A 49,463-nucleotide genomic window follows, 5' to 3' on the forward strand; every position below is an offset into this window, starting at 1 on the left:
CTAACGGAATGATAGCTGGATATCAAAAAGCAACAATTTTTGTTTTTATATATTTTTTGTTCCGTAGGAACATCTCGTTGGTAGAAAAATTAATATTGTTATCATAATTTACGTTCCGTAGGAACGTTTGATTTTGACATCGTTTTTTTATAATCTAACATTTCAAATGTTCCTACGGAACATAAATGCTACTCAATTCATGTTTTTTCTACCAATGAGACATTCCTAACGGAATGATAACTGGACGGAATAATAAATGATTTTCATTAAAAACAAATAAAATAATTATACAAAAAGAGCTGTTTCGACTTTGAAACAGCTCTTTTTTCTTTCAATCTTCCAAAAAATTACAATCTTCTTTTATCTTCTTCTGTATAATCATCGTCTTCCTGAACATCGTCTTCGATGTATTCGCTGTCTTCTTCTTCCTCATCGTCGTCAATGTCCTCTAAATCCTCTTCGGTTTCATTAAAGTTGTTTTCAAAAGTATCAGCAGGATTATCAAATTCATCGTTTTCGACCTTATCAAGTTCTTGTTCATCTAAGTCTTCTTCGATATACTCATCCTCATCTTCCTCATCAAAATCATCTTCATCTTCTAAAACAACTTCATAAATATCATCATTGTTGTCTTCAAGATCTCTGTCTTTATGGAAATCATCATCTAAATCATCCAAATCGTCGTCGTAAACGCCCGATCTCTCATCAGGATTAGGTTTGTTAGGGTTATGGCCATTTCGAACCGTATAACCACGTTCTGCATCTTCTGAGCGGCTGTTTTGAGTTTCTTTCGTATTTAAATCATAAAGTTCCTCATTCATAACCGTATTTCTATCTGAATCTGGACTTCCCGGATCTTTCGGAAAAGTACCATTTCTATTATCTGTAGTGTTCATGATGTTAATTTTAAATAGTTATATATACAAATCTAATTCTCAATCATAAAGATTTTCTTATAGAATTACTAAATCTAATTGCATAATTAACAGATGTTTAGAATGAAATTTAATTAAAGAATCATATAACCTTACTGGTAATCAAGAAAGTAATTTTATCAAACTATTAATCATAAAAATTATTACCATGAAAACTACGGATGATAAGAAAAGTACTGGAACAAAAGAAACAGTAAAAAGAGGAGTAACAAAACCAAAATCGAATGCTGCGGCAGGATTATCAGAATTATTTGAAGATAGTTTAAAAGATATTTACTGGGCAGAAAAAGCATTAACCAAAGCATTGCCAACAATGGCTAAAAATGCTACTTCAGCAGAATTAATCGACGCTATTAATAACCATTTAACCGAAACAGAAGAACACGTAACGCGTTTAGAAAAAGTTTTTGAACTAATTGGTAAAAAAGCTACTGCTAAAAAATGCGATGCAATGGAAGGTTTAATCGAAGAAGGAAAAGGAATTCTTGAAGAAACAGAAATTGGTGTGGTTCGCGATGCCGGAATTATTGCTGCCAGTCAAAAAATCGAACATTATGAAATTGCCACTTACGGAACTTTAAGACAGTTTGCCGAAACACTGGGTTATGAAGAAGCCGCAGCTTTATTAGAGCAAACACTTGATGAAGAAAAAGGAGCTGATAAACTGCTTACAGAAGTTGCTGTAAATGCTGTAAATCTTGAAGCTGCAGAAGCAGAATAAGGTTTAAAATAGTATATAAAAAGTGCAGTTTCTAAAAAACTGCACTTTTTTTTCATTAAAAATTTAAAGCTAAAGTTATGCCCGAAGGTCCGTCAATATTGATTCTAAAAGAAGAAGTACACCAATTTGCAGGAAAAAAAGTAATTGAAGTTTCTGGAAACGCCAGTATCGATCTGGAGCGTTTAAGGGATAAAACGCTATTATCTTTTAAAACCTGGGGAAAACATTTCCTGATTTGTTTTGAAGATTTTACCGTTAAAATCCATTTAATGATGTTTGGAACCTACAGAATCAACGAAAAAAAGGATACTGCACCAAGGTTGCATTTAGGGTTTTCGAGCGGAGAAATCAACTTTTATACCTGTTCAGTAAAGATTTTAGAAGGACAGATAAATCAATATTATGATTGGAGCGCAGATGTTTTAAATGAAAATTGGGACGCAAAAAAAGCAAAACGAAGTCTTGATAAAATCCCAAATGAAATGATTTGCGATGCTGTTTTAGATCAAAATATATTTTCGGGAGTAGGGAATATTATTAAAAATGAAGTTTTGTACCGATGTTTTATTCATCCTGAATCTTTGGTTGGAAAAATTCCGCCGGAAAAATTAGATGAACTTATAGCCGAATGTTCGATTTACAGTTTTGAATTTTTGTATTGGAAAAAGAAATTTGAACTCAAAAAACATTGGCTTGCTTATTCGCAAAAAGAATGTAAAAGATGCAATTTGCCCATCATAAAAGATCCGACAGGGAAGAAAAACCGTCGAAGTTTTTATTGCAATAACTGCCAACAGCTTCACAAATGAAAAACGAAATTTTAATAGGATGTTCAAGTTACAATAATCGCTATTGGAAGGGAATTTTCTACCCTGACAATCTGACATACTCGAAATGGTTTGAGTTTTATTCCCAGTACTTTAGCACGTATGAGTTCAACGGAAGCTTTTATAAGTTTCCAACGCTTAGAATCCTTACGAACTGGTACAATAAAGCACCGGAAAATTTTCTTTTTTCGGTAAAAGCACCCAAAGAAATTACTCATATCAAACAATTTTCAGATTGTGAAAACCTGATTTCAGAATTTTATAATGTCTGCGAAAATGGTTTAAAAGAAAAGCTGGCTTGTGTGCTTTTTCAGTTTCCGCCGAGTTATTATTTTACTTCAGAAAGATTAAAACAAATTATCAGCAATCTGGATTTAAAATTCAAAAACGTAATTGAATTTCGCCATAAAACCTGGTGGAATCAAGAGGTTTGGAATGCTTTTATGGAAAATAATATCACATTTTGCAGTGTAAGTCACCCGCAATTACCACAGACTATTTTTAAAGATTTTCCGCTGGTTTACATTCGGTTACACGGAGTTCCTAATATGTTTTACTCCAGTTATTCAGTTGAAGAATTACTTCAGATGAAAACCACAACTAATTTAAAATCAGGATTTATATATTTTAATAATACAGCAAGCGAAGCAGGGATTTTGAATGCTTTAGAGATGAAGAGGATTATGAATGTTTAATTGATTTAACCGCAAAGTCCGCAAAGAAAAAACGCAAAGCACGCAAAGAAATTAATCTTAGCGAACCTTGCGTAAACCTTTGCGGACTTTGCGGTTAAAATCTTTCCGATTTAAAAAACTACAATTTTAAATTCCCTTCAATACCGTCATCCATAACTTTCCCGGTAACAAAAGCAGCGGTCATTTTTGCAATAGCTACAATCTTACCGTTTTTGTTGTTCCAGTAATAACCATCTTCCGGCGTTACGGTAATCACGCTTAAATTGGGATCATCTTCACCGCCCGGCATCCATACTTTTACAATTGGGTCGTATAATTCTTTGATTGTTTCCCTGTCGTACGAAATAGTTGCCGTTCCGTGAATAGTCAGGAATTTATCGTGTGGTTCAGAAAAGAATAACTCAACTTGCGGGTTCAGGGTAATCTCTGCATTATGAGTACTGTTTCGGTCAGACAAAAACCAAAGACGTCCCAAATCATCTACTTTTTGAACAGACATTGGTCGTGACTGCAGTCTGTAGCTGTCGTAAGTGCAAAACATGCACGTTTTTATGTTTTCTGCTAATTCTTTGATTTTATCAGCAGCTAAATTTTCTGTAAGGTCTTTATGATCTCCCATGGCTCTATAATTTTTATATTTAATATTTTGATTCAAAGCGTTAAAACGCTGTATAACAAAATTGAGATTTTTGCCATGGAATGGCTTACAGAATTATATTTTTAAATTATTATATTTCAATTAACCGATTTTGTGAGAATTTCTAAACAAATTGTTTTATTTCGCCAATTTTAACTATCTTTGGACAAACAGATTTACCCAAAATTACATATGAAAGAATGGACGATATTCTACACTGATGATGATGAAGACGATTTAAGCATATTTACAGACGCTGTAGAGTCATTATCACAAGAAATTAACCTCCAGACTTACTCAGGTGGAGAAAAGCTCTTAAATGCCGTTTATAATCCGCCGCCAACTCCCACTGTCATTTTCTTAGATTTGAATATGCCGGGGAAAAACGGTTTTGATGTATTAAACGAGCTGAAAGGTTCTAAAGAAAAAAGTGATATTCCGGTGATTATCTTTTCAACATCAAATGAACCTGGTATTATTGAAAAATGTCTTAATCTGGGCGCAAATTATTTTATTACAAAACCGGTTTTAATGAAAGATATCATAAAATCGATAGAACATTCGCTTACCATAAACTGGAAAGAATTTGTTCCGGACAAAAAGACTTTTGTGTATAAATTGTAGTTAAACTTAAAACATAAAAAAAACGCCAAACTTATAACTAAATGAGTTTGGCGTTTTTTTATAGCTCGGGCAGGAAAATTTTAAAAGTTGCACCTTGACCTTTTTCGCTTTTTGCTTTTATAATTCCTTTATGGTTTTCGACAATTTTTTTTACAATTGCCAGACCAATTCCGGTTCCGGAGAATTCGCTTTCAGTATTTAATCGCTGGAAAACTTCAAAAATTCGTTCATTGTATTCATTATCAAAACCAATTCCGTTATCTTTTATTCGCAGGCAGAAATATGTTTTTTCAGGATAATTAACTTTAAAAATTAGTTGACTTCCAGGAACTCTGCGTGCTTTAATTTCAATATGCGGCGGAATATCTTTTCGGGAGAATTTAAGTGCGTTTCCAATTAAATTATGCAGCAGCTGTCGAAACTGAAAAGGCATAACAGTTCCGTCTCCCAAAGGATGATGATCAATAACAGCATTTTTTTCTTCTATAAGTTCCGAAAAATCCATTAAAACCTCTTCAACGATTTCATCTAAATTAGTTTTTACAAAAATTCTTTCGGCAGAATTGGTTCTGGAATAGGTGAGAAGGTCCTGAATTAATGTCTGCATCCTTTTAGCCGAAACCTCAATTCGTTCTAAATATGTTTTGGCTTTCGCCGAAATATTCTGATCATCCAACTCTGCTAAACGACTCGCAAAAGTCTGGATTTTCCGAAGCGGTTCCTGTAAGTCATGACTTGAAATATAAGCAAAAGACTGGAGTTCAATATTCATGTTAATCAGATCACGGTTTTTAAGTTCCAGCTCTTCAGTTCGATCGTGAACCTGCTTTTCAAGCTGATTTGTAAAATCCTTTTGATCCTGAATATCAGAACTGGTACCAACCCACATTTGAATCTTTCCTTCAGGATCTCTCTGCGGAATGGCGCGGCTAAACTGCCAGCGGTATATACCATCATGACGGCGAAAACGATGTTCAAACAAAAATTCTTCTCCCGTTTTTATAGACTGCATCCAGATGTTGATATTTTCTTCACGATCATCAGGATGTATCACCTGCAGCCATCCGTTTTGATCGACATCGGCTTTTGTGATCCCGCAAAAATCATAAAGCGACTGATTGAAATAATCCAGATTTCCCATTGTGTCACTTGTCCACACAAACTGCGGCATAGAATCTGCAAGAACACGGAATTTTTTTTCACTTTTCATTAAAATTTCCTGTCTGTTCTTTTCCTCCGTAATGTCCATTACAGTGCCCAGCATTTTAGTAGGATTTTTTAATTCGTCAAAAAAGATCTTGCCGTGAACGCGAATCCAGGCAATACTGTCATCTGGTTTTAAAACCCGTGCTTCGTATTTGTAAATATTGGTTTGCAAAGCAATTTCGTAAGCTTTTTGAATGTTATCAAAATCTTCCGGAAGAATTCGGGAGAGCACTTGCGGTCGTGATATCTTTAAGTTTTTTGGAAGACCAAACAACTCCGGCAGGTTATCAGAATAAATCAATTCCTGCGTTGGAATATTTAAATCCCAGGTTACGATTTCGGCAATTTCAGATGCTAAACGTGCTCTTTCTTCGGCATCTTCTACCTTTTTCCTGGCTTCTACTTTCTCTGTAACATCGTTTACGGTAACCATAATCGATGATATCTCTCCATTTTTTTCATACAAAGGAGTATATTGATAATCCAGATAAAACTTCTCTAATTTGCCTTTAATATCAATATATGCAATAGATTCGTTTTCACGAATCGTTTTTCCATTGTATAGTACTTCGTCAAGTAATTGAGGATATTTTTGATCTAAGAGCTCAGGAAACACCTCTAATAAAGGTTTACCAATAGTTTCACTTGGATCTTTCTGCCAAATATCATTATGCAGGGTTCTATTGGCCATCTCAATAATATGGTCTTTTCCCTTAAAAATAGTCATTGCAATAGGCGACTGCATTACAAGGTTCCTAAATGCTTTTTCACTTTCAGCCAGATAATAACGTGCTTTTATTGATTCTGTAACTTCATAACCTACAACAATAACGCCTGTTATAGCATTGTTTTCTTCTCTTAAAGGATGAAAAACCAAATTGAAATAACAATCTTCCTGTTTTCCGTATCGGTTTAAAGGAACCAGTAATTCATTTGAAAAATAGGGGATTCCGGTTTCATAAACCTGCAAAAGCAAAGGCTGAACCGTTTCTTTAGCTTCCGGCAGATATTCAAATGCCGATTTATTAAGCGTTTGTTCTTCGGTTTTATCTACTATTTGCAAGTATGTTTCATTAGCCATTTCGACCAGTAAATCCTTGCCTTTCAGAATGGCGATTCCAAGCGGAACTTGTCTCACAATATTCTTAAATCTTTTTTCACTTTCTTCAATTGTATTGCGTGCTGTAACCTGAAGCGTAACATCGTTTGCAATTGCAACAATTCCAGAGATCGATCCGTCGGGTTCTTTTAAAGCTTCGTAAACAACATTTACAAAAGTATCTACAATTTTGCCGTTTCTGGTTAGTTTTACCGGAAGTTCATTAGCTGTAAATCTTTCACCGGTATTATAAACATTCAAAAGAATATCTTCTAAACCCTGTCCGGCAGCTTCAGGAATTGATTCAAAAATAGGCTTGTTGAGAACTTCGTTTTCTTTACGTTCCCAAAATTCCAGCATAGGCTCATTTGCAATTTCAACAACATAATCTTTTCCTCTAAAAATGCACATTGCATTTGGTGCCTGAAGAATATTGTTTCTGTAGCGTTTATTGCTTTCTTCTAAATTTTTGTGAATGTTTACCTTATCTGTAGTTTCATTGCAGATTACCAAAACGCCGTCAATTTTACCATCATCATTTGTAACCGGACTGTAGCTGAAAGTCCAGTAAACATCTTCCATTTTTCCGTTTCGGTAAATAGGCAGTAATAAATCTTCATGCCATGTTGCTTCGCCTTCTGTTAAAACCTGATCAATCAGCGGACCAATAAAATCCCAGATTTCCGGCCAGTATTCAGCACCTTTTTGACCTAATATAGCGGGATGCTTTCCATCGTTTCCAAGACTTGGACGATAGGCATCATTATAAAAACAAATATGTTCCGGTCCCCAAAACAAAAACATGGGGAATTTTGAGTTCAGCAGAATTCCTAAAGTAGTACGAAGACTCTGCGGCCATGTGTCGACAGCACCAACAGGAGTTTTGCTCCAGTCTTTGGCACGGGTTAATGCACCCATTTCGCCTCCTTTTGCCATGAAATCTTGGTTTGTATTGTTCATTAAAAATTTGTTTTTGTTTTGATTCAAACAATAAATTTTGTGTAATTAATATAGTGTTTTCTAAAGTTTTTCAGATTAAAACCTAAAATTATAAAAATAAATTTTGATTTGTTTTCCGTTTTTTGAATGAGCTAACATTAAAATTAATAGAGTTAATTTTCATTGATTTTAATGATGAAATTTGAATTAACAAAGATTATCAACTAATCTTAAATTACAAAATCATGAAAAGAGAACAAAAACACGAAACCGACTATATAAAGAAATATCAGGATGAAGGCTATACAAAGAATTATTTATTCGACAATGGCTGTTTAATCGATTCAGAAACTAAATATGCTTACAAGCCAGATGAAATATATATTGTAGCGCACCATCGTTATGAAGGAATGAGCGATCCGGATGATATGTCAATTTTATATATTATTGAAACAAAAGACCAGGAAAAAGGGACTCATTTATTAGGATACGGCCCAACAGCAGATTTAGAAGAAGCCGAATTTTTTAAAGATATTCCGAAGAAAAATTATTCAAAAAACGCAGACATAAGTGAACTTACATAAAATAAAATAGATAAGTATTTTTATTTTGCTGAGGAGCAGTTGTTCCAGATTTATTCTGGAGCAGCTGTTTTTTCTTTTTTAAGGTTCAAAGGTGCAGAGGCTCAAAGGGACAAAGGTTTTGTAGAGACGCACTGCAGTGCGTCTTTTCTAAAGTATTGAGAGGGAAACCTTTGTTTCTCTGTCACTTTGAACCTTTGTTGCTGCGCAGCTAAAAATTATGAAATTTCTGATTGAAATTGTATAAGGATTTGATTTGCAAGAAGTACGAAATTTGGATTATAGAAAATGAGTAAAAAACCAAAAGTTATTTTTGTACGTAAATAGATACAAACTACTTTTCTTAAACCAAAGCAAATGAAAAAACTTTACATAAATACCGGAGGATTTGATGCTGTTTTTAACGACTTAAAAGATAGTTTTAATGGTCAGCTTACAGCGAATAACAATGAATATAATTTAGATATTAAATCAAAATGGACAAAAGGCTCTATTAAAGGAAATAGATTTGATGATAAAGTCCTGTTTATGCATTTTGATCTTGAATTTAATGAAGAAGTTAGTTTGAGTATCGAATCTTTTAAAAGCGCACCTGTCTTTTTTGTTTACTGCGAAAACGGAAACGTAAGTCATAGTTTTGGCGCAAATGGAGAAAAGAAAGTTTTAAGCAAAAAGCAATCGGCTGTTTTAAGCAATTCTTCGGTTATCAATAGTGTATTGTATTTTGAAAGCCATAAACGTATTCAGTTTACATTACTTGGAATGCCAACAATTGAAAACAAAAATGTAGAATTGACTAATCAGGTTAAACAGCATTTTACAAACGATTCTGGAAATTATATTTACATAGGAAAAGAAAATTCAAGAATCTCAAAAAGAATAAAAGAATACGAAACAGTGCCGCAAAAAGGACTTGTGGGAACGCTGCTTAAAAAAAGTATTCTAAAAAATATTGTTGAAATAGAGGTAGAGCAGCACAGTTTTAATTACCTGAGCACATTTGATCCTGTTGTTAATCTGGCAATGAAACCGATTAATGAAATCAAACGAATTTCAACCATGAATTTTTCTGAAATGCTGGCTGCAGCAAGACATCTTAGAGCAAAATATCATTTTTCATTTAAACCATACAATCAAAAATTAGCTAGCTAACAAGCATTATATATTAACTACTATTACGAAAAAAACAGCTTTTCCTAAAGAAGCTGTTTTTTTTATTTTTAGATTTTTTTGCCCACGGGTTTTACTTATTTGAGCGGGTTTGCGCAGGTTTTGTTTTTTCACGCAGGTTTAAACTTGGATTTGTGTTGAGTTTGAATCTCGCAAAGTCGCAAAGTCGCAAAGTTTTTATTTTGCCACAGATTATAAAGATTAAAAAGGTTTTTCAAATTGCCTCCAGCTTTAGCTGGAGGTCTAAGAATATTTGAAAAGGCTTTAGCCAAACCGTAATAGTTTGGCTAAAGCCCTTTATGCGTTAATTATCTTTTCCATCAAGCTAAAGCTGTACGCTATTAATTTTAAAACTTTGCGCCTCTGCGACTTTGCGAGATTCAAACTCAACACAAACCAAATTAAATTAAATCTGCGCAAACCCGCTCAAATCAGTAAAATCCGTGGGCAAAAAAACATAGCATCTCAAAAGCTACTCTTTCTCATAATAAATAATAAAATATACCATAACGAGATTCAGGCATAAGGAAACACTGTTTGTGATTATTATGGGAAGATCCTTTTTTAGAATTCCGTAAATAATCCAAACTGCGATTCCGAAAGTAAGAATGCTGAAGGTTTTAAGGGAAATATCTTTTACTTTCTTGGTTTTCCAAACCTTTAAAATCTGCGGAATTGTGGAGAGTGTAATGCAGGCTCCGGCAAATAATCCTATGATGTCTATGTAGTTCATTTTTTTAAGTTTCTAAGGTGCTGAGAGGCTAAGATTCTAAGTTTTTGCCCACGGGTTTGCGGATTAAACGGGTTTACACAGATTTGTTTTTTTGTTATACTGCGAAGTAATGATGAAGAGCCTTACTTTGCGGACTCTCATGTGTGATTTCTCGTTCCTCGAAATGACAAATAACCAGCGTAAACCTGTTCAATCCGTAAAATCTGTGGGCAATCTTATCATCCACCAACTAATTCTCCGCCATTAATATGAATAAACTGGCCGGTGATATAACTGCTGTCTTCACAGGCCAGAAAAACATACGCAGGTCCCACTTCAGAGGGCTGTCCGGCTCTTTCCATTGGGTTGTCTTTTCCAAAATCTGAAAGTTTGTCAAAACTTGCCACGATCAAAGGCGTCCATATTGGCCCTGGCGCAACGCCGTTTACCCTGATTTTTCTTTTGGCAAGCATGGTCGACAATGATCTTGTAAAACTTACAATAGCACCTTTTGTACTCGAATAGTCAACTAAATGTTCGCTGCCGCGATATGCAGTTACAGAACTTGTATTGATAATTGTATCGCCTTCTTTTAAATACGGAAGTGCCGCTTTTGTAATATAGAAATACGGATAAATATTAGTTTCAAATGTTTTATGCAATTGCGCAGCGGTAATTTTTTCCAGTTCATTTTGAGGAAATTGAATAGCCGCATTGTTCACTAAAACATTTATGGTTTTAAAAGTTGTAATGCACTTTTTAATAGCTTCTTTACAGAATTTCTCATCCTTTAAGTCACCGCTTATCAGCAGACATTGCTGACCTTCTTTTTCAACCATTGCTTTTGTTTCCTGCGCATCTTTATCTTCTTTTAAATAAACAATGGCAATATTGGCACCTTCACGTGCAAAATGTACGGCAGCGCTTCGGCCAATTCCGCTGTCACCGCCGGTTATAAAAGCAGTTTTACCAAGAAGTTTTCCGCTTCCCGTGTAGTTCTCTCTTATAATTTCCGGTTCGGGATTCATTTTATGTTCGTTTCCGGGAAGCTCTTGTTTTTGCTCCGGAAATGTTTTAGGCTTTTTCATAACATGTACTTTTAAAAACAAATTCTATTGATTAAAATTAGCAGATTGACCAATCAAAACAGGGCTCTAATAAAATTTTGATTACCTCTATAAATTAAAAAAGAAAGAAAAAAGCTATAATTGTTTTAATTTTTTTCAAATGGGTAAATTTTTAATAAGCTGACTTTCATAAATTCAATTTAATTAGGAATAAAAACATGGGAATTATGTAACGAATTAAATACCGATGTAAAACTGAATGCTTGTTTTTTTTCTAAATTTGAAAGTTTTGACTAACCATATTTAAAATAGGATCAGATATTTTAAATAAGAACCTTTTCAAACCAATGATTCAATATTTTTTAACTAGTAACGCTTTATTCCCCATAACAGCATGGTATTAATTGTTGATGATATCAAGGCAAATATTATTGCCTTAAAGAAAACATTAGAACTGCACAATATCGACGTAGATACTGCCGAATCTGGTGAAGAAGCCTTAAAGAAAATCTTAAAAACAAACTACTGTCTTATTATTATGGACGTACAGATGCCCGGACTTGACGGCTTCGAAGTAGTAAAAATTCTTTCTGGAAATAAACGAACCAAAGACATTCCCGTAATTTTTCTTTCGGCATTAAACATCGAAAAAAAATACATCTTTAAAGGATATGAAAGCGGCGCGGTAGAATACATTACAAAACCTGTTGATACGGATTTATTGATGCTGAAGGTAAAAACTTTCATCAAAATTTATGAACAGCAAAATGAGCTAAAAGGTATAAAAGACCTTCTTTCTAAAGAAATCAAAATTAGAAAAGAAGCGCAGGATAATCTCGAAATCAAAATTGCGGAAAGAACCAAAGAACTGGTTTTGAAAAACGAAGAATTAGAGATGAAAAATCACGAATTACAGCAGTTTGCCTGGGTAGTATCGCATGATTTAAATGAACCTATAAGGAAAATCCAGATTTTTATTAAAATAATCAAGGAACTTTACTTAAAAGAAGATGAAAAAGGAATTGATTATGTAGACAGAACCATAAAATCTGCCGAAAGAATGCAGACCCTTATCACAGATCTTCTTGCCTATTCCAGATTATCAGCACAGGTTAAACCGGAAGTTACAGATCTTAATGTGGTTTTACAGGAAGTTCTTTCGGATTTTGATTATTTGATTGAAAGAAAAAATGCGACTGTAAAAGCTACAGAACTCCCCACAATAGACAGTATTCCGAGCCAGTTAAGGCAGGTATTTCAAAATTTAATTGGAAACGCCCTTAAATTCTCAGGTGGTGATGAACCTCCATTAATTGAAATTACGGCCGAATTAATTGCCGATAAATCGTTTGACAGCCCAACTGCGCCAGAAGGAAAGTATTGCAGAATTGTGGTAAAAGATAACGGAATTGGTTTTGATGAAATTTATCTGGACCGAATTTTCATTATTTTCCAGAGTTTAAACGACCGACAGACTTATGAAGGAACCGGAATTGGTCTGGCAATCGCAAAAAAAATTATAGAAAAACACAACGGATTAATAACGGCAAAAAGTGAAGTAGGCAAAGGCGCCAGCTTTATTATAGTTCTTCCCCTAAAATACGAATAAAATACACTTTAAACCATGAATGGTAACTTTAAAAGAAATCTGCTAATCAGTTCATTAGTTTCATTATTAGTGTTAACAATTAGTTCTGTTGCTTCCTTTATAAGCATCAAAAGTTTGTTAAACAGTAATTTCTGGGTAAATCATACCCAGGATGTTATTTACAACTTAAACGAAGGTTCGGCCATTATTACAGAAGCCCAAACGAGTATGCGCGGTTATTTATTAACCGGTGACGAACAGTTTGTAGACCGGTTTAATGAATCTGAATCCAAATCAAATGCTTATTTTGAAAAGCTGGAAGAGCTTACAGCAGATAATCCTCCACAGCAAAAACTGTTAACCGACTTAGCCTCTAAACGTTCGGGGTTCTTTAAATACCTGAATAATCAAATCGTAAAAAAGCGTTTAAACAAGGAAACTCTTGTCTTTGACTTAAATGAAGGCAGGATAATGATGAACGACATACGAGCGGTTATCAAAAAAATAGAAAACACAGAACAAAAGCTTCTGGAAGAACGAAATTCAAATTCTGAGCGTTATGGTAACTATAGTTTGATTTTAATTATAGTCGCCTTTTTCATCGCTTTTATTATTTCGATTGTCTTCCTGATCAGAATCCTAAAAGATTACAACGAACGTTCAGCATTACAAAAAGAACTGGAGAAAAAGGATATTGAAACAGCTCAAAGAATTGAAGCAATCAGTAACATTGCAACCAATATTTCAAAAGGAAACTACGATATTCGTGTAGACGATACAAAAGCAGATGCACTGGGAAGCGTAGGAGAATCGTTGAACACAATGGGAGTTTCCCTTAAAAACTCATTTGAACTTCTTTCTCAAAAAGAATGGCTTCAAACCGGAGTTGCAGAGTTGAATAATGCGATGCTGGGCGAAAAATCAATCCAGAAACTCTCTAAAGATGTTATCGAGTTTTTATGCCAATATACGAATAGCAGCGCTGGAGTTTTATATATTATTGAAGAAAACGAATTAGTATCTTCTGGTGGATATAGCTATATACCGAGTAAAAACCGCGAACGCATTCGAAAAGGCGAAGGTTTGATAGGTCAGGCCATTTCATCAGGAAAAATATTAGAATTAAAAACATTATCTGCAGATGATATTCAAATTAATTATGCTTTAGGACAAGTAAAACCTACGCATATTGTGGCGGTTCCGCTGCAGGATAACAAAATTGAAGGTGCGGTTGAATTAGCGAGTATTTACGGTTTTTCGGAGTTGCATTTAGAGTTTTTACGAACAGTTGCCAATAACATTGGAATTGCCTTAAAATCAACTCAAAACAGAAAAAGAGTATTAGAACTGCTGGAAGAAACAAAATCGCAGTCAGAAGAACTTCAGACACAGCACAGCGAACTGGAAGCGATTAATGCCGAATTAGAAGCACAGACTGAAAAACTGCAGGCTTCTGAAGAAGAATTGCGTGTACAGCAAGAAGAATTGGAACAAACCAACGAAGAACTTTCTGAAAGAAGTGTTTTATTGGAAGAAAAAAACAATGAAATTCAAAAGAAATCAGAAGCTTTAGAATTAACAACACGTTACAAATCAGAGTTTTTGGCTAATATGTCGCACGAATTAAGAACGCCTCTTAATTCAATTTTGCTTTTAAGCCGTTTATTATCAGAGAACAATAACAAAAGCATGAACAATGAAGAAATTGAGTTTGCTAAAGTTATTCAGAGTTCTGGAAACAGTTTATTAGGCTTAATTGATGAAATTCTTGATTTATCTAAAATCGAAGCCGGTAAAATGGAATTGGAATTTTTAGATATTTCAACCAAAGAAATCACAGACACACTTTGGAATCTCTTTAATCTTGTAGCTAAAGAAAAAGGAATTGAATTTGAAATTATTTCGAAAGAAGCGCCAATTGTTATCAAAACAGACAAAATGCGTTTAGAACAAATTCTAAAAAACCTGATTTCGAACGCTATTAAATTTACAGAAAAAGGAAAAGTAACACTCGAAATCAAGATAAATACAGACGATGACAAAATTATCTGCTTTATTGTAAAAGATACCGGAATAGGAATTCCGTTAGAAAAACAGCCGCTTGTTTTTGAAGCCTTCCAACAAGCCGATGGTTCAACAAAACGTAAATACGGCGGAACCGGTTTAGGATTATCAATCAGCAGGGAATTGGCAAAATTGCTTAAAGGAGAAATTATCCTTCATAGTAGAGTTAATGAAGGAAGTACCTTTACATTATGTCTTCCGGTTTATGGTTCTGTTCCTTACAAAACAAATGTGGAGAAAATACCGCCAACAGCGTTTGTAGAACTGGAACCTGAAAACGAAGCAGGAACGCCTGCAAAAAAATATATCAGCTCAACTATTCCAGACGAAATAGACGACGACAGAAACGAAATAAGAGAAGGAGATAAAGTAATTTTAATTGTTGAAGATGATATTCATTTTGCAAAATCACTTTTGGCTTTTTCACGAAACAAAGGTTATAAAGGAATTGTTGCTGTAAGAGGCGATCATGCCTTAAACTTTACTTTACTGTATAAACCTGTTGGTGTTTTATTAGATATTGAACTTCCGGTAAAAAGCGGATGGGAAGTACTGGAAGAATTAAAAAATCATGCCGAAACCAAACATATTCCCGTTCATATTATGTCATCACATAAATTGAAACAGGAAAGTTTATTAAAAGGTGCGGTAGACTTTTTAGATAAACCGGTGGCATTTGATAAAATTCCGGATGTGTTTTTAAGAATTGAACATATTATTAATAAAGAAGCGCAAAAGGTTTTAATTATTGAAGATAACCCAAAACATGCCAAAGCATTATCTTATTTCTTAGAAACGTATAATATCAATTCGGAGATAAAAAGCGAAGTTTCAGATGGAATTCAGGCTTTAAATAAAACAGAAGTTGATTGTGTAATTCTGGACATGGGAATTCCGGATAAACAAGCGTATCAAATTCTGGATGGCATTAAGAAAAATCCGGGCTTGGAGAAACTTCCGGTAATTGTGTTTACAGGAAAAAGTTTATCGTTAAAAGAAGAAGTAAAAATTAAGAAATACGCTGATTCTATTATTGTAAAAACCGCACATTCGTACCAAAGAATGTTAGATGAGGTTTCACTTTTTCTTCATTTAGTAGAAGATAAAAAGGAAGGAAAAGACAAAAAAGAAGGGCATAAAAAGCTAAATTTACTAAACAACATTCTGCACGATAAAAAAGTACTGATTGTTGATGATGATGTTCGTAATATTTATTCGCTTACAAAAGCCTTAGAAGTATTTAAAATGACGATTATTACGGCTTTTGATGGAAATGATGCCATTAAAGTGCTAAGCGAAAATCCAGATACCGATGTCGTTTTATTAGATATGATGATGCCGCATATGGACGGTTACGAAGCAGCCGAGAAAATACGTGCCAATCCTAAGTTTTTAAATTTACCTGTAATTGCCGTAACCGCAAAAGCAATGACAGGCGACAGGGAAAAATGTATAAAAGCCGGAGCATCAGATTATATTACAAAACCAGTAGATGTTGACCAGTTATTATCGTTATTGCGAGTTTGGCTGTACGATAAAGTATAAAAATAAAATGCCACGAATTTCACGAATTTACACAAATCAGATAGGTGATTTAGTATTTAAAAATTTGTGAAATTTGTGAAATTCGTGGCTAAAAAATAAGTAAAAAATATTTTAGCCACAGATTAAGGAATTTTCACAGATTATAAAAAAAATCTTTTTAATCCTTTTAATCTGTAGCAAAAAAAATATAAAAGTTTATGAGTAAAAAACGACTTTTAATTGTAGATGACGATCCTAGAAACATTTTCGCATTAACACATACTTTGCGTGTTAAGTCATATGATTGTTTGTCTTGCAACAGTGCCGAAGATGCAATAAAATTATTGAAAACGGATGAAAATATCGACGCAGTTTTGCTGGATATGATGATGCCCGAAATGGATGGATATGAAGCCATTCCGTTAATAAAAGCCATTCCGTCAAGAAAATCTATTTTTGTTGTAGCGGTTACTGCGCAAGCTATGACAGGCGACAAAGAAAAATGTTTAGAGGCCGGAGCAGATGACTACATCTCAAAACCGGTAGATGTTGATAAGTTACTGCTTGTATTAAGCAAAATTTGAATGGGGTAAATTATGATTGAAGATATCGAATTAGAAACACTTATCAACGAAGTTTACGAATACTACGGTTTTGATTTTGGAAGTTATTCAAGAGCATCCTTAAAAAGACGTGTATACCGGGTATATCAGTTAGGCGGATTTGGTCATTTTCATGAATTTCTCTCAAAAGTTCGTTCTGATCCTGAGTATTACAAACAAATGATCGACGAGATCACGGTCAATGTTACAGAAATGTTTCGTGATCCGACATTTTACGGCATTTTAAGAAAAGAAATTTTACCATTATTAGGTACAAAACCTTTTATTAGGTTATGGCACGCCGGCTGTTCTACAGGCGAAGAAGTCTATTCTATGGCTATAATGCTTAAAGAAGCAGGTTTACTGCATAAATCCCTAATTTATGCCACAGATATTAATGCCACGGTTTTAGAAACAGCCAAAAAAGGAATTTTTCCGCTCAGAATGATGAAAGAGTATTCGCAAAACTATCGTGATGCGGGCGGACAAGAAGACTTTTCGAGTTATTATACCGCTAATTACGGCATTGCAAAATTCAACGAAGAGCTGTCTCAAAAAATGGTATATTCACAGCACAATTTAGTATCAGACACTTCATTCAATGAATTTGATATTATATTATGCCGTAATGTTTTAATTTATTTTGATAGTGACCTTCAAAAAAGAGTCATTAATTTATTTGATGAAAGCTTAGCTGTTTTAGGTTTTCTGGCCTTAGGCACAAAAGAAACAATAAAATATTCTATTTCTCCCGGCAAATACAAACAGTTTGAAAAAGAGAAAATATGGAGGAAAATAAAATAATATCAAACTGCAGGTTAGTAATAATAGGAGGATCGGCAGGAAGTTTAAATGCTTTAATGCAGATTTTACCTGAATTAACAGCACTGCGTAATTATGCGATTGTAATTGTTGTACATCGCAAAAGTACAGACGATCAGACTCTGGAAGAATTAATTACTTTAAAATCAAGCGTTCCAGTAAAACCAATCGAAGACAAAACAATTCTTATACCCGGTTTTATATACATTGCCCCGTCTAATTATCATTTATTATTTGAAAAAGACGATACACTCGCATTAGATACCTCAGAAAAAATCAATTACAGCCGTCCAAGTATCGATGTTTCTTTTGAATCGGCAGCAGAAATCTTCGGAAGTTCTTTGGTTGGAATTCTGTTTTCAGGATCCAATACAGATGGAACATTAGGATTACAAGCCATTCAGGAAAACGGTGGAAAAATTGTAGTGCAAAATCCATTATCGGCAGATATGCCCTTTATGCCCAATAATGCGATATTGTTTACAACACCGGATTATGTTTTAAACAACGAAGAAATATTAGCATTACTCAACTCCATAAACAGTTAATTACTTTTTAGGAGCTTCGTCCTCAGGAAGAATAACTTTATTCAGTTCCGCTTCTTTTTCAGCACGTTTTTGCGCCGCTTTTCCTTTCCCAATAGGTATTCCGGCAGTAAAATACAAAGACCTGTTATATACATTAGGTCCGTCACCTTTCATAACAGGAACCAAACCATAATAATATTGAATCGTGATATTTAAACCATTGCCCACATTCATGTGATATCCTGTACCAAAAGCAATTCCGGCATCAATAACCCTGATTTCATCCCGAATCTTTTTCTTGTAAACCACATCATTATCATTAATCTTATTTTTAAACTGATCAAAAGCCGAAGCCAAAAGCCCAAGCTGAGGTCCGGTTTTAAGATAAATTCGATTTTTAAACTGATATTTAATCAAAATAGGCACATTAAAATACCGAATCTCACGATCAACAGTTCCGCCCGCAAAAGTATTATCCAGATTTTCATCTTCTAAAGAATAAAGAGGAATCTGCCGTGCGCCCATAGGAGATTTTACAATCACACCTGTATTAATCATCCAGGCCGGATTTTGCTTTGATTTTATATCAAAATAAAAACCAAGATTAAAACCGGGATTCAATCCAGAACTCTCCATATTAGAAATATCTGAAAGATTGATACCGCCTTCTAAACCAAACTCTAAAAAAGGAGAATTTAGTTTATCACCAAAAATCAGAGAAATCAAAACCTGAGATTCCGCGTGATTGATACAAAAAAAAGTGACGAGTAATAATAAACCTTTTTTCATAAAAATAGGTTATAATCCAAAACGATATTGTATTCCTCCTAAAGCTTGCGTACGAGTTCCCAGAAAACCAGCTTCGACCCTAAACATAATATGTTTATTAAATTGATATTGAGTCCCTACAATGAAATTCCACATATCTTTTGGTCTTTTTTGAAGCGAATATTGAACCGATGAAGAACTGGCAGTGCTTAAAGCACCGTCTAAAGTTGACAAAAAATTTCCGGCACTTTCCAGCGCACGGTTTGCTGTATTATGTTTAGCAATATTAGCAGGATTTTTTTGTTCGGCAGGTGTTAGTCCGCCCCACCAGGTATCGACCTTTTGCTGGTTTTCAGAAACCTTAGTTAGTCCATTGTCGACTTTTGCCTGCGCTGTAGATAAATCGATTACATCCGATAAATTAATATTTCCATTTGTATTTCCGGCTATATGAACCCTGAAGCCGCCAACCCATACCGCTATATTTTGATCTGCTTTAGGAAGTTTAAATGTTTTTCCTAAACGAGGACCAAAGACATACGAAAAAGCAGGTTTATCTAAAGCACTTACATCTGTCCAGGCCATATTCATATCAAGAGCGAGCCAGCCGCCTCCAATTCCTATGGTTGGTGTCATTCCAAAACCAAATGTGGTAGCACTAAAATTGGCTTTTGTACTAAAATTGGCAATTTCAGTCCAATTATTATCAGCATCAGGTATATAAATTCCCGCATTGATTTTTGTTGAAGGATTTGATTTTCCAAAAATACCATAGATATTTAAAAAAGGCAGCAGCCATATATCCGGACGAATAGTAAGTGCTCCCGCTTCGACAGAAGATTTATCAAAACGTACAATTTCATCTAAATTATACATAGGTCCGTTGTTAAAACCCACTTGAAGATTACTGATGATAATTTCAGAATCCTGCCAGAAATAATTTATGGAAAGCCCGGCTGAATAAGGAAGTTTGTATCCTTTTTGAGCTACTTTTTCACCCCAGATAGGAAGGGCATAAGGATAATCGGCAACTTTAAGACTGTCTTTTAACTCCTGGTTTTTTTGTCCTACGATTTTCTCAGTATAAACCTGACCGAAAAATGAAACACTAAATAATAAAAAAACGGCTGATATTAGTTTTTTACATTTCATTGATTAGAGTATTAGTTGATTAAAATAAAACTGCTTGAAATAAATATGTACTAATGTATTCTGAGGGAATTTCGGCTTTATCTTTTGTTTTTACAGGCGTAAAATAGAGGTATTGAAAGTGATTATATGTAATAATATGAGTTAATTATTGTTAAAGTTAACTAAAATTTCTTTTAGGAAGAACTATTTTTTAATAAATATGCTTAAAAATCAATCTATTACGACTTTTTTAAGATCAGATAGAATTACAAACAGAATATTATATTATTTTTACAGTAATGAAATGGATAGCAATACTTATGTCAATTTATTTGATGGCACTTTCAAATATGCCCTGTGCAGATATGGAAGTAAACAGCGCTATGCATAAAACAGCCCGGTTTTCATCAGAAGAAAATCATTCGCATGATAAAGACAACGATTTATGTTCTCCATTTTGTGCCTGCAACTGCTGCGGAGCACAAGTTTTAAGTTACCAGATAGCTGTAAACTTCGAATTCCCTTCAGCTTACACAAAAATTTCAATTCCTTTACCAAGTTATAATTCTGTATTTACTTCTAATTTCTACGGAAGTATTTGGCAGCCCCCTCAAATAGCATAATGATATCCCGATAAATCGGGTTAGAGAACTGTGGGTTTTCCACAAATGTATCAGACAAACTTTTGTCTCAATTCTCATGTCATTATATATTTCAAATGCTAGATAAAATCATTCAGTTTAGTATACGAAACAAATTCGTTATACTATTATTTACCCTCGTTTTGATAGCGTGGGGAAGCTATTCGCTTAAACAATTGCCGCTCGATGCCTTGCCGGATGTTACTAATAATCAAGTTCAGATTATTACCACAGCGCCCACATTGGCAAGTCAGGAAGTCGAGCAGTTAATAACATATCCGCTGGAACAAGCCGTAAAAACCGTTCCCGATATTATAGAACTCCGCAGTATTTCCCGTTTTGGGTTGTCTGTCGTAACCGTTGTTTTTGAAGACGATGTCGATATTTACTGGGCGCGCGAACAAATATTTCAACGCTTAAAACAAGCCGAAGAAAATATTCCCGCTTATGCAGGTTCACCGGAATTAGCACCAATTACAACAGGTCTTGGAGAAATTTACCAATATGATGTTTACGCCAAAAAAGGCTACGAAAACAAATACGACGCCGTAAAATTAAGAACCATTCAGGATTGGATTATTATTCCACAATTACAGGGAATTCGTGGCGTTGCCGATGTAAGTGCCTGGGGTGGAAAACTAAAACAATACGAAATTGCCGTAAACCCAAATACACTAAACAGTCTGGGCGTAACGATTACCGAAATTTTTGATGCCTTAGAAAAAAACAACCAAAATACCGGAGGCGCTTATATTGAAAAAGATCAATACGCCTATTTCATTCGTGGTGTAGGAATGGCAAAAGGTGTAAAAGACCTTGGAAACGTCGTTGTTAAAAACAGAAACGGTTCTCCAGTTTTGGTTCGTGATGTAGCGCAGGTTCGCGAAGGCGTTGCATTACGTTACGGCGCCTCAACAAAAGACGGAAAAGGAGAAATAGTTTCCGGTTTAGTTTTAATGCTGAAAGGCGAAAACTCCAGCGCCGTTGTAAGCCGAATCCATGAAAGAATGATCCAGATTAATAAAAGTCTGCCCGAAGGTGTCGTTGCAGAAGCTTTTATTGACAGAGGAAAACTGGTTGATAACGCCATTGGAACCGTTACTAAAAACTTACTCGAAGGAGCTTTAATTGTCATTTTTGTGCTGATTCTGTTTTTAGGAAATCTTCGTGCCGGATTAATCGTTGCATCGGTAATTCCGCTGGCGATGTTATTTGCTATTATTTTAATGAATGCCTTTGGCGTAAGCGGAAACCTGATGAGTTTAGGTGCCATAGATTTTGGGATTATTGTCGACGGCGCTGTTATTATTGTAGAAGCTTCCATGCATCATCTACAGAAACTCAAACGCAATAAAGAACTTTCGCAGGAAGAAATGGATGTTGAAATCTACAATTCGGCATCAAAAATCAGGAATAGTGCCGCTTTTGGAGAAATCATTATTCTAATTGTGTATTTACCAATTCTTGCTTTAATAGGAACCGAAGGAAAAATGTTTAAACCAATGGCCATGACAGTGGGTTTTGCCGTGATTGGTGCGTTTATACTTTCGCTGACCTATGTACCAATGATGAGTGCATTATTTCTTTCGAAGAAAACCGAACACAAAGAAAACTTTAGCGACAGAATGATGCTTTGGTTTGAGAATTTATATACTCCATTTTTAAACAAAGCATTAGCCTTTAAAAAAGTAGTTTTAGGAATCTCTCTCGGATTATTCTCTTTAGGATTAATCATTTTCAATAATATGGGCGGTGAATTTATCCCAACAATTGAAGAAGGCGATTTAGCGATTAATGCTTCAATCATGACAGGAAGTTCGCTTACGCAGATGGTAGAAACCACAACCAAATATGAACAGATTTTAAAAGCCAAATTCCCTGAAATCAAAACCATCGTAACCAAAATAGGAAGCGGGGAAATCCCAACCGATCCAATGCCCATTGAAAGCGGCGATTTGATTATTGTTTTAAAAGACAAAAAAGAATGGAAAGGTAAATACCATAATTGGGAAGAACTGGCAAACGCCATGAAAGAAGAAATGGAAGTAATTCCGGGCGCTAACATCGAAATTTCGCAGCCTATTCAAATGCGTTTTAACGAATTAATGACGGGAAGCCGAAGCGATATTGCCATCAAAATTTTTGGTGATGATCTGGAAATCTTAGATTCAAAGGCATCAGAATTAATTTCGAAAATAAAAAGCATCGAAGGAATTGGCGACTTAAAAGCCGATAAAGTAACCGGACTGCCTCAAATCACAATTAAATACGATTACAATAAAATCGCTTTATACGGATTAAATATTTCTGATATCAATCAAATTATTCGTTCGTCGTTTGCCGGAGAAAGTGCCGGAAAAATCTACGAAGAAAGTAAACGTTTTGATGTTGTAGTAAGAATGGATCAGGATAATCGCGCTGATATTACTGATGTGAGCAATTTGTTTATTCCGTTACCAAACGGACAGCAAGTGCCGCTTTCACAAGTCGCAAGTGTTGATTATGAACAAGGCCCTGTGCAAGTTACGCGCGAAGATGGAAAACGACGAATTACTGTTGGTTTAAACGTTAGAGGCAGAGATATTAAAACCGTTGTAGAAGAAATTCAGCAAAAACTCGACAAAGATTTCAAACTTCCTACGGGTTATTATGTAACCTATGGCGGACAATTTGAAAATTTAATTGAAGCCACAAAACGACTTTCGGTTGCATTACCAATCGCTTTAGGTTTGATTTTAATCTTGCTGTATTTTACTTTTAAAAGCTATAAACAAGCACTTTTAATCTTTACAGCCATTCCGTTATCAGCTATTGGAGGGGTATTTGCGCTTTCGCTGAGAGGAATGCCGTTTAGTATTTCCGCCGGAATTGGTTTCATCGCCTTATTCGGAATTGCGGTTTTGAATGGAATTGTCCTGATTTCCTATTTCAATCAATTAAAATCAGAAGGAATTTTAGATCCGCTGCAACGAGTCATAATCGGAACCAAAACCAGATTGCGTCCCGTTTTAATGACCGCAGCCGTAGCTTCTTTAGGGTTTTTGCCAATGGCATTATCCACAAGCGGCGGGGCAGAAGTGCAGAAACCTTTAGCAACGGTAGTTATTGGCGGTTTAATCTCTGCAACCTTATTAACCTTAATCGTTTTACCGATTTTATATTTAATGTTAGAGAAATTTAACCGTAAAGTAAAATGATTTCTCCCGCAGATTCAGCAGATTCGGCAGATTCGGCAGATTTAATTTTTGATTATAATAATCTGCTAAATCTCCAAAATCTGCGAGAGTTAAAAAAAACAAATGAAATGAAAAAATCAACATATAAAAATCAATCAAAAATACTTTGCTCCCGATGGCTATCGGGATTGAGGTTAATTGCATTCCTATTGGCAAGCACAATAACATCGGCGCAAGCCAAAATATCTTTAGAAAAAGCAATAGAACTTGCCAAATCAAACAACATCGACCTAAAAATCGCCGATAAAGAAATAGAAAAACAAACGCTTTTAAAGAAAACCGCTTTTCAACCAGATCCATTACAGGTTCAATATCAAGGCGGGCAGTTCAACAGCGTCGATTTTGATCACAATGTTTCAGTACAGCAATTCTTTCCGTTAGGAAATGTCACAAAAGCAAACCGACAATTGCAGGAAGAACTGGCAAAACTGGCGGAGAAACGAAAAGCTTTATCCTCTTACGAACTCGAAAAAGCCGTGACTTTGGCCTATTATCAATATTTATACGGAATTTCAATTCAAAAACTAAACTCAGAATTAAACGAGATTTACACCAAATTCCTAAAGAATGCCGAACTCCGTTTTAAAACCGGAGAAAGCGGCAATATTGAAGTAATCAGTGCTAAAGCCAAAGTAAAAGAAATCGAAACCCAAAAGGAGCAATTAAATTACGATTTGGCTATTTACCAAAGACAGCTTCAGTTTTTTGTGCAGACGAATGAAACTATAATTCCAGATGAAACGACTTCATTAAAGTATTCTTTTATAGATAACAAGGATTCTAAAGCAGAAACATTATTGACAGATTTTTATCAGCAGCAGATTTCGGTTTACCAAAAAGAAGCCGGAATATTTAAAGCAAACCGAACACCTAAATTAGGTTTAGGATATTTTGCCCAGACTATTAATACTGAATCGCTGTTTCAGGGTTTCACGGCGGGATTGCAGATTCCGATTTTTGGAGGCATAAATACGGCAAAAGCCAAAGCTGCAGAAATTAGTATTTCGCAATCGCAATTGGCATTCGATAAAAACAAAATTATTCTGAACCTGCAAAAAGAAGAATTGCAGAATAACTTTCAAAAACAGCAGAAAAACTTAGATTATTATCAAAATGAAGGTTTGCAATACGCCAACCAGATTATTGATACGGCACAAAAAAGTTATGCAAACGGCGATATGAGTTATTGGTCGTACATCAGTTTTTTAAATCAGGCAATTGATATTAAAAAACAACTCGCCGAAGCCACGCACAGTTTCAATCAAAGTGCCATCGAACTTCAATTTCCAACCATCAAAAACAATTAAAATGAAGATAAGTTTAACCGCAAAGTTCACAAAGATTTTAGCGCAAAGTTCGCAAAGAAAATTAGCTTATAGCTTACTGCTTATAGCGTATAGCGGAATATTTATTTCCTGCAATGAAAAAAAAGCCGAAGAAACGCATGAAGAAGAAAAATCGCAGACAGAAGCCGCATTAACAGAATCTCAATATAAAACCGTTGGCATTGAAACCGGATTTGTAGAAAACAGAAACCTGAATAAAATCATTAAAGCGAATGGTTACACCACAGTTCCACCGCAAAATTCGGCTGAGGTTTCGACTTTAATTGGCGGAACAGTAAAAGATATTTATGTTTTAGAAGGGACATTTGTCAACAAAGGAAAAGTTTTGGCAACTATTCAAAATCTGGAAGTAATTGAAATGCAGGAAGATTATCATTCGGCAACAGCCAATGTTGAATTTTTGCATTTAGAATACAACCGTCAGAAAACATTGAGCGATGAAAATGTGAATCCGAGGAAAACATTTCAGGAAGTAAAAGCCAAATTAGCTGCCGAAAGAGCCCGTGTGCAGGCAGCAAAAAATAAGTTGGAAGCCTTGCATGTTGGTACAAAAGGCAGTTCGTCTTTAGTGCCAATTGTTGCGCCTATAAGCGGTTATGTTGGGAAAATCAGTATTGCTAAAGGCGCTTTTGCCCAAACCGGAGTTTCTTTGTTTGAGGTTGTAGATAATAGTCAGATGCATTTGGATTTGAATGTTTATGAAAAAGATTTGGGTTCGATTTCAATTGGTCAGGTAATCGATTTTGTGTTGACAAACCAATCTAATAAATCCATTAAAGGAAAGATTTTCGGAATCAATAAATCCTTTTCTAACGAAAGTAAAACCGTTGCAGTTCACGCCAAAATTGATCCCGCCGATGCTAAAGATTTAATTTCTGGAATGTATGTTTCGGCAAATATCAATATTGTAAATGCCACCGTCCCGGCTTTACCAAAAGACGCCGTTGTTCGAAATGCCGATAAATATTTTGTTTTTGTGCAGGAAGAAGAGCATAAAAACGAGAAAACAAAAGAAAAAGAAATTCATTTTAAAGCAATTGAAGTAATTCCCGGTACTACAGATTTAGGTTTTACAGAAGTTAAGTTTGTTGACAAAATTGAGCCTGATGCTAAAATTGTTACAGAAGGTGCTTTTTATTTATTATCTGCCATGAAGGGCGGGGGTGAGCATGAGCATTAGGTTATTTGCCACGAAGGCACTAAGGCGCGAAGGTTTTTTTTAAGCTGGTGTAAAATAATCTCGCAAAGTCGCAGAGTCGCAAAGTTTTTTCTCATTTTATGTCATTTCGACGAAGGAGAAATCTTCGCAAGAAGCTCGACAAAGATTGGATTCTCACTACGGAGTTACTCGCGAAGATTTCTCCTTCGTCGAAATGACAAATAGTACGCTTAATTCTCCAATCAAAAACTTTGCGGCTCTGCGACTTTGCGAGATTAAAAAACATTTTTACTTAAGAGTAATTACCACAAAATGATTAAATTTAGAGCATAATTTAAACGAAGTTTACAGAACAAAAAACCTGTCTCGATAGCTATCGGGATTAAACTTGAAACTCCAAAAATGATACATCAAGATTTAGAAATAAAAAATACTAAAGATAAAACCAAACCATCCTGCTGTTGTTCACACGACGAACCTGTACATTCAGATAATGACGGACATGACCACGGCCACGATCACGAACATGGAGCCGAAGGCAGTTTGTTTAAATTATTCCTTCCATCTATTATATCTCTTGCTTTATTACTTATAGGAATTGGTTTTGATTATTATTTCCCTCAAAACTGGTTTTCAGTATATGTTCGAATCGCCTGGTATGTCATTGCATATCTTCCAGTTGGGCTTCCGGTTTTGAAAGAAGCTTATGAAAGCATAGTAAAAGGCGATGTTTTTTCGGAGTTTTTCCTAATGTGTATTGCCACAATTGGAGCTTTTGCAATTGGTGAATATCCCGAAGGTGTTGCCGTTATGTTGTTTTATACCATTGGAGAAACATTTCAAGGAATGGCGGTTACAAAAGCAAAATCTAATATTAAAAGTTTACTGGATCAGCGACCGGATGAGGTTAATATTTTAGAAAATAATATTGCCGTAAAAATAAAAGCTAAAGATGCTAAAATAGGCGATATCATTCAGCTTAAAGCAGGTGAAAAACTAGGTTTAGACGGCGAATTATTATCAGATTCGGCTTCGTTTAATACCGCAGCTTTAACGGGAGAAAGCAAACCAGATACTAAAAAGAAAGGCGAAGCTGTTTTAGCCGGAATGATCAATGGAAATACAATTGCACAAGTAAAAGTGACAACGGCTTACAACGATAGTAAACTTTCGAAAATTCTGGAATTGGTGCAAAATGCGACAACAAAAAAAGCGCCTGCCGAATTGTTTATCCGCAAGTTTGCCAAAATTTATACACCAATTGTAGTGTATTTAGCAATTGCAATTTGTTTACTGCCAATGCTTTTTGTCGATAATTATGTGTTTAGCAACTGGTTGTACAGAGCTTTGGTTTTTCTGGTTATTTCTTGTCCGTGTGCTTTGGTTATCAGTATTCCGCTTGGTTATTTTGGCGGAATTGGTGCTGCAAGTAAAAACGGAATCCTATTTAAAGGAAGTAATTATCTCGACAGTATTTCGAAGATTCAGAATGTGGTGATGGACAAAACCGGAACTATGACCGAAGGAGTTTTTAAAGTTCAGGAAGTCATTATAAAACCTGATTTTGATAAAGAAGAAATCCTGAAACTAGTTAATGTTTTAGAAGGTAAAAGTACACATCCCGTGGCAACGGCGATTCATAATCATGTTGGTGTAATTGATTCTTCAATAGAACTAAAAAACGTCGAAGAAATTTCCGGACAGGGATTAAAAGCTGAAGTAAACGGAAAAGAACTGCATGTTGGAAATTTCAAATTGCTGGATAAGTTTAATATTTCTTACGATATTGATCCAGGTTCAGTAGTTTATACCACAATCGCCATTGCTTACGATAATAAGTTTGCAGGTTATTTAACCATTGCCGATGAAATCAAGGCAGACGCGCAAGAAACAGTTTCAAATCTAAAAGCATTAGGTGTTAAAATAACCATGTTGAGCGGGGACAAAACAAATGTCGTTAAGTTTGTGGCCGATAAACTCGGAATAAAAAATGCTTTTGGAGATTTACTTCCGGAAGATAAGGTCAATAAAGTAAACGAAATCAAAGCTAAAAATGAAACGGTAGCTTTTGTAGGCGATGGTGTAAATGATGCGCCGGTAATTGCTTTAAGTACCGTAGGAATTGCAATGGGAGGTTTAGGAAGCGATGCTGCAATAGAAACTGCCGATGTTGTAATTCAGGATGATAAACCGAGTAAAATTGCAATGGCAATTAATATTGGAAAACAAACCAAAAAAATTGTCTGGCAGAACATTGGTTTAGCTTTCGTAGTAAAAGCTTTTGTACTAATTCTGGGCGCGGGCGGACTTGCCACAATGTGGGAAGCGGTTTTTGCCGATGTTGGTGTAGCTTTACTGGCGATTTTAAATGCGGTTCGAATTCAGAAGATGAGGTTTTAGTTTGATGAAATTCTGCCTTATTTTGATATATTAATAACTGATATAAAACATTCTAATTGTTTTATATAGAGAGATTTTGTAACAGAAAATATATTTAATAATTTATGAATTGGGATAATTATTTATTAGAAGAAAAAGCACCATATGGAGCAATAGCTCATTTAGGAGTTTTAGAAGGAAATGTTTCTGGAATCTATGATTTATCAAAAGTAGATAATGATACACGAGTTCTGAGCTTATCAACTCCACTTAAAAAATTTAAAAAAGCGTATACAAATTTTTCTTCTTTGATTGTAAATGAAAAAATTGAAGCTATTTATGTCAATGACATTGATAAAGAACGTATTTCAGTTTTTTCAGCATTACCAAATTTAAAATATCTACAAATAAGTTCAAACAAGCAGGACGAAATTCCGGATTTAGATTCTTTAAATTCAGTAGAGGTTTTGATACTTGCAAATGTCACAAAAATTCAAAATCTAGATTTCTTAAAAAATATGAAGAATTTAAAAACCCTTTATATTTATGGAATAAATAATTTATATGACTTAACTCCAATTTCTACTTTAATCAATTTAAAAGAACTAGATATCGAGCATGGAAAGATGAATGGTACCGGAAAAGCTGTAAAAAGCATAAGTCCATTAAAATCATTAACTCAATTAAAGTATCTCAGATTGGCGGTGAAAATAGAAGATGAAAGTGTTGATCTTAAATCTTTATATGGATTAAAAAACCTTCAAAAAATTACGATACTTCCTAGATATTTAAAAACTGAAAAGTGGAAAAGCTTAATAAATGAATTGCCTTTAATAAAATAGGTTTTAAAATGATTTACACCAAATTAAATAAAGAAATCGAAAAGTATTATAAGCAAATTGGTATGTATGCTGAATTGCAGTTCTAAAAGATTATGAAGATTATTCAAAGAAAAATGAAGCAGAAAGAATAGAATAGTTTTTTATTTGATAATAAAAGGTTTGAACGGTATAGCAAAAATTGATAAGTTGGATTTGCAAACTTTAAGTGAGTTTTTAGATGAAGTCGAGAAAGAAATACAAAATAAAAGCCCATTTCATAATAGAAACGAGCTTTGTTATTTTGATTAATATTAAAAATTATCTTTTGCAAACTGATCGCAAAACTCTTTTATAGTTTGTCTTACAGTTCTAAACTCTTGTAAAATTTCTTCTTCAGTTCCTGCTGCTTTAGCGGGATCACTAAAGTTTTGATGTATTTTGTGAGCTTTTGACGGAAAGAACGGGCAGCGCTCTTTTGCATTATCACAAACCGTAATTACAAAATCAAAATCTATATTTTGGTATTCATCAACATGATTTGAAGTATGATTAGAAATGTCAATTCCATCTTCTTTCATCGTTATAATGGCTCTTGGATTTACTCCGTGCGTTTCTATTCCGGCGCTGTAAATGCTGGCTTTATCGTCTAAAAAGTATTTTAAATAACCTTCGGCAATTTGACTTCTGCAGCTGTTTCCTGTGCAGAGTACTAAAATGTTTTTTGTCATAATTTAAACTAATAACCAAATGATATTGATGATGCAGAATTTTGGCTCAAAGCCAAAAATAAGCTGCAGCACAATTACAGATGTTGTAATGATAATAGGTTTCTTGTATTTAATTATTTTCTGTTTCATTTAGCAGCAGCCCGAATTTGGAGAACAGCTATTGGCTTCGCTTTTGTAGAGTTCCGTTAAAGCTATTTTTTCTTTTGATACAGGAACGCCGCATGCTTCTTGTGCCAGACAAGCCGTAGTTTTGTTTTTTAGAATAAAATGAGTTCCGTTAAATTCTAAATCATATCTCCCGATGGTTTCATTTTGGTATTCAACTTCAATTTCAAAATCTTGAATATTTAATTTTTCTTCTGATAATTTAATGATATTCAGAAGTTTGCTTGGTTTCAATCTGTGTTCAAAATCATTTGCATTCCACAACTGAAAATTAACGGCACTTTCGTCGCGAATTACGCCGCCGCAGTCAATAAATTTTTTATTGGTAGTTCCAACTTCAGTTACATGAAAATGTTCAGGAACAAAAGCTCCGTTTTCTAATTGAAATACAACATTTTCCAAATTTGGAAGAATGTTTTTAATGTCTGATAGTTTCATTGTTTTTTTATTCTATAGTTATAATGCAATATTGCGATATAGATTTACAAAAAAAGGTTTAACAGCATTTCTGCTCTTTTGTAACAGCAATAATATTAGAGAAATAAGCTTTTAAAATATCAAAAGTATTTTCATCAATGCAATAGCAAATAGCATTTCCTTCTATATTACCTTTTATAAGTCCGGCATTTTTTAATTCTTTTAAATGCTGCGAAACAGTAGGCTGGGCAAGTGGAAGTTCGTTTACAATATCACCGCAAATACATTCATTTACTTTCAAAAGATATTCAATAATAGCAATCCTCGCCGGATGTCCCAAAGCTTTTGCTATTGTGGCAATCTGATTTTGTTTATCTGTAAAATGTTCTGTTTTAGTAGCTCCCATTTTATTTAATTTTAATATAGCAATATTACGATATAGATTTTTTAAAAGCAAATGTTTTTTAAAATATTTAGATATCAGAACTTTTCAATTCCTATTTTAACTTAATAAAAAGGCCAATTCAAATAAATAATGAATTGGCCTTTCTTGATTTCTTTAAAAATTTAATACCGTAACAGTTCCGTTATTTTCTAATCGAATATCCGTTTTGTTGTTTTCAGAAGGCGTTTGGGTTGGATACCAATTTCGATTTGGTCTTACTAAAATCAATAAACCTTCGTCATCGCCAATTGCGGCAAAAACTTCACTGTTATTGTTTTTAGAGAAAAAGCTTAAGTCATGTTCTGCGATTAACTGATTTCCTAATTCCAGCGGATTTTCATTGACAATTCCAATCTCGCTTATATTCAAAATAGATTTAGAACTAAATTCTTCCGTTTGGGCATTATTGAGATCATGTCTAGCAATAAACTCTAATAAATTACCATTATTATCATAGAAATATACAGCATGAGCATTCCAGTTTTCAAAATGAGTAATCACATTTTGATCTTCAATAGTAATTAAATTTACTTTGTCTTTACACCATTCAATAGCTTCGTCCAGTTTGTTTGTCGGGATGTTGAAAGCGAAATGATAAATGGATTTAAATTGCGGATTTTCAATGAATTTTAAAATAGAGTTTCCGGCTTTAATCGTAATATATTCTGAATCATTTTCTATAATCGAAAGACCTAGAATATCTTCATAAAATGCGGCAGTCTGTTTTATATTGCTGGTTTGGATCTGGATGTGTTCTAATTTCATGATGGTATTTTTTATAAAAAGAAAAAGCTTCTTTTCTGTTTCAAACAAATTTAGAAAATCAGAATTCTAGTTTTATCAGCAGACTATTTTATGCTTCAATAGAAATATAGAAAAAGAGTATTGTTGCTTTGATAAAAGTTATGTGTTTTTTAACCACAAAGGACACTAAGGTTTTTGCTAAAAGACTAAAAAGATTTAACGCAAAGTACGCAATGTTTTTTCGCAAAGTTCACGAAGATTTTGAGAGAGTTTTATAAACTCAAAGTTCACAAAGCTAAACGTAAAGCTTTGTGAACTTTGAAAAAAACTTTTTCTTTCTTTTAAGCTTAGCGAACTTTGCGAAAAAACTTAGTGCACTTTGCGTTATAAATCAGGGATAAAATCTAATTAAGAATCAAACTTACTTTTTGAGACAAGCTTTTCGCTAATTCCGGTTTATCGCTGTTATTGATAATCCAAGGAATCAGTTTTCTTTTTTCTATAATTTTTTCTTTAGAATAAACCAGTGTAAAATACTCAGCTGGCGAATGGATATTTTTTTCAGATTCTGAAAGCTCTTCGTAATAATAACGGGATTTTTTTAAGGAAGGATATTTGTTTAACAAATAATCGTTTACGGTATAAGTTGCACCTTCTTTATACAAATCGTTGCGAAGAATTGGCGTTATCGTAAGCTTTTTGATATTCAGTTTTAAACTGTGATAAGTGTCTCTTGTAAAGGAAAAGTCAGAAGATTTAAGTTTTCCTTTTTCAGATAACTGCCGAATAGGAGAAAGGCGAACATAATCGCCGTTTATTTCGACTACTTTAAAAATAAGATAATTGAATTGTGAACTTTGGCTTCCATTTGAACCTGTTTGCTTGCTAAAAAGGAAACTTCCCATTTGCAATCGATGCTCTGGGGTGTTCATCGCTTTTTTCCACATATAGGGTTTATAAACGATTTCTCTAAAGGTATAAAAAACAGCAAGAACTAATATACTTATTAAAAGTAGTTTTTTCATTAATTATAATTTGGGACTTATATTTAACAGTTTTATTTCTAAATTTTCGCTAAAAGTAATAAAATACTAATATCTTTCTTTAAAAAATGAAAATATTTTTTTGTTATTTTTTGTCGCTAGGAACATAAAATTTTAACGCAAAGTCCGCAAAGGTCTCGGTAGATTTTTAACGCAAAGAGCGCAAAGGTTTACGCAAAGAGCACAAAGATTTTGTATAAGAGAGTTTTTTAAAACTCGAAGTTCACAAAGCTATGTGTATAAATATAGCTTTGTGAACTTTGCAAAAAGACTTTTTCTTTTACTAACCTTAGCGAACTTTGCGTAAACCTTTGCGCTCTTTGCGTTAAAAAAACTCAGCGCTATAAAAAACTTAGCGTTTAAAATTCCTCCATCCAACACCAATCAACACTAAATTGAAAAGCAGTAATGGCAAAAACGCCTTTATATAACTTGTTTCTGATTTATCATTAAACTTTTCCACTTTAAAATTCTCCCATTTTTGCTGAGTAACTGCTGCATTATCAAATATCTTTGGATAAAAATGAAGTCTTAGTTTTTCATGAAATTGATTGGTTTCTTTCAAAAATAAAAGCTGGTTTCGTAAATCAGATTTTGCGATTTCATTCAATTGAATCTGAGTATGCAGCGTTGGAATAAACTGTGCAATCCATTCGCTGGAATTATTTCGCTGTTCTAATTTCGACTCTAATTCTTTTGATTGTATGGCAGATTCATCATCTCCCATTTGCTGCATCGCATAATACCAAAGCCAGCTGAATTCACTTTCCGGTAAAGTGTAATGTTTAAACTGCGGATAATGTTTATAGAATTTATTCAGCGTTTGCTGTTTATCCATATCCCATTTTTCATGATAGGCATTTCGCTGCGTAAGCGTTAATTCTAACGCTTCGGGAACTTTATATTTATTGATAATATAGGTGTTGATTCCGGCAGGAAGAATGATAATCAGAAATAACCAGATTGTCAATAAAATAACAGCATTGAAGTTTGAATTCTTTTGAAGTGAAACAATGAAAAAACAAACCGCAAACCAGAATAAAATATATAAAACTGCGATTCCGTAAAATAGGATAAACGCTTTGTCAATAGGAATTTGCAAAAGGAAAACTGCAATTACAAGTATAAAAGACAAAAGTCCAATTAAACTCAAAATTCGAATATAAAACAGTTTTAAAATATATAAAAAGGTGTTTGGGCTTTGTGTTGCTACGATTTTCCAGGTTCCTGATTCTTTTTCTTCGGAAATAATATTATACGAAAAAGCGATAATCAAAAGCGGAAACAGATATAAAAGCACAAAACTAAAATCGATATTTCCAGATAAAAGATTACTTGGATTATTGAGTTCCGAATCGTATTTCTGAGCTTCCAAACCCCGAATCGTCACACTTTGTATGGATGGATTTACATCACGCTGCCCGATTGCTAAACTGCTAATTGGTAAAGTGTTATTGACCAATGAAAACTTGATGTAATAGAGCAGGAGTCCAATTTCGTCTTTATGAAAAGCGGCGTTTCTGGCCATATGTTCTTTTTGGTAAATGGCAGCTTCATCTATATTATTTTGCTGTTTTTCCTGAAACTGACGGCCAATTAGAAGGCTTATAAAGCCAATGATTAATAAAAAAAGTAAGCCAATTTTGGTACCTTTTGAGCGGATGAAATTTTTAAATAAGAGAACTAACATATTAAATGGCTTTTAGGTTTTTAGCAGCAATTTTGATCAAAACAAACAGCAGGATTATCCATAGCAATATGGAGATGACAGCAGTGATTTCGGACTTTAAGACTTCCCAAACTGGTTTTGGTTCATAATGAAATTCTTCAATAATAGACCAGTGTCTTTTGTCAATTGTTAAAGGTTTATCCTTTGGTCCGGGTTTTTTATTGCTGATGTATTTTATTTGTAACGCATTCATTTTCTGCGCCATATTGTAACGGTATTTTTCAGCTTGCTGCTGAAAATCGATGTACGAATCATAATCTGTATTGGATAATCCCATTGATAAGTTTTTCATGGCTATGTATGGATTTACGAATGAAACAGCTTTAGAAAAACTATTTTGTTTTTCGTAAATTTTTAGAAGATCTTCTAAATGTTTATTATAAATATCTGAACTGATTCTTTCGCCTTCGGTCATAATAAATCCGGAATAATTAAAAGGAAGTTTTTGTACCGAATCGACTTTGTAAACACGTAACAAAGAATCTTTTATGGCTTTATAATGCACATCATTCGGATTATGACTGTCACCTTGTTTCAGGATGTCTTTTTCAATATCAGAGTTAAAACGGATTTTCGAAGGTGCTTCATATAAATACGCTCCAATTGCCTGTGTTGTTCTTGGCAGAATAATGGTCAAAATAAGCCAGATTCCAATTAAAGAAACCAACGCTTTTTTTGAGGTTTTGCTTGACGCCGAAACCAAAACGGCAACGACACAGAAGAACATCAGATAAATAAAATGAAAACCAATAAACAATAGCATTTTTATCGTTTCATCTGCCGAAATACTAAAGTCCTGAAGCAGTAACCAAATCAAAATCAATACAATTATTGTTGGAACAAAAAGCAGCATTACAACGCTTGCAATCCCAAGGATTTTACCAAACAAAAGCTGTTTCCAATTAATTCCCTGACTTAAAAGGATTTTTAAAGTTCCGTTTTCTCTTTCGTAAGCAACTGAATTAAAGCCAACAAAAAAGATCAGCAAAGGCAGTAAAACCTGCAAAACCATGGCAATACTGATTTCGCCAAAACGGAGCATACTGTTTGAGAATCCGGCTTCAGAGAAATTGGCGGTATTTTGTTTGTGCGCTTCGAGGAAAATAGCATTTCCGAAAAACGGTTCCATCCCAAATTCAAAAACACTTAAAGAAGTACTTTTTCTAAAAGCGAAATTCCCGTAATGCGCCATTCTATGCGGATTTTTGTCTGGATTTTTCAGCCAGTCTTCGCGGGATTCATGTTGATATTTTTCGCTGGTTTCGTTTTGGCTTTTGTAATTATCCCAGCCTGAAAAAGCGGCGAATAAAAGCAGCGCACCAATAAAAAGTGTAATAATATAAATCGCCGAATTTTTAAAAACAGCATTTTTTAAATGCCTGGCTATAATGATTTCTTTATCTAATAATTTCATAATTAATTAAAATTTACCTGTTGAGTGTAATTTGTTTAAACACATAGAAACATAGTTTTTAGGTGATTTAAAAAAAGGCGTTTCACTTGCATAAATTCACATAGCTATTGTGTTAGAAACTAGTTTCTTTCAATTATCTTCTTTAGAAAAAAAATCTATGTTTCTATGTGTTTAAATATTTTTCAACTCAACGAATTAAAATTTATAAGTTACGGTAAGGCTTACGTTTCGTGGACTTCCGGGAAATAATCGTAAGTAATTCTGCGCGCCAAGCCAATACGTTTTGTTTAATAAATTGCCGGCATTAACAGCAATCTGCACATTACTTTTGCTTGGTTTGTAAAATAAAGCAGCGTCAAAAATCGTAAAATCAGGAAGTGTAAAATCTCTTGTAAACCAAGGCACTTTAGAGCTTTGATACTGCATTCCAAGACCAATTCCTAAATCCTGCAAAGCAGAATCTGAAGCAAAGTTGTATCTGGTCCATAAGTTGGCGCTGTTTTTTGGCGTGTTTTGTTTTCTGGCACCAATTAAAGCCGGATTATTGTCTTTTATAATTTCGGCATCGATATAACTATACGATGCATTTATCTGCCAGTCAGGCGTAATGTAACCTGCTAAATCGCACTCAAAACCACGGCTTCGTTCTGCACCTCTTGTAACCAATAAATCAGGATTTACAGGATCATTTGCATTCATCAAAATATTGCGCTGTCTGATTTCATAAATCGCTGCGTTAAAACTCATTGAGTTGTCTAAAAAAGTCGTTTTTATTCCTACTTCTTTCAAATCACTTTTAAGCGGATCAAACAAACTTCCGGCTGGCAATGAACCCGTTTGAGGCATTAGAGTAACCGTATTCGATTGCGGCTGATAGCCTTCGAGATAAGTTGTGTAGACATTTATCGCATTATTTACGGCATAAGTAATTCCAACTCTTGGCAGCAAAGCCGATTTTTTTACTTTCAGTTCGTTATTGGTTTCGTAGTTCGTAATATCTTCAAACCACTCGTTTCTCAAACCTAATAAAAAAGTAAATTTTTCCCATTGAATCTGATCCTGAATATAAATGGCGTTTGTTGTAGTCAATGCCGATGGAAGCGCAGTTCGAACATTTAGTGTATAATCTTCCGGGCTTGTAATTTTATAAATGGGATTGTTCAGGTTGAAATATTCAACATTTGGTTTTGGCAATACAACGCCGTCAACTGTAATGGTTTGGTAATTTGAGGCATTCGCCAAAACAAAAGAACTTGCAACCGTACCATCTTTTAATAAATAACCTCTGGCTGCGTTTTGCCCACCGCCTTTATTTTTGTTCCAACTGCTTAAATCGTAACCCGTTAATAATTTATGATTGAGTTTTCCGGTTTTGAAATCAAAGTTTAAAAAAGCACTCAAATTATCGATATCCCAATTTTGCTGACGCTGCACAAACTGCATCATTGCCAGACTTGTTACAGGCTGATTGTTGATATCGACCGCAAATGCATTTGTAGTTCTGTGTTCCTGAAGATCTTCTGTCCAGGTTTGTTTCATGTATGATGCATTAAAACCAATTTTAGAACTGAATTTATGGGCAAAATTGGTCATCAAAATCATTTCTTTCGACTTAAAAAAATCACTTGATGATCCCAAATTTAAGCTGATTGGGGTTTTATTTAAACTTGTTTTTCCGGCAACAGCACCAAAAATAGGCTGTCCTCTGTCAAGATTTCCATTCATATCGCTCAATATCAATTCGGTATTAATGGCCGTTTTTTCATTTGGGATATAACTGAAGGAAGGCGAAATCAAAAACGATTTATTATTCACTAAATCACGAAACGATTTTGCCTGTTGATAGGCACCATTTACACGATACAAAAGTGTTTTTGATTCGTTTAAAGGGCCTGTAAAATCAAGCGTTCCGCGTAAAGTGCTGAAACTGCCCACGCTCATACTGATTTCTTTTCGGTCAATTGCTAAAGGTTTTTTGGTTACCATATTGATGCTTCCACCCGGATCTACAGATGAAAATGTCGCACTCGACGGACCTTTTATTACTTCAACTCGCTCAATATTACTCGTTAAAGGCTGTAAAAAATAATACTGGCGAGTTCGCATTCCGTTGATAATCTGACCTTCTTCATTTTGGCTAATGCCTCGAATCGTGTATTGATTGTAATAACTTGCCGGAATCACACCACTTGCCATTTTTACGGCATCGGCGAGATAAAAAGCACCTTTATCTGTAATAAGTTCTTTGGTTATGGTTGAGATAGACTGCGGAATATCTTTGTTTAAAGCTGCCGTTTTTGTGGCAGCAAATGAATAATCGCTGGTGTACTTTTTTGTCGAACGCCCCACGATTTCAACGGTTTGTAATTCGGTTCTGGCCATTTTAACAGAATCCTGAACAATACTGTCTGTGTTTTTTTTATTAGTCTGCGATTGTATGGAATGTGTGGCAATTATTAAAAATAAAAAGAGAATTATAGGTTTCATTTTATACTTTGATTGGAAATATATCTTTTCCTTTAAACGGTTTGTAAATACAAGTCTTCGAGTTCGTTTGCTGAGATTTTATCGGCTTCGATTACCGTGACTAAATTTCCCTGCTTCATAATGCCAATGTGCGAAGCGACTTCTCTGGCTCTGAAAATGTCATGCGTTGCCATTAAAATTGCCGTTCCGTCGGCAGAAAGTTCTTTTAAAATCTGCGAAAACTCGTTGGAAGCTTTTGGATCTAAACCGCTCGTAGGTTCGTCTAGTAAAAGCACTTTTGCTTTTTTGGCAATCGCAATCGCAATTCCCACTTTTTGGCGCATTCCTTTAGAATATCCGCCTAAGTTTTGATCGTGCGCTGCGGGCTGCAAACCGGCTTTATTAAGGAAATAAGTTAATTCTCCCGCAGAATATTTGAATCCGGCCAAAGACGAAAAGAATTTTAGGTTTTCTAAACCCGTTAAATTGGGATATAACATTACAGTTTCGGGAATGTAAGCAACGTGTTTTTTGGTTTCCTGATTGTTTTGAGTAACCGAAATGTTATTGATTTCCAATTCTCCCGATGTTGGTTCGATAAAACCTAAAAAAAGATTGATTGTAGTGGTTTTTCCTGCGCCGTTTTGTCCTAAAAGCGCAAAGATTTCGCCTTCGTTTATGGTTAAGTTTAAAGAATTCAAAGCGGTATGATCACCATATTTTTTGGTGAGATTTTTTGCTGTAAGCATAGTTTTTATGTATTTGGTAAATTGATTTTAAACAGATATAGAAACCTCAGGCTTTTACTTGTTTCGTAAAGGCTTAATATGATTTTCTAATTTTGAGAAGTGGTAATTTACTACAAGGATAAAAAGGCTGATTTGAGTTCCAAATAAAGGAACTAAACAGCTGTAAAACAGTATTTCTTTTTACCCAATTTTGAATAGGTAAAAAGCTGTTTTATTTAAAAATTAAAATGTAGTAAATTAAATGAATGCGGGAGGTGCACGCAGTGCAAAGAGACTGCCTTTAAAAAATGCTGTATAAACCTTCGAATAAAAGAATGTATAAGAGGTTTCAGCCGTTATTTTATGAAATGATAAGGTCTGAAAAGAATTCGGAATAAAGGTACTAAAGGCAAAATGGCAAATATGACAATTGGCATCGACCGAATGGCTGTGCGTTATTTGTTTTTGCCCCGCAATAGTTTTATGCTCACAGTGTTTCTCAGAAGCCTGTCTTAAAATATGCTCGTAGGAGTGAACCGTCTGAAACAGCATGGCGAACAATACTGCAAAAGACATCAGTAAATTTACAACTACGATTTTCTTTTTCATTCGGTGGTATTTCTGCTGCGATATTAACTGTTTAATTATGAAACAAATAAACGCAACAATGTTGCAAATATAAATATCTTAATTTAGAAATACACTAATGCAACATTATATTTTTAATGAAATACCAGTAAACCGCCTGAATTTATTGATTTTACAAATTACTGTATAGTAGTTGCAGTGTATGAAAATCAGAAGATCCGTCGAAGTATTTATGCAAAACTTCCTGAAAAACCGGTTCTGTATTTTGAATACTTGCAAAAAGCGTCATACAGGATTGCAAATTTTCAACATCTGGCGTACCAAATATATCTACAGCTTCGAGTTCGTCTTTTTTGACTAATTCTTCTGTTATTTCTATAAGGTGTTTTCCTAAAATTGGATGCTCCAGAAAAGCGATTGCTTCGTCGGCATTTTTAATTTCGTAGAATTTTGATGTATCGCTGGAACCCATTCCTTTTATCTGCGGAAAAATACACCACATCCACGGAGATTCCTTTTTACCTTTCTTAATTTCATCAAGAGCAGTTAGATACAATTTATTTTGTGCATCTAAAAACCGAAGTAATTCATTGTTGTTGTAAGCCATTCTTTACTTAATTGATTTGGGGGTATCAGATCATAAAACTACAGAAAATATGTTTAGTTGTACATTACAAAACCCTTTTTTTACTGCTATTTTTTTTGAATATTACGAACAAAAATTGTTGAAAAAAATACCGTAAAAATTTAGCTGCAAAAAGATTGAAATAGCAAGCTAAGTTCTTAATGTTTTTGCCACGAAGACGCGAAGGCACTATTTTTTTATCTCGCAAAGTCGAAGAGTCGCAAAGTTTTTGTTTAAAGAAAAATATTCAATAGCGTCCAGCTTTAGCTGGATGTAAAAATACAGGCAAAGAAAAGGCTTAGCCAAACTTTACTAGTTCGGCTGAAGCCTTTTTGCTATTGAAATAAAAACCTCCAGCTAAAGCTGGAGGCAATTGATTTTTATATTATAAAACGTATTGTTTGTCATTTCGACTGAAAGGAGAAATCGCACTCGTAAATTTAGAAAGAGAATCGCCAATCTTTGTCGAGTTTCTAGTGCTATTTGCTTCGCCTATTCGCTATCGCTCGAGTCTTCTTTCAGTCGAAATGACATAAAATGAGAAAAAACTTTGCGACTCTGCGACTTTGCGAGAGATTTTACTTATAAGATTTCACAAAAACTTATTCAACAATCGCAGGTTTCCTAACGTTCTTTCCGACTTTATTAGTCAAATCATCGCCAAGATCTTCTCTGGCAGTTTCGGCTATTTTTTGAATCTCTGCTACAATTTCAGGATATAATTCCTGAACATCACGAATTTCACCCGGATCATGCGCCAGATCATACAAAGCAAGTGGAACTTCAACAACAGCGCCTTTACCTCGTAAACCACCTTTTCCAGGAAGATTTTTATTATATGATGTGCTTTTGTGCGGGAAAACCAATTTCCAGTGTTTGTAGCGAATCGCTTCAAGATTATTGCTTCCTACACCAAAATAATAATAGAAAGTATCTCTGGGGCCTTTATTCGTTTTTCCTGTCAATAAAGAAAGAAAATCCAGACCGTCGATTTTATTTTCAGGCAAAGCAGATTTGGTTATGTCGGCAATTGTTGGTAAAAGATCCATATTCGTCATAAGAGATCCGTTTACAGTTCCGGCTTTTATTTTTCCGGGCCAGCGAATCAAAAATGGAACTCTGGTTCCGCCTTCCCAAGTGGTTGATTTTCCTTCTCTAAAACCACCAGATGATCCTGCGTTGTCACCAAAAAAGAGCCACGGACCATTATCGCTGGTTACAATTACAACCGTATTTTTGGCCAATCCTTCTTGATCTAAAGTTTTTAATATTTCGCCAATAGACCAGTCAATTTCCATAATAACATCTCCAAATAAACCTAAATCACTTTTGCCTTTAAATTTATCTGAAACAGCCAAAGGCGCGTGCGGCAGCGGATGTGTGAGATATAAAAAGAATGGCTGTTTTTTATTTTTTTTGATAAAACCCACTGCTTTTTCGGTAAAAACTGTAGTTAATTTAGATGCCTCTTTTATGTTTCTAATAGTATCTATAACAGTCGTATTGCTGATTAATGGAAGAGGAGGAAAGGTAGAACGCAGATCTTTAGGATCGGTTACCAATGAATAGCCGTCGTAATCAATTGGCCATACATCATGAGAATACGGAATCCCGAAAAACTCGTCAAATCCATAATTTGTAGGCCAGTATGGCAAATTATTTCCTAAATGCCATTTGCCGTAATTAGCGGTTTTATAGCCTGATTTTTTCAAAAGTGAAGCGATTGTTTCTTCTTTTGGATTAAGGGCATGTTTTGCCCCCGGAAGCAGTACGCCCGACATTCCAATTCGGTTTGGATAACATCCTGTCAATAAAGCCGCTCTCGATGCCGTACAAATAGCCTGAGCCGAGTTAAAATTAGTCAAACGCATTCCTTCCTTCGCCACCTGATTAAAGTGTGGAGTAGGGATTCCCGTCATTCCGTAAGGTTCAGTATCTCCGTAACCCATATCATCCATATTGATAATAACGATATTGGGTTTTTGGCTTTTACTTTGGGCGGTTATTTTACTGCTAATGAAAGGAATTACTAATAAAAGCAGCATTAGACTTTTTCTCATAATTTGTGTGGTATTTATTGGGATAGCTAACTACAAATATAACCAGCAAAAATGAAAAGTATTCTTCTTGGGATAACTCTTTTGTTTCAAATAAATATAAAATTGTTATTTCCTGAGAGTTGAAACAGGATTATAGTGTGAAATATTTTATTTGATATATCAAATAATTATATATATTTGATATATCAAATAAATTTAAATGTAATTGATTTAAAATGAAGCAGAAAAACCCAACAGGAACGGTTCTTTATACCATAGAACAGGCTATAAAAGAATATAGGAAAGTTTGCCAAAAAAACATTGAGAAAGTAGTAAGTGATATTACTGTTGATCAATGTTTGGTGTTAATTATTTTAAATGAAAATGAAAAAATTTCTCAAATTGAAATTGCCAAATTAATTTTTAAGGATAACGCTTCCATTACAAGAATTATCGAATTAATGGTTAAAAAAGATTATTTGATAAGAGAAGCAAATGAAATTGATAAAAGAAAATCAAAGCTTGTAATTACAGAAAAAGGCAGGGAAACAATTGTTTTACTAACGCCTGTTTTTAACCTAAACCGTAAAACTGCTCTTGACGGATTATCATTCGACGAAATTGAATTACTGGACAAATTACTGCATAAAATAATTTCAAATTGTAAAAAATAATAAAGATGAAGCAACTTATAAATGTGATATTACTGCTATTATCAATTGGTGTATACGCACAAAAAGAACCTGATTTTACGGGGTTAAGTAAAAAACAAGTTATCGATTCGCTGGGTAAAGAACTCGAAGAATTTTACATTAGACCGAATGCAATTGAAAGTATTCAGAAAAAATTGAAAGAGAATTTTAATGCAGGAGTTTATAAAAACAGTGTAACGCCAAATGAATTTGCCTCAAAACTTACTATGGACCTTTTAGAGGTTAGCAAAGATTTACATTTTAGAGTAATGTATGATCCGGAATGGACTGATCCTCTGCAAAAAAATGAAGATAAAAAGGCACAGGAAAAAATTAAAGCAGCAGAATTAATTGAGGCAAAAAACAGGAATTTCGGATTTCAGCAAGTACGTATTTTAGAGGGAAATATTGGCTATTTAGCATTTGATTATTTTGAAGATCCTGCAATTGGGAGCGAAACAGCCGCTTCTGTGATGCAGTTTTTAAATAATACAGATGCACTGATTATTGATTTGCGTAAAAATAATGGCGGGGCAATGGAAATGGGGCAGTTTATTAGCAGTTATTTTTATTCGAATAAAGAATTACCGCTTTATAAATATTATTATTACGAGAAAAACAGAAAAAAAATTGAAAGAGAAATGTGGCTGCTTCCGTCTGTTCCCGGTAAACGTCTGGCCGATATAAATATCTATATTCTAACAAGTTCCGTTACATTTTCTGCTGCAGAATGGATGAGTTATTCGCTTCAAAATTTAAAACGTGTTACGATTGTGGGCGAAAAAACGGCTGGTGGAGCGCACCCAATAAACCGGGTAGGAATATCAAATGGTTTTTCTGTAAATATACCTTTTGGCGAAGTCAAAGATCCGGTTACGAATCTGGATTTTGAAGGAAAAGGCGTTATGCCGGATGTTTTATGTAAGAGCGAAGAAGCCATAAATACGTCTCATTTATTAGCTTTGAAAAATTTAGCCTTAAAAAATAAAGATTCATTAAATAATCTTAACTGGTTTATTCCGGTTATTAAAAACAGACAAAAACCATTACATGTTGATAATGCTGTTTTAAAATCATATCAAGGCAAATATGGAAAATCTGAATTGGTTTATGAAGGGGATAATTTATATTACAGATGGAATAATATCGTTACTCTTTTATTGACTCCAATTGAAAAAGATTTATTTCTGGTTGATGGAACAGATGAATATCGTATAAAAATTGTTTTCGAGAAAAAATCTTTAGCAGCGATAAAAAGAATTTATCATAACGGACAAGAGAGAGTTTATAAAAAAGATAAAGTTTAACCCTTAAAAGCTACAAAGTTTTATCCCAATAAATTGAAAACCCCAATAGATCCTAAAATCTATTGGGGTTTATTATTTTAGCTTATTTTCTAAACTTAAAAAATAAAATTATTGTTTACTTACTGGGATTGCTTTACTGGAAGCATTAGTTTTTATAAAATAAATTCCAGTTGCTTGTTCAGAAATTGAAATTACATTTCCTTTTCCTTGTTTAATTTTACTTCCTGTTGCAGAAAATACAGTCCATTCCAGTTCTTTTGATAAATGGAATATTCCTTTTGATGGATTTGGATAAACTACAATTGCATTTGGTTGAGCATTTGGATTTTCAACTCCAAGATGGCAGTCATGAACCATATACGTAACCTCTTTTGTATTACTTCCTTCTGAATTGCTTACGGTAAGTGAAACTTCTTTATCCCCTTCTGTAGAATAAGTTACAGTATGAGGACCAACTCCGGTTGCTGTTGCAGGCTGTGCGTCAGCTCCAAAATTCCATAAATAGTTATCGATTGTACCAATAGAAACTGATGTGAAAGTAACAGGTTCATTTTCGCATCCCATTTGTGGTGTAAACTCATAATCGGCTACCGGGCTGGTAATTCCAGCCAATACAAATTCCATTTTGTTTACGTTAATGTCATTTTCATCAAAATATAAAGTAATGACATGATTACCCTGCGTTAAAGGAATATTAGGAACGGCAACAGTCTGCCATGCCTGGAAACCTCCTGTATTTGGGATATTTAAAATTCCGGTAACGTTTACACCGTCTACTTCAAGATGTAATTTTCGGTTAAGATAAGGCGTTGAAATTCTTAAATTGATGGTATAATTTCCGCTGGTACTTACTCTTGCAGAATATTTCAGCCATTCGTCTTTTGCTACATACGCAAGATTATATCCGCCTTCGTTACAAGCTTCAGTTCCTACGCCGTCGCCAGCTCTGTAAACATTATCTCCGCCGCCGTTTTTATCCAGAAAAGCGCCCGGACCAACATCATAATTTTCTGCTTCAATAATTCCCGGAATCTGAGCAACTAAGCCCTGATATGGTGCATTTTGAAGTACAGTAGCTGTATAAAATGCTGTATAAGTAATTGTTCCTGTTGCTGGCGCCGTAAAAGTTTGATTTGCAGCTCCGCCCTGACTCCAATGGTCAAAATCGTAACGCGTATTTTCAATATACTGAGGCGTTGGTGCATTTAAAGTTTGTACCGCTGCATTTGCCACAACTTGTTTTGTAGAAGGTGCCGTAACTGGTTTTTGATTGAATTCTAAATTAAGCGGAACCGGCGAACTTGTCGCAGTAACATCAACTAAATTAGGTTTAATATCAACAAAAGTAGTAGCGGTTAAACCATCGCTGTCGGTTACTTTTACCGTAAATCGGTACCACACATTTGGTGTTTTTTCTCCTTGGTTAGAGGCTGTAAAGTCGCCTGATTTTACACCTTGCGGACTTGCACCAGGATGTGAGTGTCCGGCTCCCGGAATATCTTCGTGAAAAAGATCAATACTCCATGAAAATGCACTTGCAGGTAAAGTTCCGTCCTCAACATCTGTTGCTGCAGCTTCAAAATGAACTACATCTTCAGCATTCCATTTTAATGATGGAAGCGGAGAAATAATCGTTACCGTTGGTTTATTACTGAAAGGTTTTACCGTTAATGTTGCCGGATTACTGGTTACATTTCCGGCTGTATTAGTTACAATAACTTTGTAATCACCAGCATTTGCATTTGTTACATTTGGAATTGTATAAGTTGCTCCGGTTGCTCCGTTAATATCTGTATTGTTAAACTGCCATTGATAAGTTAAACCTGTTCCGCTTGCCGAAACTGTAAAAGTTACCGGATCTGTTTCCATTATAGTTTGAGAAACCGGATGATTTACAATTGTTGGTGCAGCGGTTGCTATATAGTCTAATTTAATTAATGAACCATTATTTCCGTATTCACAGTAATAAATGAAACCATCATTTCCTAACATCATACCCAATACCTGAAATTGTGGTGCCGAATAAAATTCTGTAGAAACGGGATTCGCAACATTAGGATCAAACCAGCGAATTGCATTTCGGACAAAATCTTTGATAATGAATTTCCCTTGCAAATTAGGATAACGTGAGATTGTTGGATTATACAAAACTCCATTTGTTAAAGCATTTCCAATACTTCCCGTTGCGTAAGTAAATATTGGATTTGTAAATAAATCAGTTTCGGTTTGCATTCCGTCGCCTCCCTGCGGATGTCCCCAGGCATAATTGCGAATTGTTGGATTGCTGATTTCATTAATTTCTTCCCATGAAGTTCCAACATCCAGTACAAATAATTTATCGGCAACAGCATTGGGAACAAGTCTCCACGGATTTCTAAATCCGTAAACCCAGATGCTTTGTCTTTGTACAGAACCGCTTCCGTAAAATGGATTTCCCGGTGCAGGAAGTCCGTCTTCTGTAATACGAAGAATTTTTCCTTTATAAGTGTCTAAATCCTGAGAATTGGTATTTTGCTGACTGTCTCCAACGGTTACATACAAAAATCCATGGAAGAATTTTAAATCTCCGCCATTGTGAAATCCGTTACCAATAGGTTCTAAAAGTAAAATTTCCTGTCTGCTTACTACTTGGTTAGCATTGTCAATTTTGATTCTTTCAATTTTATGTCTGACTTTTTCTCCTGCTGGTTGTATAGAATAAAAAACATAAACATAACCGTTTGTTGCAAAGTTAGGATGCAGCGTTAATCCAAGTAACCCTTGTTCGTTATCTGTTACGGTAGGAACGGTAAATACATTTGTAACGGTGTTGTTTTGAAACACTTTTACAATCCCGCCGCGTTCTGCTATAAAAATTCTTCCGTCTGAAGATTGTTCCAGCGAAAGTCCTTCTTTGATAACCGCAGTAGGAGCAAGGTTTTGCGTGATGTATTGCGAATAGGATTGTGAAGAAATCAATAAAGCAAAAGCTATTATTAGATGACTAAGCAATTTATTTTTAATGTTAAATTGTAGATTTTTTCTCATAATTATTCAGAATTTATAGTGATTTGGGTAATCAAATTTAAACTTTTTCTGTATAATTATTTAGTTTACTAAAATTTCTTTACGATATCGATTTAGTGATAATGCCACAAAGGCACTAAGGCACAAAGTTTTTTTTACACAATCCTTAATAATTATCGGGATTAGGTTAAGTAGATTTTAAAATCATTTTAATCCTTTTAATCTGTGGCTAAAAAACTTTTATTTGCCGATAATTTCTTTTCGGTGTAAAGTTCCCCAGTCTTTTAGGGCCATGATAACATCTCCTAAAGATTGACTGTGCTGGGTGCGTGAATATTCAACCGTTGGCGGAAAAGTATCATAAACCGTTCTGGTAACAAGTTTATTGATTTCGAGATCTTTTAATTCTTTCGAAAGCATTTTGTCCGTGATTCCGTTGATGTCTTTTGAGATTTCTTTAAAACGTTTTGGTCTGTCAGACAAAGCAATTAAAATAGGTAATTTCCATCTGCCGCTTAAAACTTCTAAAGCATCCCTTACAGGCAATAGTGCCGCCATGCATTCTTGTGGTTTACAATCTTTATCTTCTTTTTTGAATGTTCTTACTGCTGTTTTTACTTCTGCTTCCATATATATCACATTACTATCTTCAAGGATAGCGCTATCCTCGGGGATAGTACTATAAAAGAGATAGCAAATGTAGATAAGTTTGTATCGTAAAACAAATAATTTAAATCATGAGCCAAAAAATTCTACGCATAATTACCAGCACAAACGGAGACACTTCGTTTAGTAATCAATTATCAAATGCTATTATCGAAAAACTAGCAGCACAAACAGAAACGGAAGTACAAACACTAGATCTTACTCAAACACCTTTACCTTATTTAACAGGTTCGCATATTAATGCTGTTTATACACCTGCAGAAGCACATACGCCAGAACAAACAGACGCATTGAAATATTCTGATTCAGCAATAAAAACATTATTAGAATCGGATATAATCGTGATTGGTGTGCCTTTATACAACTTCGGAATTCCGGCAGTTTTAAAAGGATGGATCGATCAGGTTGCAAGAGCAGGAAAAACTTTTAGCTATAGTCCGGAAGGAGCAAAAGGATTAGTTACCGATAAAAAAGTATACTTGTCAATCGCTTCCGGAGCTATATTTTCTGAAGGGCCATACAAAAGTTACGATTTCTCGGAATCATATCTTAGAACTGTATTAGGCTTTTTAGGAATGACAGATGTTACAACTTTCCGTGTGGAAGGAACTGCAATTCCTGATTTTGCAGAAAATGCTTTACCAAAAGCTTTATCTTCTGTTGAAGAATTTGCTTTTTAAAAAAGAAAAGAAAATAAGAAATCTGCCAAATCTGCGTGCAAAAAAAAATACTCCCGCAGATTCAGCAGATTCAGTGGATTTATAAAATGAAATTAAAACCTTATATTCTGTTGAAGAATTTGCTTTTTAAAAAAGAGAGAAATTAAAAAATCTGCCAAAT

General features: G+C 34.5%; 42 protein-coding genes. 20 read left to right on the top strand and 22 right to left on the bottom strand.

The window, feature by feature from the left end; all coding sequences use genetic code 11:
• Positions 1-347 precede the first annotated feature (347 nt).
• Positions 348-896 (bottom strand): hypothetical protein, encoded by a 549-nt coding sequence (locus tag ACODSB_RS21485; RefSeq protein ID WP_180857951.1) that lies wholly within the window; start codon positions 894-896, stop codon positions 348-350.
• Positions 897-1,083: 187 nt separating this feature from the next.
• Between ACODSB_RS21485 and ACODSB_RS21490 the strand changes: the two genes are divergently transcribed.
• The 3 genes from ACODSB_RS21490 to ACODSB_RS21500 all read left to right on the top strand — a co-directional run bounded on the left by ACODSB_RS21490 (position 1,084) and on the right by ACODSB_RS21500 (position 3,178).
• A complete protein-coding gene (locus tag ACODSB_RS21490; RefSeq protein ID WP_180857949.1) occupies positions 1,084-1,656 on the top strand; it encodes a YciE/YciF ferroxidase family protein in 573 nt (190 codons plus the stop codon).
• Between the two features lie 77 nt (positions 1,657-1,733).
• Positions 1,734-2,465: a DNA-formamidopyrimidine glycosylase family protein gene (locus tag ACODSB_RS21495; RefSeq protein ID WP_488938529.1), complete on the top strand. Its 732-nt coding sequence runs from the start codon at positions 1,734-1,736 to the stop codon at positions 2,463-2,465.
• On the top strand, positions 2,462-3,178 hold the full coding sequence (locus tag ACODSB_RS21500) for a DUF72 domain-containing protein (protein WP_488938530.1): 717 nt from the start codon (positions 2,462-2,464) through the stop codon (positions 3,176-3,178). Before ACODSB_RS21495 ends, ACODSB_RS21500 begins: the two co-directional genes overlap by 4 nt.
• Positions 3,179-3,296: 118 nt before the next feature.
• Here ACODSB_RS21500 and ACODSB_RS21505 read toward each other — a convergent pair whose 3' ends face one another.
• Entirely contained in the window at positions 3,297-3,797 is a 501-nt protein-coding gene (locus tag ACODSB_RS21505) for a pyridoxamine 5'-phosphate oxidase family protein (RefSeq protein WP_488938531.1), read from the bottom strand.
• A gap of 210 nt (positions 3,798-4,007) precedes the next feature.
• Between ACODSB_RS21505 and ACODSB_RS21510 the strand changes: the two genes are divergently transcribed.
• Complete coding sequence (locus ACODSB_RS21510) at positions 4,008-4,439, top strand: response regulator (RefSeq protein ID WP_256634552.1); 432 nt, start codon at positions 4,008-4,010, stop codon at positions 4,437-4,439.
• Positions 4,440-4,497: 58 nt separating this feature from the next.
• Here ACODSB_RS21510 and ACODSB_RS21515 read toward each other — a convergent pair whose 3' ends face one another.
• Positions 4,498-7,704: a PAS domain-containing protein gene (locus ACODSB_RS21515; RefSeq protein WP_488938532.1), complete on the bottom strand. Its 3,207-nt coding sequence runs from the start codon at positions 7,702-7,704 to the stop codon at positions 4,498-4,500.
• A 224-nt stretch (positions 7,705-7,928) separates the two neighbouring features.
• Between ACODSB_RS21515 and ACODSB_RS21520 the strand changes: the two genes are divergently transcribed.
• Together ACODSB_RS21520 and ACODSB_RS21525 are read left to right on the top strand one after the other, a co-directional pair.
• Entirely contained in the window at positions 7,929-8,267 is a 339-nt protein-coding gene (locus tag ACODSB_RS21520; protein WP_256634554.1) for a hypothetical protein, read from the top strand.
• Positions 8,268-8,621: 354 nt separating this feature from the next.
• Positions 8,622-9,416, top strand: a complete 795-nt coding sequence (locus tag ACODSB_RS21525) for a hypothetical protein (RefSeq protein ID WP_053472244.1) — start codon at positions 8,622-8,624, stop codon at positions 9,414-9,416.
• A gap of 490 nt (positions 9,417-9,906) precedes the next feature.
• On the opposite strand, the gene ACODSB_RS21530 is transcribed toward ACODSB_RS21525, so the two are convergent.
• On the bottom strand, positions 9,907-10,167 hold the full coding sequence (locus tag ACODSB_RS21530; RefSeq protein WP_180857929.1) for a SemiSWEET family sugar transporter: 261 nt from the start codon (positions 10,165-10,167) through the stop codon (positions 9,907-9,909).
• A gap of 218 nt (positions 10,168-10,385) precedes the next feature.
• The gene (locus ACODSB_RS21535; protein ID WP_488938533.1) at positions 10,386-11,234 is read right to left on the bottom strand and encodes an SDR family oxidoreductase; all 849 of its coding nucleotides are present in this window, start codon (positions 11,232-11,234) and stop codon (positions 10,386-10,388) included.
• Positions 11,235-11,607: 373 nt separating this feature from the next.
• Here ACODSB_RS21535 and ACODSB_RS21540 point away from each other — a divergent pair, with 373 nt between their 5' ends.
• The 5 genes from ACODSB_RS21540 to ACODSB_RS21560 all read left to right on the top strand — a co-directional run bounded on the left by ACODSB_RS21540 (position 11,608) and on the right by ACODSB_RS21560 (position 18,361).
• The gene (locus ACODSB_RS21540) at positions 11,608-12,822 is read left to right on the top strand and encodes a hybrid sensor histidine kinase/response regulator (protein WP_256634556.1); all 1,215 of its coding nucleotides are present in this window, start codon (positions 11,608-11,610) and stop codon (positions 12,820-12,822) included.
• A 15-nt stretch (positions 12,823-12,837) separates the two neighbouring features.
• Entirely contained in the window at positions 12,838-16,410 is a 3,573-nt protein-coding gene (locus tag ACODSB_RS21545; RefSeq protein ID WP_488938534.1) for a response regulator, read from the top strand.
• A 197-nt stretch (positions 16,411-16,607) separates the two neighbouring features.
• A complete protein-coding gene (locus ACODSB_RS21550) occupies positions 16,608-16,973 on the top strand; it encodes a response regulator (protein WP_488938535.1) in 366 nt (121 codons plus the stop codon).
• Positions 16,974-16,985: 12 nt separating this feature from the next.
• Positions 16,986-17,795, top strand: coding sequence for a CheR family methyltransferase (locus ACODSB_RS21555; protein WP_053472250.1), 810 nt, complete (start codon positions 16,986-16,988; stop codon positions 17,793-17,795).
• Positions 17,777-18,361 carry a chemotaxis protein CheB gene (locus ACODSB_RS21560; protein ID WP_180857917.1) on the top strand — a complete coding sequence of 195 codons (585 nt, stop codon included), beginning with the start codon at positions 17,777-17,779 and terminating at the stop codon, positions 18,359-18,361. Before ACODSB_RS21555 ends, ACODSB_RS21560 begins: the two co-directional genes overlap by 19 nt.
• Here ACODSB_RS21560 and ACODSB_RS21565 read toward each other — a convergent pair whose 3' ends face one another.
• Positions 18,362-19,129, bottom strand: a complete 768-nt coding sequence (locus ACODSB_RS21565; protein WP_488938536.1) for a porin family protein — start codon at positions 19,127-19,129, stop codon at positions 18,362-18,364.
• 9 nt (positions 19,130-19,138) lie between these two features.
• Positions 19,139-20,260: a hypothetical protein gene (locus tag ACODSB_RS21570; protein ID WP_053472253.1), complete on the bottom strand. Its 1,122-nt coding sequence runs from the start codon at positions 20,258-20,260 to the stop codon at positions 19,139-19,141.
• 278 nt (positions 20,261-20,538) lie between these two features.
• Between ACODSB_RS21570 and ACODSB_RS21575 the strand changes: the two genes are divergently transcribed.
• From ACODSB_RS21575 to ACODSB_RS21600, 6 genes are all read left to right on the top strand, one after another.
• The gene (locus ACODSB_RS21575) at positions 20,539-20,862 is read left to right on the top strand and encodes a DUF6660 family protein (protein ID WP_235992038.1); all 324 of its coding nucleotides are present in this window, start codon (positions 20,539-20,541) and stop codon (positions 20,860-20,862) included.
• A gap of 95 nt (positions 20,863-20,957) precedes the next feature.
• Positions 20,958-24,077 carry an efflux RND transporter permease subunit gene (locus ACODSB_RS21580; RefSeq protein WP_488938537.1) on the top strand — a complete coding sequence of 1,040 codons (3,120 nt, stop codon included), beginning with the start codon at positions 20,958-20,960 and terminating at the stop codon, positions 24,075-24,077.
• Positions 24,078-24,184: 107 nt separating this feature from the next.
• Positions 24,185-25,423, top strand: coding sequence for a TolC family protein (locus tag ACODSB_RS21585; RefSeq protein WP_488938538.1), 1,239 nt, complete (start codon positions 24,185-24,187; stop codon positions 25,421-25,423).
• A 1-nt stretch (position 25,424) separates the two neighbouring features.
• A complete protein-coding gene (locus tag ACODSB_RS21590) occupies positions 25,425-26,642 on the top strand; it encodes an efflux RND transporter periplasmic adaptor subunit (protein WP_488938539.1) in 1,218 nt (405 codons plus the stop codon).
• Between the two features lie 381 nt (positions 26,643-27,023).
• The gene (locus ACODSB_RS21595; RefSeq protein ID WP_488938540.1) at positions 27,024-29,021 is read left to right on the top strand and encodes a heavy metal translocating P-type ATPase; all 1,998 of its coding nucleotides are present in this window, start codon (positions 27,024-27,026) and stop codon (positions 29,019-29,021) included.
• A gap of 104 nt (positions 29,022-29,125) precedes the next feature.
• Positions 29,126-29,842, top strand: coding sequence for a leucine-rich repeat domain-containing protein (locus ACODSB_RS21600; protein WP_488938541.1), 717 nt, complete (start codon positions 29,126-29,128; stop codon positions 29,840-29,842).
• Between the two features lie 290 nt (positions 29,843-30,132).
• Here the strand turns inward: ACODSB_RS21600 and ACODSB_RS21605 are convergent, their stop codons facing one another.
• The 13 genes from ACODSB_RS21605 to ACODSB_RS21665 all read right to left on the bottom strand — a co-directional run bounded on the left by ACODSB_RS21605 (position 30,133) and on the right by ACODSB_RS21665 (position 42,973).
• Positions 30,133-30,549 carry an arsenate reductase ArsC gene (locus ACODSB_RS21605; RefSeq protein WP_488938542.1) on the bottom strand — a complete coding sequence of 139 codons (417 nt, stop codon included), beginning with the start codon at positions 30,547-30,549 and terminating at the stop codon, positions 30,133-30,135.
• A gap of 3 nt (positions 30,550-30,552) precedes the next feature.
• A complete protein-coding gene (locus tag ACODSB_RS21610) occupies positions 30,553-30,678 on the bottom strand; it encodes a hypothetical protein (protein WP_256379778.1) in 126 nt (41 codons plus the stop codon).
• Entirely contained in the window at positions 30,679-31,152 is a 474-nt protein-coding gene (locus ACODSB_RS21615) for a DUF6428 family protein (protein ID WP_488938543.1), read from the bottom strand.
• A 58-nt stretch (positions 31,153-31,210) separates the two neighbouring features.
• A complete protein-coding gene (locus ACODSB_RS21620) occupies positions 31,211-31,537 on the bottom strand; it encodes an ArsR/SmtB family transcription factor (RefSeq protein WP_053470308.1) in 327 nt (108 codons plus the stop codon).
• 153 nt (positions 31,538-31,690) lie between these two features.
• Entirely contained in the window at positions 31,691-32,341 is a 651-nt protein-coding gene (locus ACODSB_RS21625; protein WP_488938544.1) for a VOC family protein, read from the bottom strand.
• Positions 32,342-32,724: 383 nt separating this feature from the next.
• Positions 32,725-33,345 carry a hypothetical protein gene (locus ACODSB_RS21630; protein WP_488938545.1) on the bottom strand — a complete coding sequence of 207 codons (621 nt, stop codon included), beginning with the start codon at positions 33,343-33,345 and terminating at the stop codon, positions 32,725-32,727.
• A 370-nt stretch (positions 33,346-33,715) separates the two neighbouring features.
• The gene (locus ACODSB_RS21635; RefSeq protein ID WP_488938546.1) at positions 33,716-35,053 is read right to left on the bottom strand and encodes a DUF3526 domain-containing protein; all 1,338 of its coding nucleotides are present in this window, start codon (positions 35,051-35,053) and stop codon (positions 33,716-33,718) included.
• Between the two features lies 1 nt (position 35,054).
• Positions 35,055-36,506 carry an ABC transporter permease gene (locus ACODSB_RS21640; RefSeq protein ID WP_488938547.1) on the bottom strand — a complete coding sequence of 484 codons (1,452 nt, stop codon included), beginning with the start codon at positions 36,504-36,506 and terminating at the stop codon, positions 35,055-35,057.
• A 195-nt stretch (positions 36,507-36,701) separates the two neighbouring features.
• Positions 36,702-38,993 (bottom strand): TonB-dependent siderophore receptor, encoded by a 2,292-nt coding sequence (locus ACODSB_RS21645; RefSeq protein ID WP_488938548.1) that lies wholly within the window; start codon positions 38,991-38,993, stop codon positions 36,702-36,704.
• A 32-nt stretch (positions 38,994-39,025) separates the two neighbouring features.
• On the bottom strand, positions 39,026-39,721 hold the full coding sequence (locus ACODSB_RS21650; protein WP_488938549.1) for an ABC transporter ATP-binding protein: 696 nt from the start codon (positions 39,719-39,721) through the stop codon (positions 39,026-39,028).
• Between the two features lie 237 nt (positions 39,722-39,958).
• Entirely contained in the window at positions 39,959-40,309 is a 351-nt protein-coding gene (locus ACODSB_RS21655; protein WP_488938550.1) for a hypothetical protein, read from the bottom strand.
• A 151-nt stretch (positions 40,310-40,460) separates the two neighbouring features.
• Complete coding sequence (locus tag ACODSB_RS21660; protein ID WP_488938551.1) at positions 40,461-40,895, bottom strand: DUF1810 domain-containing protein; 435 nt, start codon at positions 40,893-40,895, stop codon at positions 40,461-40,463.
• Positions 40,896-41,515: 620 nt separating this feature from the next.
• Positions 41,516-42,973: a sulfatase family protein gene (locus ACODSB_RS21665; protein ID WP_488938552.1), complete on the bottom strand. Its 1,458-nt coding sequence runs from the start codon at positions 42,971-42,973 to the stop codon at positions 41,516-41,518.
• A gap of 215 nt (positions 42,974-43,188) precedes the next feature.
• Here ACODSB_RS21665 and ACODSB_RS21670 point away from each other — a divergent pair, with 215 nt between their 5' ends.
• Positions 43,189-43,626, top strand: a complete 438-nt coding sequence (locus tag ACODSB_RS21670) for a MarR family winged helix-turn-helix transcriptional regulator (protein WP_180857900.1) — start codon at positions 43,189-43,191, stop codon at positions 43,624-43,626.
• A 5-nt stretch (positions 43,627-43,631) separates the two neighbouring features.
• The gene (locus ACODSB_RS21675; RefSeq protein WP_488938553.1) at positions 43,632-44,951 is read left to right on the top strand and encodes a S41 family peptidase; all 1,320 of its coding nucleotides are present in this window, start codon (positions 43,632-43,634) and stop codon (positions 44,949-44,951) included.
• Between the two features lie 108 nt (positions 44,952-45,059).
• On the opposite strand, the gene ACODSB_RS21680 is transcribed toward ACODSB_RS21675, so the two are convergent.
• Positions 45,060-47,978 (bottom strand): PQQ-dependent sugar dehydrogenase, encoded by a 2,919-nt coding sequence (locus ACODSB_RS21680; protein ID WP_488938554.1) that lies wholly within the window; start codon positions 47,976-47,978, stop codon positions 45,060-45,062.
• A 219-nt stretch (positions 47,979-48,197) separates the two neighbouring features.
• Positions 48,198-48,587, bottom strand: coding sequence for a winged helix-turn-helix transcriptional regulator (locus tag ACODSB_RS21685; RefSeq protein WP_082356351.1), 390 nt, complete (start codon positions 48,585-48,587; stop codon positions 48,198-48,200).
• 107 nt (positions 48,588-48,694) lie between these two features.
• On the opposite strand from ACODSB_RS21685, the gene ACODSB_RS21690 reads away from it, so the two are divergent.
• Entirely contained in the window at positions 48,695-49,303 is a 609-nt protein-coding gene (locus tag ACODSB_RS21690) for an FMN-dependent NADH-azoreductase (RefSeq protein WP_488938555.1), read from the top strand.
• Positions 49,304-49,463 lie beyond the last annotated feature (160 nt).

It is taken from the genome of Flavobacterium sp. FG68 (assembly GCF_057808895.1).

Excerpts from the sequence above, each read along its gene's own strand:
- ACODSB_RS21485 (WP_180857951.1), bottom strand. The coding sequence starts at position 896 with ATGAACACTACAGATAATAGAAATGGTACTTTTCCGAAAGATCCGGGA.
- ACODSB_RS21490 (WP_180857949.1), top strand. The coding sequence starts at position 1,084 with ATGAAAACTACGGATGATAAGAAAAGTACTGGAACAAAAGAAACAGTA.
- ACODSB_RS21495 (WP_488938529.1), top strand. The coding sequence starts at position 1,734 with ATGCCCGAAGGTCCGTCAATATTGATTCTAAAAGAAGAAGTACACCAA.
- ACODSB_RS21500 (WP_488938530.1), top strand. The coding sequence starts at position 2,462 with ATGAAAAACGAAATTTTAATAGGATGTTCAAGTTACAATAATCGCTAT.
- ACODSB_RS21505 (WP_488938531.1), bottom strand. The coding sequence starts at position 3,797 with ATGGGAGATCATAAAGACCTTACAGAAAATTTAGCTGCTGATAAAATC.
- ACODSB_RS21510 (WP_256634552.1), top strand. The coding sequence starts at position 4,008 with ATGAAAGAATGGACGATATTCTACACTGATGATGATGAAGACGATTTA.
- ACODSB_RS21515 (WP_488938532.1), bottom strand. The coding sequence starts at position 7,704 with ATGAACAATACAAACCAAGATTTCATGGCAAAAGGAGGCGAAATGGGT.
- ACODSB_RS21520 (WP_256634554.1), top strand. The coding sequence starts at position 7,929 with ATGAAAAGAGAACAAAAACACGAAACCGACTATATAAAGAAATATCAG.
- ACODSB_RS21525 (WP_053472244.1), top strand. The coding sequence starts at position 8,622 with ATGAAAAAACTTTACATAAATACCGGAGGATTTGATGCTGTTTTTAAC.
- ACODSB_RS21530 (WP_180857929.1), bottom strand. The coding sequence starts at position 10,167 with ATGAACTACATAGACATCATAGGATTATTTGCCGGAGCCTGCATTACA.
- ACODSB_RS21535 (WP_488938533.1), bottom strand. The coding sequence starts at position 11,234 with ATGAAAAAGCCTAAAACATTTCCGGAGCAAAAACAAGAGCTTCCCGGA.
- ACODSB_RS21540 (WP_256634556.1), top strand. The coding sequence starts at position 11,608 with ATGGTATTAATTGTTGATGATATCAAGGCAAATATTATTGCCTTAAAG.
- ACODSB_RS21545 (WP_488938534.1), top strand. The coding sequence starts at position 12,838 with ATGAATGGTAACTTTAAAAGAAATCTGCTAATCAGTTCATTAGTTTCA.
- ACODSB_RS21550 (WP_488938535.1), top strand. The coding sequence starts at position 16,608 with ATGAGTAAAAAACGACTTTTAATTGTAGATGACGATCCTAGAAACATT.
- ACODSB_RS21555 (WP_053472250.1), top strand. The coding sequence starts at position 16,986 with ATGATTGAAGATATCGAATTAGAAACACTTATCAACGAAGTTTACGAA.
- ACODSB_RS21560 (WP_180857917.1), top strand. The coding sequence starts at position 17,777 with ATGGAGGAAAATAAAATAATATCAAACTGCAGGTTAGTAATAATAGGA.
- ACODSB_RS21565 (WP_488938536.1), bottom strand. The coding sequence starts at position 19,129 with ATGAAAAAAGGTTTATTATTACTCGTCACTTTTTTTTGTATCAATCAC.
- ACODSB_RS21570 (WP_053472253.1), bottom strand. The coding sequence starts at position 20,260 with ATGAAATGTAAAAAACTAATATCAGCCGTTTTTTTATTATTTAGTGTT.
- ACODSB_RS21575 (WP_235992038.1), top strand. The coding sequence starts at position 20,539 with ATGAAATGGATAGCAATACTTATGTCAATTTATTTGATGGCACTTTCA.
- ACODSB_RS21580 (WP_488938537.1), top strand. The coding sequence starts at position 20,958 with ATGCTAGATAAAATCATTCAGTTTAGTATACGAAACAAATTCGTTATA.
- ACODSB_RS21585 (WP_488938538.1), top strand. The coding sequence starts at position 24,185 with ATGAAAAAATCAACATATAAAAATCAATCAAAAATACTTTGCTCCCGA.
- ACODSB_RS21590 (WP_488938539.1), top strand. The coding sequence starts at position 25,425 with ATGAAGATAAGTTTAACCGCAAAGTTCACAAAGATTTTAGCGCAAAGT.
- ACODSB_RS21595 (WP_488938540.1), top strand. The coding sequence starts at position 27,024 with ATGATACATCAAGATTTAGAAATAAAAAATACTAAAGATAAAACCAAA.
- ACODSB_RS21600 (WP_488938541.1), top strand. The coding sequence starts at position 29,126 with ATGAATTGGGATAATTATTTATTAGAAGAAAAAGCACCATATGGAGCA.
- ACODSB_RS21605 (WP_488938542.1), bottom strand. The coding sequence starts at position 30,549 with ATGACAAAAAACATTTTAGTACTCTGCACAGGAAACAGCTGCAGAAGT.
- ACODSB_RS21610 (WP_256379778.1), bottom strand. The coding sequence starts at position 30,678 with ATGAAACAGAAAATAATTAAATACAAGAAACCTATTATCATTACAACA.
- ACODSB_RS21615 (WP_488938543.1), bottom strand. The coding sequence starts at position 31,152 with ATGAAACTATCAGACATTAAAAACATTCTTCCAAATTTGGAAAATGTT.
- ACODSB_RS21620 (WP_053470308.1), bottom strand. The coding sequence starts at position 31,537 with ATGGGAGCTACTAAAACAGAACATTTTACAGATAAACAAAATCAGATT.
- ACODSB_RS21625 (WP_488938544.1), bottom strand. The coding sequence starts at position 32,341 with ATGAAATTAGAACACATCCAGATCCAAACCAGCAATATAAAACAGACT.
- ACODSB_RS21630 (WP_488938545.1), bottom strand. The coding sequence starts at position 33,345 with ATGAAAAAACTACTTTTAATAAGTATATTAGTTCTTGCTGTTTTTTAT.
- ACODSB_RS21635 (WP_488938546.1), bottom strand. The coding sequence starts at position 35,053 with ATGTTAGTTCTCTTATTTAAAAATTTCATCCGCTCAAAAGGTACCAAA.
- ACODSB_RS21640 (WP_488938547.1), bottom strand. The coding sequence starts at position 36,506 with ATGAAATTATTAGATAAAGAAATCATTATAGCCAGGCATTTAAAAAAT.
- ACODSB_RS21645 (WP_488938548.1), bottom strand. The coding sequence starts at position 38,993 with ATGAAACCTATAATTCTCTTTTTATTTTTAATAATTGCCACACATTCC.
- ACODSB_RS21650 (WP_488938549.1), bottom strand. The coding sequence starts at position 39,721 with ATGCTTACAGCAAAAAATCTCACCAAAAAATATGGTGATCATACCGCT.
- ACODSB_RS21655 (WP_488938550.1), bottom strand. The coding sequence starts at position 40,309 with ATGAAAAAGAAAATCGTAGTTGTAAATTTACTGATGTCTTTTGCAGTA.
- ACODSB_RS21660 (WP_488938551.1), bottom strand. The coding sequence starts at position 40,895 with ATGGCTTACAACAACAATGAATTACTTCGGTTTTTAGATGCACAAAAT.
- ACODSB_RS21665 (WP_488938552.1), bottom strand. The coding sequence starts at position 42,973 with ATGAGAAAAAGTCTAATGCTGCTTTTATTAGTAATTCCTTTCATTAGC.
- ACODSB_RS21670 (WP_180857900.1), top strand. The coding sequence starts at position 43,189 with ATGAAGCAGAAAAACCCAACAGGAACGGTTCTTTATACCATAGAACAG.
- ACODSB_RS21675 (WP_488938553.1), top strand. The coding sequence starts at position 43,632 with ATGAAGCAACTTATAAATGTGATATTACTGCTATTATCAATTGGTGTA.
- ACODSB_RS21680 (WP_488938554.1), bottom strand. The coding sequence starts at position 47,978 with ATGAGAAAAAATCTACAATTTAACATTAAAAATAAATTGCTTAGTCAT.
- ACODSB_RS21685 (WP_082356351.1), bottom strand. The coding sequence starts at position 48,587 with ATGGAAGCAGAAGTAAAAACAGCAGTAAGAACATTCAAAAAAGAAGAT.
- ACODSB_RS21690 (WP_488938555.1), top strand. The coding sequence starts at position 48,695 with ATGAGCCAAAAAATTCTACGCATAATTACCAGCACAAACGGAGACACT.